The sequence below is a fragment of the Balneolales bacterium ANBcel1 genome, from assembly GCA_029688905.1.
Lineage (GTDB): Bacteria > Bacteroidota > Rhodothermia > Balneolales > Natronogracilivirgulaceae > SLLW01.
This window is the reverse complement of sequence record JARULB010000004.1, coordinates 288,358-346,028: the sequence shown is the minus strand read 5'-3', so window position 1 is coordinate 346,028 and position 57,671 is coordinate 288,358. Positions and strand designations below refer to the sequence as shown.

The 57,671-nt window shown below is 54.7% G+C and carries 48 protein-coding genes and 1 tRNA gene (2 of these 49 only partly in view); 23 read left to right on the top strand and 26 right to left on the bottom strand.

Translation table 11 applies throughout. The features are described from left to right. The 3 genes from QA596_07635 to rplU form a co-directional block, all read right to left on the bottom strand. A protein-coding gene (locus QA596_07635) for a fumarylacetoacetate hydrolase family protein (GenBank protein ID MDG5767330.1) crosses the window boundary here: on the bottom strand, window positions 1-36 show its 5' portion. It extends 639 nt beyond the left edge of the window; only the first 36 of its 675 coding nucleotides appear in the window; it begins with the start codon at window positions 34-36; the stop codon falls past the left edge of the window. Window positions 37-108: 72 nt separating this feature from the next. Beyond that, window positions 109-363 carry a 50S ribosomal protein L27 gene (gene rpmA, locus QA596_07630; protein ID MDG5767329.1) on the bottom strand — a complete coding sequence of 85 codons (255 nt, stop codon included), beginning with the start codon at window positions 361-363 and terminating at the stop codon, window positions 109-111. A 12-nt stretch (window positions 364-375) separates the two neighbouring features. After that, window positions 376-690 carry a 50S ribosomal protein L21 gene (gene rplU, locus QA596_07625; GenBank protein MDG5767328.1) on the bottom strand — a complete coding sequence of 105 codons (315 nt, stop codon included), beginning with the start codon at window positions 688-690 and terminating at the stop codon, window positions 376-378. A gap of 191 nt (window positions 691-881) precedes the next feature. Between rplU and QA596_07620 the strand changes: the two genes are divergently transcribed. Next, the gene (locus QA596_07620) at window positions 882-1,154 is read left to right on the top strand and encodes a hypothetical protein (protein MDG5767327.1); all 273 of its coding nucleotides are present in this window, start codon (window positions 882-884) and stop codon (window positions 1,152-1,154) included. Here the strand turns inward: QA596_07620 and lexA are convergent. Beyond that, complete coding sequence (lexA, locus tag QA596_07615) at window positions 1,151-1,804, bottom strand: transcriptional repressor LexA (protein MDG5767326.1); 654 nt, start codon at window positions 1,802-1,804, stop codon at window positions 1,151-1,153. The two genes, QA596_07620 and lexA, sit on opposite strands and share 4 nt — an antisense overlap. Window positions 1,805-2,003: 199 nt before the next feature. On the opposite strand from lexA, the gene acs reads away from it, so the two are divergent. Further along, window positions 2,004-3,929: an acetate--CoA ligase gene (gene acs / locus QA596_07610; GenBank protein MDG5767325.1), complete on the top strand. Its 1,926-nt coding sequence runs from the start codon at window positions 2,004-2,006 to the stop codon at window positions 3,927-3,929. 93 nt (window positions 3,930-4,022) lie between these two features. Here the strand turns inward: acs and QA596_07605 are convergent, their stop codons facing one another. The 6 genes from QA596_07605 to rlmN form a co-directional block, all read right to left on the bottom strand. Next, a complete protein-coding gene (locus QA596_07605; GenBank protein MDG5767324.1) occupies window positions 4,023-4,919 on the bottom strand; it encodes a universal stress protein in 897 nt (298 codons plus the stop codon). Window positions 4,920-4,978: 59 nt separating this feature from the next. Continuing rightward, window positions 4,979-5,854: a universal stress protein gene (locus QA596_07600; GenBank protein MDG5767323.1), complete on the bottom strand. Its 876-nt coding sequence runs from the start codon at window positions 5,852-5,854 to the stop codon at window positions 4,979-4,981. Window positions 5,855-6,016: 162 nt separating this feature from the next. Next, window positions 6,017-8,359, bottom strand: coding sequence for a patatin-like phospholipase family protein (locus QA596_07595; protein MDG5767322.1), 2,343 nt, complete (start codon window positions 8,357-8,359; stop codon window positions 6,017-6,019). 16 nt (window positions 8,360-8,375) lie between these two features. Beyond that, window positions 8,376-9,431, bottom strand: coding sequence for a 2-oxoacid:ferredoxin oxidoreductase subunit beta (locus QA596_07590; GenBank protein MDG5767321.1), 1,056 nt, complete (start codon window positions 9,429-9,431; stop codon window positions 8,376-8,378). Window positions 9,432-9,473: 42 nt separating this feature from the next. Continuing rightward, on the bottom strand, window positions 9,474-11,333 hold the full coding sequence (locus tag QA596_07585) for a 2-oxoacid:acceptor oxidoreductase subunit alpha (protein MDG5767320.1): 1,860 nt from the start codon (window positions 11,331-11,333) through the stop codon (window positions 9,474-9,476). A gap of 60 nt (window positions 11,334-11,393) precedes the next feature. Continuing rightward, window positions 11,394-12,518, bottom strand: coding sequence for a 23S rRNA (adenine(2503)-C(2))-methyltransferase RlmN (rlmN, locus tag QA596_07580; GenBank protein MDG5767319.1), 1,125 nt, complete (start codon window positions 12,516-12,518; stop codon window positions 11,394-11,396). Between the two features lie 305 nt (window positions 12,519-12,823). Here rlmN and QA596_07575 point away from each other — a divergent pair, with 305 nt between their 5' ends. After that, complete coding sequence (locus QA596_07575) at window positions 12,824-13,216, top strand: ankyrin repeat domain-containing protein (GenBank protein MDG5767318.1); 393 nt, start codon at window positions 12,824-12,826, stop codon at window positions 13,214-13,216. Window positions 13,217-13,284: 68 nt separating this feature from the next. Here QA596_07575 and QA596_07570 read toward each other — a convergent pair whose 3' ends face one another. The 5 genes from QA596_07570 to QA596_07550 form a co-directional block, all read right to left on the bottom strand. Beyond that, window positions 13,285-14,127 (bottom strand): SAM-dependent methyltransferase, encoded by an 843-nt coding sequence (locus QA596_07570; GenBank protein MDG5767317.1) that lies wholly within the window; start codon window positions 14,125-14,127, stop codon window positions 13,285-13,287. Then, complete coding sequence (locus QA596_07565) at window positions 14,127-14,618, bottom strand: hypothetical protein (GenBank protein MDG5767316.1); 492 nt, start codon at window positions 14,616-14,618, stop codon at window positions 14,127-14,129. The genes QA596_07570 and QA596_07565 overlap by 1 nt, the downstream gene beginning before the upstream one ends. 30 nt (window positions 14,619-14,648) lie before the next feature. Then, on the bottom strand, window positions 14,649-15,353 hold the full coding sequence (locus QA596_07560; GenBank protein MDG5767315.1) for a cytidylate kinase-like family protein: 705 nt from the start codon (window positions 15,351-15,353) through the stop codon (window positions 14,649-14,651). A gap of 101 nt (window positions 15,354-15,454) precedes the next feature. Further along, the gene (locus QA596_07555; GenBank protein ID MDG5767314.1) at window positions 15,455-16,717 is read right to left on the bottom strand and encodes a serine hydrolase; all 1,263 of its coding nucleotides are present in this window, start codon (window positions 16,715-16,717) and stop codon (window positions 15,455-15,457) included. 6 nt (window positions 16,718-16,723) lie between these two features. Further along, a complete protein-coding gene (locus QA596_07550) occupies window positions 16,724-16,978 on the bottom strand; it encodes a hypothetical protein (protein ID MDG5767313.1) in 255 nt (84 codons plus the stop codon). 99 nt (window positions 16,979-17,077) lie between these two features. Here QA596_07550 and QA596_07545 point away from each other — a divergent pair, with 99 nt between their 5' ends. From QA596_07545 to QA596_07530, 4 genes are all read left to right on the top strand, one after another. Beyond that, a complete protein-coding gene (locus tag QA596_07545) occupies window positions 17,078-18,238 on the top strand; it encodes an anhydro-N-acetylmuramic acid kinase (GenBank protein ID MDG5767312.1) in 1,161 nt (386 codons plus the stop codon). 97 nt (window positions 18,239-18,335) lie between these two features. Then, window positions 18,336-18,935, top strand: a complete 600-nt coding sequence (locus QA596_07540) for a thioredoxin family protein (protein MDG5767311.1) — start codon at window positions 18,336-18,338, stop codon at window positions 18,933-18,935. A 10-nt stretch (window positions 18,936-18,945) separates the two neighbouring features. After that, a complete protein-coding gene (locus QA596_07535) occupies window positions 18,946-20,151 on the top strand; it encodes an aspartate aminotransferase family protein (protein ID MDG5767310.1) in 1,206 nt (401 codons plus the stop codon). 91 nt (window positions 20,152-20,242) lie between these two features. After that, window positions 20,243-21,307, top strand: a complete 1,065-nt coding sequence (locus QA596_07530; GenBank protein ID MDG5767309.1) for a PA0069 family radical SAM protein — start codon at window positions 20,243-20,245, stop codon at window positions 21,305-21,307. A 150-nt stretch (window positions 21,308-21,457) separates the two neighbouring features. On the opposite strand, the gene QA596_07525 is transcribed toward QA596_07530, so the two are convergent. Beyond that, on the bottom strand, window positions 21,458-22,459 hold the full coding sequence (locus tag QA596_07525; GenBank protein MDG5767308.1) for a DUF4097 family beta strand repeat-containing protein: 1,002 nt from the start codon (window positions 22,457-22,459) through the stop codon (window positions 21,458-21,460). Between the two features lie 500 nt (window positions 22,460-22,959). Here QA596_07525 and QA596_07520 point away from each other — a divergent pair, with 500 nt between their 5' ends. From QA596_07520 to QA596_07510, 3 genes are all read left to right on the top strand, one after another. Continuing rightward, the gene (locus tag QA596_07520; GenBank protein ID MDG5767307.1) at window positions 22,960-25,059 is read left to right on the top strand and encodes a TonB-dependent receptor plug domain-containing protein; all 2,100 of its coding nucleotides are present in this window, start codon (window positions 22,960-22,962) and stop codon (window positions 25,057-25,059) included. Between the two features lie 87 nt (window positions 25,060-25,146). Then, the gene (locus tag QA596_07515; protein MDG5767306.1) at window positions 25,147-26,067 is read left to right on the top strand and encodes a TIGR01212 family radical SAM protein; all 921 of its coding nucleotides are present in this window, start codon (window positions 25,147-25,149) and stop codon (window positions 26,065-26,067) included. Window positions 26,068-26,276: 209 nt separating this feature from the next. Next, window positions 26,277-28,592 carry a T9SS type A sorting domain-containing protein gene (locus tag QA596_07510; GenBank protein MDG5767305.1) on the top strand — a complete coding sequence of 772 codons (2,316 nt, stop codon included), beginning with the start codon at window positions 26,277-26,279 and terminating at the stop codon, window positions 28,590-28,592. Here the strand turns inward: QA596_07510 and QA596_07505 are convergent, their stop codons facing one another. The 3 genes from QA596_07505 to QA596_07495 are packed head-to-tail and all read right to left on the bottom strand — an operon-like array spanning window position 28,593 to window position 32,837. After that, window positions 28,593-31,532: a zinc-dependent metalloprotease family protein gene (locus tag QA596_07505; protein ID MDG5767304.1), complete on the bottom strand. Its 2,940-nt coding sequence runs from the start codon at window positions 31,530-31,532 to the stop codon at window positions 28,593-28,595. 24 nt (window positions 31,533-31,556) lie between these two features. Beyond that, the gene (gene trmB / locus QA596_07500) at window positions 31,557-32,267 is read right to left on the bottom strand and encodes a tRNA (guanosine(46)-N7)-methyltransferase TrmB (protein MDG5767303.1); all 711 of its coding nucleotides are present in this window, start codon (window positions 32,265-32,267) and stop codon (window positions 31,557-31,559) included. Between the two features lie 9 nt (window positions 32,268-32,276). Next, a complete protein-coding gene (locus tag QA596_07495) occupies window positions 32,277-32,837 on the bottom strand; it encodes a thioredoxin family protein (protein ID MDG5767302.1) in 561 nt (186 codons plus the stop codon). A gap of 102 nt (window positions 32,838-32,939) precedes the next feature. Between QA596_07495 and QA596_07490 the strand changes: the two genes are divergently transcribed. Together QA596_07490 and purL are read left to right on the top strand one after the other, a co-directional pair. Further along, on the top strand, window positions 32,940-33,695 hold the full coding sequence (locus QA596_07490; protein ID MDG5767301.1) for a YjjG family noncanonical pyrimidine nucleotidase: 756 nt from the start codon (window positions 32,940-32,942) through the stop codon (window positions 33,693-33,695). Window positions 33,696-33,710: 15 nt separating this feature from the next. After that, window positions 33,711-35,966 carry a phosphoribosylformylglycinamidine synthase subunit PurL gene (gene purL / locus QA596_07485; protein MDG5767300.1) on the top strand — a complete coding sequence of 752 codons (2,256 nt, stop codon included), beginning with the start codon at window positions 33,711-33,713 and terminating at the stop codon, window positions 35,964-35,966. A 77-nt stretch (window positions 35,967-36,043) separates the two neighbouring features. Here the strand turns inward: purL and lat are convergent, their stop codons facing one another. Next, entirely contained in the window at window positions 36,044-37,411 is a 1,368-nt protein-coding gene (gene lat / locus QA596_07480; GenBank protein ID MDG5767299.1) for an L-lysine 6-transaminase, read from the bottom strand. 350 nt (window positions 37,412-37,761) lie between these two features. Here lat and QA596_07475 point away from each other — a divergent pair. Further along, a tRNA-Met gene (locus tag QA596_07475) sits at window positions 37,762-37,834 on the top strand. Window positions 37,835-38,170: 336 nt separating this feature from the next. Here QA596_07475 and QA596_07470 read toward each other — a convergent pair. The 6 genes from QA596_07470 to QA596_07445 form a co-directional block, all read right to left on the bottom strand. Further along, on the bottom strand, window positions 38,171-38,509 hold the full coding sequence (locus tag QA596_07470; protein MDG5767298.1) for a helix-turn-helix transcriptional regulator: 339 nt from the start codon (window positions 38,507-38,509) through the stop codon (window positions 38,171-38,173). A gap of 9 nt (window positions 38,510-38,518) precedes the next feature. Next, window positions 38,519-38,848 (bottom strand): type II toxin-antitoxin system RelE/ParE family toxin, encoded by a 330-nt coding sequence (locus QA596_07465; GenBank protein ID MDG5767297.1) that lies wholly within the window; start codon window positions 38,846-38,848, stop codon window positions 38,519-38,521. A gap of 186 nt (window positions 38,849-39,034) precedes the next feature. Beyond that, window positions 39,035-40,198 carry a PLP-dependent transferase gene (locus QA596_07460; GenBank protein MDG5767296.1) on the bottom strand — a complete coding sequence of 388 codons (1,164 nt, stop codon included), beginning with the start codon at window positions 40,196-40,198 and terminating at the stop codon, window positions 39,035-39,037. Between the two features lie 244 nt (window positions 40,199-40,442). Continuing rightward, a complete protein-coding gene (locus QA596_07455; protein MDG5767295.1) occupies window positions 40,443-41,288 on the bottom strand; it encodes a hypothetical protein in 846 nt (281 codons plus the stop codon). 3 nt (window positions 41,289-41,291) lie between these two features. After that, window positions 41,292-43,556 carry a TonB-dependent receptor gene (locus QA596_07450; GenBank protein MDG5767294.1) on the bottom strand — a complete coding sequence of 755 codons (2,265 nt, stop codon included), beginning with the start codon at window positions 43,554-43,556 and terminating at the stop codon, window positions 41,292-41,294. Window positions 43,557-43,636: 80 nt separating this feature from the next. Continuing rightward, window positions 43,637-44,056, bottom strand: a complete 420-nt coding sequence (locus tag QA596_07445; protein MDG5767293.1) for an OsmC family protein — start codon at window positions 44,054-44,056, stop codon at window positions 43,637-43,639. 269 nt (window positions 44,057-44,325) lie between these two features. Here QA596_07445 and QA596_07440 point away from each other — a divergent pair, with 269 nt between their 5' ends. The 10 genes from QA596_07440 to QA596_07395 form a co-directional block, all read left to right on the top strand. After that, window positions 44,326-45,792: a sodium:solute symporter family protein gene (locus QA596_07440; protein ID MDG5767292.1), complete on the top strand. Its 1,467-nt coding sequence runs from the start codon at window positions 44,326-44,328 to the stop codon at window positions 45,790-45,792. Between the two features lie 12 nt (window positions 45,793-45,804). Then, window positions 45,805-46,311 (top strand): GNAT family N-acetyltransferase, encoded by a 507-nt coding sequence (locus QA596_07435; protein ID MDG5767291.1) that lies wholly within the window; start codon window positions 45,805-45,807, stop codon window positions 46,309-46,311. 2 nt (window positions 46,312-46,313) lie between these two features. Beyond that, on the top strand, window positions 46,314-47,384 hold the full coding sequence (locus tag QA596_07430; protein ID MDG5767290.1) for an alanine/ornithine racemase family PLP-dependent enzyme: 1,071 nt from the start codon (window positions 46,314-46,316) through the stop codon (window positions 47,382-47,384). Between the two features lie 49 nt (window positions 47,385-47,433). Beyond that, on the top strand, window positions 47,434-48,123 hold the full coding sequence (locus tag QA596_07425; GenBank protein ID MDG5767289.1) for a peptidoglycan DD-metalloendopeptidase family protein: 690 nt from the start codon (window positions 47,434-47,436) through the stop codon (window positions 48,121-48,123). Window positions 48,124-48,195: 72 nt separating this feature from the next. Beyond that, window positions 48,196-49,362 carry an amidohydrolase gene (locus QA596_07420; GenBank protein ID MDG5767288.1) on the top strand — a complete coding sequence of 389 codons (1,167 nt, stop codon included), beginning with the start codon at window positions 48,196-48,198 and terminating at the stop codon, window positions 49,360-49,362. 93 nt (window positions 49,363-49,455) lie between these two features. Next, window positions 49,456-50,616, top strand: a complete 1,161-nt coding sequence (alr, locus tag QA596_07415; GenBank protein MDG5767287.1) for an alanine racemase — start codon at window positions 49,456-49,458, stop codon at window positions 50,614-50,616. Window positions 50,617-50,869: 253 nt separating this feature from the next. Next, complete coding sequence (locus tag QA596_07410; protein MDG5767286.1) at window positions 50,870-52,021, top strand: efflux RND transporter periplasmic adaptor subunit; 1,152 nt, start codon at window positions 50,870-50,872, stop codon at window positions 52,019-52,021. After that, on the top strand, window positions 51,985-55,125 hold the full coding sequence (locus QA596_07405) for an efflux RND transporter permease subunit (GenBank protein MDG5767285.1): 3,141 nt from the start codon (window positions 51,985-51,987) through the stop codon (window positions 55,123-55,125). Before QA596_07410 ends, QA596_07405 begins: the two co-directional genes overlap by 37 nt. A gap of 111 nt (window positions 55,126-55,236) precedes the next feature. Then, the gene (locus QA596_07400) at window positions 55,237-56,676 is read left to right on the top strand and encodes a GWxTD domain-containing protein (protein MDG5767284.1); all 1,440 of its coding nucleotides are present in this window, start codon (window positions 55,237-55,239) and stop codon (window positions 56,674-56,676) included. A 426-nt stretch (window positions 56,677-57,102) separates the two neighbouring features. After that, on the top strand, window positions 57,103-57,671 hold the beginning of the coding sequence (locus QA596_07395; protein MDG5767283.1) for a SusC/RagA family TonB-linked outer membrane protein. Its footprint extends 2,494 nt past the window's final position; the window shows 569 of its 3,063 coding nt (coding positions 1-569); its start codon is at window positions 57,103-57,105; its stop codon lies off the right edge, out of view.

Here is a 57,671-nt window from a genome sequence, read left to right as displayed (position 1 = left end):
CAACGGGGCAAGTCCCGGGATGATCACTGAAGTCATGGCTGATAGATATAAAAAAAGCTCCAGCGCATAGCTGCGGCAGGAGCTTTAAAGAAGGGTGTTGCGGGCGGATCAGCCGGCTTCCACAGAAACCGTTTTGCGGTTTTTTCGTCCGATGCTGAACGTGACGATGCCGTCAGCCGTGGCAAAAATGGTGTCATCCTTTCCCATACCCACGTTTGTGCCGGGATGGAATTTTGTGCCGCGCTGGCGGATGATGATATTGCCGGCACGAACTGCTTCACCACCGAAGCGTTTGACGCCCAGTCTTTTAGATTCGGAGTCACGACCGTTTTTCGTAGAGCCGCCACCTTTTTTATGTGCCATGGTTCTGTAAGATTAAGCGGTTATTTTTTCAATTAAAAGTCGGGTCAGATGGCGACGGTGGCCACGTGTAACCTGATATCCTTTGCGACGTTTTTTCTTGAAGACAACGATTTTGTCTCCTTTGACGTGGTCAACGACCTTGGCGTTAACGTTTGCTTTTTCAAGGATGGGTGTGCCTACATTAACCTTTCCTTTGCCGTCAGAAGTCAGCAAAACCTTGTCGAGGGTGATTTTTTTGTCGGCATCGGCTTTTTGACGGTCAACGAAAATGACATCGCCTTTTGCTACCTTATACTGATGCCCACTTATCTCAACAATCGCGTACATGATGTTCGGTTTCTATAATGTGAGAAAAACTGTTTTATTCAAGACCTCAAATATAGTAGTTTTTCAGGTAGAATAAAACCCAAAAACGGGGGAATGATGCAGATAAAATGCGGCGTTCGGTTTGATATATAATGAAAGCAGGCTACCTTTTATCGCTGAAAGAAAGTTTTAATTGCCGAAATTGAAGACAGATGACTAAAAAAAACGATACTCCCATGGCCGAAAGCGGCTTGCCCGACCTGCACAGGCAGGCGTTTTTCATAAAAAATCGAAAGCGTCTGCAACACGACGGGGGCCGGGCGTGGATCATGGACGGCCAACTCCACGATGCGGTTGAAGGCGCCAACTACCGGATCGAGCGCGGGCGCCCGCTGTCGGACCGCCTGAAGGATACTGGGCGCGATGTGCTGGAAAAAAAGGCCGCCGGCTTGATCCGGGATACCGACTCTTTCCGCAAGATTTAGTTTCTGGTGCGGCGGTCGTGCCGGTAGATCCCCGACCGGTTTACATGGCCTACATATTTGCCCAGAATACGTACCTCCTCGAATACATCCGGTTCGATGATAATATCCTTGTACTCCTCGTTGGCCGGTTTAAGCTGCAATCCGTTTCGGCCATAATAGATTTGTTTAAGGGAGGTCTCCCCATTGTAGAGGACCGCGCCGATGTCCCCGTCCTTGATGTCATCATCCATCAGCAACACAAAATCCCCGTCTTCGATATTGGCGTCTTTCATGCTGGAGCCGGAAACGCGCAGCGCGAACATGCGGTCCAGATTGGGAAAAAGAAAATCAAGAGTGATGGATCCCAGATTCGCCTCCACCGCCTCCTGCAGATAACCGGCTGCGATCAGCCCCCGTACCGGTATGCCGCCTGAAACCGGCTCCCGGGTCTTATCATAATCCGGGGCAAGATCATACTCTTCATCCTCGGTCTTTATCAACACCCCCTTCCTGACAAGCGCCTGAAGATTTTGCGTGACACTGTTCGGGGATTTGTAGCCAAACTCATCCGCTATTTCCCTGTATGTCGGCCAGATGTCATGCTCATTTTTATAAGAGACGATGTAGTCGAAAAACTGCTTCTGCTTTCGGGTAAGCTGGCTGTTGTCCATAATATTCGAAGGCTATGTGTAAGAAGTATGTGCATAATACTACTTATTCATGATGAGTGCAAAGCCGTGTATAAAAAAAGTTCGTTGCAGGCGGTTGAATTCCACAGGCGATTCACTTAAAATGGCATGCGGATAAAAAGATAATAAATAGCAAAATAGGCGCAAGTTGTAATAAACGAATCCAATACAGGGGTTACTTATGGCAAAAAGCAAGACCGGAACGAAAGAGTCGGCATCGGGAACAACATCTGATATGGTTTACCCGTCCAGGGCAATTACCAAACAGGCGAATGTAAAAGACTATGATGCGTTATATGAAAAGTCCGTGTCCGACCCGGAGAAGTTTTGGGCGGATGAAGCCAAAAAGCTGCACTGGTTCAAAAAATGGGACAAGGTGCTGGATGACAGCAGGAAGCCGTTTTATAAATGGTTTACCGGCGGGCGCATCAATGTGATCAGCAACGCCATCGACCGCCACCTGAAAACCTGGCGCCGTAACAAACTCGCGCTCATCTGGGAGGGAGAGCCGGGTGACCTCCGCACCATGTCGTATCACGCGCTGAACCGTGAGGTCTCGAAATTTGCCAATATCCTGAAGAGCATGGGAGTGCGGCGCGGTGATATCGTCACCATCTATATGCCCCAGATTCCCGAACTGGCTGTCGCCATGCTTGCCTGTGCCAAGATCGGAGCCGCCCACAGCGTGGTTTATGGCGGGTTCAGTGTGGAAGCGCTTGCATCCCGCATTGAGGACTCCCGGAGCCGTGTGCTTGTTACCGCCGATGGCGGATGGCGGCGGGGCCGCGTCACCGACCTGAAAGGGATAGCCAATGAGGCGATGAAGCGTTCGCCCACCGTGGAGGTCTGCATCACGGTGAAACGGACCGGGCACGAGGTGTACATGGAGAATGACCGCGATTTCTGGCTGCATGACCTGTTGTCGCTGCCGATCGCCAACGCCAGGTGCGAAACCGAAGAGATGGACGCCGAAGATATGCTCTTTATTCTCTATACATCGGGCACCACCGGCAAACCGAAAGGGCTGCTGCATACCCACGGCGGCTATTCCGTATACACGTCAACGACCCACCGGTATGTGTTCGACATCAAGGATGAAGACAGATGGTGGTGCGCGGCGGATCCCGGCTGGATTACCGGTCACAGCTACATGATCTACGCGCCGCTCATCAACGGCTCGACGGTGATGATGTATGAAGGGGCGCCCAATCACCCCTATCCGAACCGGTGGTGGAATATGGTCGAGAAGTACGGGATCAACATTCTTTATACGTCTCCTACCGCCATACGCGGACTCATGCGGTTTGGGGAGCAGTGGCCCCAGCGCCACGATCTGAGCTCGCTTCGCCTGCTGGGATCGGTTGGCGAGCCCATCAACCCGGAAGCATGGAAATGGTACCACCGGGTGATCGGCAACGGCAACTGTCCGATCATGGACACCTGGTGGCAGACCGAAACCGGCGGATTCATGATCACTCCGCTGCCGGTTACTCCCCTGAAACCGGGCTCCGCAACCCGGCCGTTTTTTGGTATTGAGGTGGCTATTGTGGATGAGAAAGGCGCGGAAGTCAGCCCCGGAGAGGAGGGCAATCTGGTGATAAAAAACCCCTGGCCGGGGATGGCACGAACCATATTCGGTGATCCCGACCGATTCGTCGAAACCTACTGGAAGGAGTACGAAAAGCAGGGCTGGTACAAGGCCGGAGATTCCGCGCGGATCGACGAAGACGGCTATGTCTGGATTATCGGACGGATTGATGATGTGATCAAGGTAAGCGGCTACCGGCTCGGCACCGCCGAAGTGGAGAGCGCTTTGGTGAGCCATCCGGCCGTATCGGAGGCCGCGGCAATCGCGTTACCGCATGAGGTGAAAGGCAATGCCATATACACCTATGTCATTCTCCGCGAAGGGATCCATGGAGGGAAGGAGCTGGCGGACGAACTGCGCCGGCATGTCAGCGATGAAATTGGCCCGATAGCCAGGCCCGAGAATGTCTCATTTCTCGACTCCCTTCCGAAAACACGAAGCGGCAAGATCATGCGCCGTGTCTTGAAAGCCCGGGCCATGGGTGTGGACGAAGGCGACCTCTCCACGCTGGAGGAGTAGAACGGGCCGGTGAGCGATGCCCGGTTACCGCATTTGGTAAGCGGCTTCTCCACGCTGGAGAGGTCGTAGGGGCCGCATGCGATAGCCGGACGGTTATTTTCGTTCGTCTCCGGAGCCCTTCAGCCGTCGCGGGTTGATAGTGAATACGGCGTTTTCTACATGTCGAACCACATTCGACGCGGTGCTGCCAAGCCGGAGGTACTCCAGTCCGGTTCGGCCGATGGTCGCCATCACAACCAAATTGTACGCCTCTTTGTGAGCGATTTTGGTGATTTTTTCGTGGATGGATTTTTTCGTTGAAACCACGTCGGTGTGCACCTGATCCCTCATATCATCAAATCGTTCGTCCACGAGCTCCCGCATCTGCTTCTTCTTGGTGTCGGTGGCTGCCTGAATCTGCGGTATGCTGCCAAACTGCTCAAAGCTGATGACATGAATGATGTCGATACTGGCCCCTGTAGCCTGGGCGATGCTCCGGGCAAAGGGCAAGGCTTTCAATGAGTAATCGGAAAAGTCGGTGGTTAGCAGGATCCTTTTCAAAGGCTTGATTTTCGATGCCTCCTCAACGACCAGGACGGGAACCGGGGCAAAACGGATGACCTTCTCGGCCACCGAGCCCATGATCAGGCGGGAAAAGCCGGTGCGCCCATGCGTGGTCATTACAATTAAATCGTAATTTCTGGCGGCTTCGATGATTGCTTCCGCAGGATTTCCAACCTGCACAATTCCCTCGTTCAGATACTTGGAGTCCACTCTTTCCAAAGCAATCTCATTCAGCTTTCCTCTCAGTTTCTTTTCCAGTTCTTCATGCGTATCGGCAAATTTCCGGGAAGAGGAGGCGTCTATCTCCCCCAGGTCGCTCATGGAAATGTAGGAGTGAAACGGTGTGATGGCACCGTCGAACGACTCCGCAAAAACGGACGCAGCTTCAAGCGCTTTGAGGCTGAGGTCAGAGAAGTCAATGGGTACGAGAATATTGGCTGTTTTCATAATATAGATGGTTTTAACACTGCTTTTGGAATAGTGGCAGAAGTCGGTACACGTTGTTTTCAGGTGGTGATTTCCGGCTTGACGCTCAGTACGGCGGTTCTTACATGGCGGAGCACACTGGATGCTGTGCTTCCAAGCATCATGTAATCGAGCCCGGTGCGGCCGATGGTAGCCATCACAACCAGGTTGTAGGGCCTGGCCTTGGTCAGCCTGGCAATTTCTTCATGAACGGACCTGTCAGAGAAAAACACCTCGGTCTGAACCTGCGTTTCGAGATCAGAGAAATATTTCACCGCCAGTTGTTTCAGTTTTTCTTTACGCTCTTCGCTGTCGTGCTGTGCCTGGGCAAGGGTGTCGAACTGCTCGTAGCTGACGATGTGAATCAGATCGATTTGAGCTCCGGTAGCCTCGGCAAGCTCGGCCGCCGGTTCAAACGCGTAGATGGAGTTGTCGGAGAAGTCGGTGGTCAGCAGAATTCGCTGCAACGGGAACAGGCGGCTTTTTTCTTCCACGACCAGCACCGGACTCTGACTGGTGCGAAGCACTTTTTCACAGATGGATCCCAGTATCAGTCTTGAAAAACCGGTTCGCCCGTGACTGCTCATGACGATCAGGTCAAACTCTTTGCCTGCCTCACAGATGGCCCGGGCGGCATTTCCGATGGCGATGCGCGGTTCGCCGAGCAAGGGCTCCTCCACATGTTCTCTGGAAACTTCTTCCAGCCGCTGGTAGAGAGAACGTTCGAGGGTGCGCATATCGGTTTCCGGACTGGTTTCGCCCATGTAGTAGAAACCGTCCAGTTCGTTGGCCTGCATGTAAGCGTGAAACGGAACCACCGTTCCGCCGAACAGTCTGGCGATTGCGACAGCCGCCGGAAACGCAAGCAGGCTGAGCTCTGAAAAATCAGTGGGGACGAGTATTCTGGCGTTTTTCATGGAGCGCATTGGACTGGTTGGAGGGTATCTAAAATGTAGTTATTCCGCCATTGCCTGACAAGACGCATCTGAGTTTCCGCAATTAGAAATGAACCGGGAACAGGAGGTATGTCCGCTATACCCAAAGAGAGCCTGCCGCCTTCGGCCGGCTACCATACACCGCTAAAAGTTCATTCCGATGAGAAACTCGAACAGCAGCGCGTGTTCTTTACTGCCGGAGAGTACGGCTTCGATCGGACCCAGTATCGTGTTCCAGCCGAGAATGGCCGCCCATCCCCAGCGCGGTGTTCGTTCGAAAAGGTCGGTGGTCAGGTTCTCGTAGCGGTTACCGAGGTTAATGCCGCCTGTGGCGTAAAAATTGCCGTAAAACTGATACTGTGCGGCAGTCCGGTAGGTGAGCAAGTTATTGCCGGAGAGGGCGTCCTTCCGATAGCCCCAAAAGCCATTGTGTCCGCCGGCATACAGGCGATAGTGCAGTGGCGGTGTGCCTCCGAATATGTGGCCGGCGTAGAGCGACTGTAGTATTGTGAGCCTCTGATTAATCGGGAGGTAGGATTTCCAGGTTCCGGTTATCCGGCCGAAGGAGGCATCGCCGGGAAGAAAATCGGGCAGAACTTCGGCACGGATGAGAGTGTGCTGGCCGCTTGTGGGCAGGTGCGACCGGTTCAGGTTGTCGAACTCCATCTCGCCGAGGAACATGTGCAGTGTATTCCAGTTTTTTGGGGCCTCGATTTCTCCGTAGGATTCGGTCAGGTTGAAATGCTCTATCCGGTACCCGACTCCCGTCCGAAAAACCGATGCGAAAAGCGGACCGATGAGGCCGTCGGCGTGAAAAATGTCGGTTCGCAGATTTGATACCCTTCGGTTCTGATCATAGATATCGATCTCCCGCTCCCGGAAACCGGCCGATGCCAGAAATGACAACCGGGGTTCCAGCCCGATATAATTGAAATATTCGCCTTCCAGCATGGCTTCGTGACCGATTCGGATGTTAAGCCTGGCAGTACTGGCCGGGTAGATCAGATTCCGGAAAGTGGTGTTAAAAAGAAGCGACGGACCGTATTCACTATTGTGATAGAAACCGGCCTGGACCATATTCGCGGTTTGTTCTTCCAGGTAGATGGTCAGGTCGGCTGCCCCTTCTTCTTCATCCCAGTAAAGCCGGTAGGTGATTCGGTTGAAGCGTTTCATTCCGTACAGCCGGAGCAGCCCTTCATCGAGCTCTGTAAACGGGACCGTTGAGTGGGGTTCAATCTGGAGGATGGTGCGGATATGGTCCAGAGGTACTGTTTTAAGTCCGTCAAAATGGATTTGTCGCACCGGAATCTCACGGATTGGCTCAAATTCGGGGATATCGGGTTCGCTGCCGCCGCGCAGGGCGTGCAGACTATCGGCCAGTTCCCGGATTTCCGGCAGCCTGCTCCTGGCGGCTCGTTCCCCGGCCAAAATGATTTCATCAACATCTCCGAAGCTGAGCGTAGTGTATTGTGCCAGGTCGGGCTGAATGTAAAAATCGGCATGTTCCAGTTGCTGAAGTATGGTTCCCCGCATTCCAACGGATATGGTTTGCGTGAGGATATCCGGGAGCGACAGCAGTTCATCGGCGGGTTTGAGGTCGGAGCTTGAATTGACGGCAATGACGAAGTCGGCTCCGAGGCCGATCGCTTCCTGCACCGGCATGTTGTTCAGCAGGCCGCCGTCTACGAGATACTTTCCATCAACCCACACCGGATCAAAAACCGAGGGGATGGACATGCTTGCCCGGATGGCATCCGGCAGAAATCCGCTGTCCATAACCACCTGGTGACCGGTTTCGAGATCGCTGGCAACGCAGACAAACGGGCGGGGCAGGCTGCGAAAGTCCTCGACATGATGATATGTTGCCGTAAGCTCGGCCAGTTTGTTAAAAATGTAGTTTCCGGAAACGAGTCCCGTTGGCAATTTGACCTCACGCCCTTCCACCGGGAAGCTCAGGAGGAAACGCCCGTCATATTTTTTCTCTTCCAGCGGCAGGTTGTGCCGGTGGATGGGTTCTTCAAACAGCTCGCGCCAGTCGATTCTTCTGACCTCCTCTTCAATCTGCTCTGCTGAATACCCGATAGCATAGAGCGCACCGATAATGGCACCCATGCTTGTGCCGCTGACCACATCCACCGGTATCCCCGCTTCTTCAAGGACCTTGAGAACCCCGATGTGAGCTAGTCCGGCAGCCCCGCCACCGCTCAGCGCCAGGCCCACGGTAAACCGGTTTTCCCCCCGGGAGGAGGTATCGGCTGTGTCCGGCTCAACGGCAAATGATGAATCATCAGATCTTCGAAGGGTGTGTGAGTCGCCGGAACCCTGTCTATTGACAAACCGGGAGGGAGCGTCTGAATCTGCATGGTACCCGGATATGCCGTTGTTGAGCAGGTCGGGGGCTTCGGGTGGAGCCGAGCCCTGGGCAGCCGGCCTGGAAACGGCCGTTGATATCGCTGTGAGCAGGCACAGGAACAGGATCGCTTTCATGGGTAATCTCCTGCCGCTATTTGACGATCCAGGTCTCTTCTCCGCTCAGCAGATCGTCCAGATCGGCATCCTTGTCGGCCTCTCTGGCGGCCGCGATCTGATCCTGCAGCAACTGTTCGTACGTCGGCCGGTCTCTTTCGGCCAGTAGCACTCCAAAGGGCCGCGGCATGCCTTCCTCCCGGTTGTTGTCGTCAAACATGGAGGAGAGTAGCCATGCTTTATTACGGTCAGTTTCGTCGTGTATCCACAGGTCGTCCGAGGACCAGTTTCCGTCCTCCATGTCCACCACCTCGGGGCGGCAGCCGTCCAGGCGTACTCCGAAACGGTCGTTTTTACCGAACAGCAGCGGCTTGCCGTTTTCCAGGTACAGGCTCGTGTTGTCTCTGACACCTTTATCGGTGTACGGCGAGAACGCCCCGTCGTTAAACACGATACAGTTCTGATAGATTTCAAGGAAAGAGGTTCCCTTGTGCTGATGCGTGCGTTCCAACATGGCCTGCAGATGTTTCGGGTCACGGTCCATTGATCGGGCAATGAACGTGCCCTGGGCTCCGAGAGCGAGAGCCAGCGGATTGAAGGGGGCGTCGAGGGATCCCATAGGTGAGGATTTGGTAATCTGTCCGCTGTGGGATGTAGGAGAATACTGCCCCTTGGTCAGGCCATAAATCTCGTTGTTGAACAGCAGGATATTGAGGTCCAGGTTTCTGCGAAGAGTGTGGATGAGGTGATTTCCTCCGATAGACAACCCGTCACCGTCGCCGGTCACCACCCAGACACTCAGTTCGGGCCTCGAAGCTTTAAGTCCGGTGGCGATGGCGGGCGCCCGCCCATGGATCCCGTGCATACCATACGTATTCATGTAGTACGGGAATCGCGAGGAGCAACCGATTCCGGCAATGAAAACGATATTCTCGGGCGGAACATCCAGTTTCGGCATGAGCGTCTGAACCTGCTTGAGGATGGTATAGTCGCCGCATCCGGGGCACCATCGCACATCCTGGTCGGAGGCGAAATCCTTTGCCTTCAGGGTTCCGTTTTGTGGCGAGCCGTTGACTGATTTCGTGGTACTCATAACGCTTATATGGAATTGGGATGGATCTGGTTCGGTTGTCCGTCACGAGCCGGAGCTCATGGAGATGATCTTTTCCTTCAGCTCGGAAACTTTCAGGGGCGTGCCCTTGATGCGATTGAAGCCTTCGGCGGGAATGAGGAACTCTTCGCGCAGAATTTTGACCAGCTGCCCCCTGTTGATCTCGGGAACCAGCACCTTGTTGAAACGGCCCAGAAGCTCCCCGAGGTTTCCCGGGAACGGGCTGAGGTATCGCAAATGGGTGTAGGAAACGCTGTGCCCTTCCTCAATGGCATCGTTAACCGCCGATTTGATGGTTCCGTAAGTGGAGCCCCATCCCACTACCAGGAGCTCACCGCTCTCCGGGCCGTCTTCAATCCGCTGATCGGGGATCAACCGGGCTATGTGGTCGCGCTTCTTCTCGCGGATCTCGGTCATTCGCTGGTGGTTGTCCGGATCGTAGGAGATATTGCCGGTTTCATGCTCCTTTTCCAGGCCGCCGATACGGTGTTCCAGTCCTTTGGTGCCGGGGACGGCCCATGGACGAGCCAGGTTTTCGTCACGTGAGTAGGGCAGGAAGGGCTTTTCCTCCTTGCCGTTATCACGGGCTTTGGCAAAACCTGCTTTCACGGGCTTCAGCTCCTTTGCGGACGGCAGCCGCCACGGTTCCGCGCCGTTGGCAATGTACCCGTCGGAGAGGAGCATTACCGGGATCATGTGTTCCACGGCGATCCGGCACGCCTCATAGGTTACTTCGAAACACTCGGCCGGCGAAGACGCCGCCAGAATGGCCACGGGACATTCACCCGCTCTTCCGTAAAAGGCCTGCAGAAGATCCGACTGCTCGGTTTTGGTCGGCAGGCCGGTGGACAGCCCTGCCCGCTGCACATTGATTATCACCAGTGGAAGCTCCAGCATGGTGGCCAGGGCGATCGCTTCGGTCTTGAGGGCGACACCCGGTCCCGAGCTGCTTGTCACGCCAAGGCTTCCGCCAAACGATGCGCCGATCGACGAAGTGATCGCCGCGATCTCATCCTCGGCCTGGAAGGTGGTCACCCCATACTGCTTCAGGCGGGCAAGGCCGTGCAGGATTTCCGATGCCGGAGTGATCGGGTATGAGCCCAGAAAGACAGGCAGTTCCGATTTTTTTGCTACCGCGGCCAGGCCCAGTACTATCGCGTCGTTGCCGGTGATGTTGCGGTAGGTGCCCGGCTCGATCGGAGCCGCGTCCACGCTGTACCGTTCACTGAAAATTTCCGTGGCGATGGCGAAAGTAAAGCCATCGTTCAGCGCCTTGATGTTGGCTTCGGCTATTACGGGTTTCCTGGCGAATTTCTTTTTGAGGAAGTTGACCGTGGACTCCAGGGGCCGGCTGTACAGCCAGTAGAGAACCCCAAGCACGAACATGTTCTTGCTGCGGTCCATCTCCTTGGTGGAAAGCCCGGTGTCTTTCAGGCTCTCCCGTGTCATTTTTGTTACATCGATTTCAATGACGCTGTATCCCGAAAGCCGTGCGTCTTCAATCGGGGTGTCTTCGGGTCCATAGCGGGCCAGAGACAGATCCCTTTTCCCGAATCCGTCGGTATTTGCAACAATAATTCCTCCCGGTTTGAGAAATTTCAGGTTGGCTTTCAGGGCGGCGGCATTCATCACAACAAGCACATCACATACATCTCCGGGGGTGTGGATGGGTTTGCTGCCGAAGTGGATCTGGAAGCCGGATACCCCGTGCACCGTACCGGCCGGAGCCCGGATTTCCGCAGGGTAATCCGGGAAGGTGCTGAGGTCATTTCCCGACAGCGCCGTGGTGTTGCTGAACTGGGAACCGGTAAGCTGTATCCCGTCACCGGAGTCGCCGGCAAACCGGATGGTGACTTCCTTTTTTATTTTTTGCTGGATACTCATATCAGAACGAGTGCTATGGATGTTTGTCGGTTTGTCAGAATGAAACGGGCAATGTACGTCTCAGGATTCAGCGGCCGGATGGCGCATGGATACAGATACCCGTTCCCTGTTGACGGGTATCTTCAACTGTCCGCATCCCGCGTCGATGTCTTCACCGTAACACCACCGGACATCGGTATCCAGACCGGCATCATTCAGAATACCACGGAACCGCTGCATCCGGTCGATTTCGGTTCGGTTGCCCGGAGCTTCGGGAACATCATTGTACATGATCAGAGTGATGCGCACGCCAAGGCCATCCAGGTATGAAATCAGGTTATCGGCATCTTCCGGCCGGTCGTTAACTCCACCCATCAGCAGGTACTGGATGGTGGCCGGGTGACCGGTACGGCGATTGTGATAGATAAGCGCGTCGCGAATTTCCGGCAATCCAAGGCGGGCGCTCACCGGCATAATCTCCCTGCGGGTCTGCTGATCGGCCGAATGGATGGATACGGCGAGCCTCACCTGCGGATGGTCGTCGGCCAGCATCCTGATCTGGCGGTACAGGCCGACCGTGGAGACGGTTATGCGATCGGGGACGGGCCCCGGAGCGGACGGATTCCGCATAATGGAAAGCGCATCGGAGACTGCCCGGTAGTTGTGCATCGGCTCACCCATCCCCATAAAATATAAATGGGTAATTTCACTGTTAAGCTGTTCGCGTACCGCAAGTTCGGCTTCCCGCACCTGGTCGATGAGCTCGCCTGTTGAAAGATTGCGGTGAAAGCCCATTTTTCCGGTGGCGCAGAAGGAGCAGCCGAAGAAACAGCCGATCTGGGAAGAGATGCTCGCCGAACACTTGCGAAGTTTCCCATCCTCCCATTCGGGAATGATAACCGTTTCTGCCAGACCTCCGTCGTGCAGTCGGAGTGTCAGTTTCCAGGAGCCGTCACTGCTGGGTACCAGGCTCTCTCGAACGGAAGGGGGGATAATTACGGCATGCCGCAATGCGTCACGTTCCTGCCCGCTGATGGAAGTGATCTCCTCGGGCGATCCGATATTGTGATGATAGACCGCTTCAAAAACCTGCTTTCGGGAAGCGGGTGCGATCCCCAGGGCTTCGCACAATTCTTCCCAGTCTTTTAACGCAAGATGTTTCAGGTTAACAGGAAGTTTTTGGAGGAGATGATGCTTGTTATTCATGCAGATACAGGATACTAAATCTATCACTCTGAAAACAATGAAAAGTCTTTGTCACCTGCAAGGTTTTTGGTAAAAACTGTAGTGATTTTGTAAAACATTTCAGCTCTGTACAATAGAGTCGGTACGTTGACTGTTTTTATCAACTAAAGAAAGAAGAAAAGCGCTTTCTTGTACGATTACGGGCCCCCGTGCGATTTATTGCCGGAAAAAGACAGCGCCCGAAAAGTTGCTGTTGCAAACGGGATCGAAATCTATTACAATAAATTATACCACCTAAACCAAACTCAAAAAAATAGAGGGTGCTTATGAAGGAAAATGAGCTTCTTGACGCCGCCGAAAGCGGCGATTTGGCATTGATCAGCAGTGGTGTTCAGGACGGTGCCGATGTCAACACCGTGGACGAACACAACAGGTCGCTACTGCTGAAAGCTTCCAAGCATGGCCGCAAGGACATTGTCGAATTTCTAGTCGATCAGGGCGCTGATGTCAATCTGAGAGACAATCGCGGAACCACACCTGTTTACTGGGCCGCTGTCAGGAGTCACAGCGAAATCCTTTCTTTACTGCTACAGAATGGCGCGGATGCCACTTTTACCGACGACAGAGGCTGGACAGCCATGGATCATGCCAAATCAAACCAGGATAAAGATGTCATCGCCATCCTGGAAGAGGCACTCAGTACCGGAAAAACCGCCTGATACACAGCTTTTCCCAGTATGTGGGAATGAATGACGCTTCATCAGGCTTTCTTGCCAATTACTCACTACTATTTTCGAACCCGCCGCTTTTCGCGTGCGGGTTTTTTTTTGCCCGGTCCGTTTCTCCCTTGCCGTTTCCCTTTACTGGAGCCTCTGCCGTCGCGCGGTGTCTCCGAAAGCAGCAGAAAGATGGACGGGGAGTGATCCAGGTCAATTTCCGTCTTCCGCCATTCCGCCACACTTTTGGTAATGATCTGCTCTCCGTCGAGGGTCAGGTTCGATGCCGTGCAAAGCAGCGTGTCGTCCCGAAGCTCCCGGAGCAACTCCTGCAGCAGATCATTGTTGCGATACGGAGTCTCCATGAAAACCTGGGTGGCGCGGGTCCGGTCGGATTCATTCTGCAGCCTGCGGATCGCTTCCGTGCGTTCCGCGCCCGGCCGGGGCAGATATCCGTGGAAGGTGAATGCCTGGCCGTTCAACCCGGAACCCATCACCGCCAGGAGTATGGAGGACGGTCCCACAAGCGGTGTTACCGGGATACCTGACTGATGCGCGAGCCTGACCAGCTCGGCACCGGGATCGGCCACCGAGGGACACCCCGCCTCCGAGATAATCCCGGCACGGGCCCCCTGTTTCAGCAGCGAAAGCATCTCAATCAGGTCCTCGCCGGGCGTGTGTTTGTTGAGTTCGTAGAACCGGCATCGGAAATCGGGCACGGGATGCCTGATCCACCGAAGAAACGAATTGGCCTGGCGGATTCTCTCAACAAAAAACGTATCCAGGCTGTGAACCGTCTCTATCACCTGTTCCGGAAGTACCCGGTTGTCGGGCTGCCGGCCAAGCGGGGTCGGGATAAGATAGAGATGGCCCCGGGCCGGGGCTTCCGGTGCTTGCGGTTGCGATGTCGTCATCAGCTGTCAATGATTTCGATCCGCTGTTCCTGCCAGTTTCCGCCGGCCAGCTTGCGTCGGGCAAACCGATGGGCGGTCCACGCCACAAAGAGCGTTATGATGACGGATAACAGAAGTACCGCCAGATTCACCAGCACCATTTTCTTGTGGAACTCATAGATGGGCACCAGCACAATCGGCTGATAGCTGCTTTTGTGATAGCGGATGGGCATAAGCTCGGATGCCTGCAGCTGCGCGGCGTTCTGAATGGGCTGCGAGAGTTTTCGGGTGATTTCCTCTCCGTCGCCGGTGGTGAACCGCACCGTTATACTGCCGTTGGTTTGCGCGGCAATCTGCTTGATCTCAAAATGGATCACATCCGCCAGATGGCTCTCCCCGTTCTCGTATGTCGTGTTCAGCCCGTAATAGATCGCCCCCATGTGAACGGCCATGCCCGCCAGGTAGAGCGGGAGCAGCCAGACCAGAAACCACAGGTATGTCATTTTATACATGCGTACAATTTTCAATGAATGATGCGGAGGTTACAAACGGGGAAGCATCTTCTTCAACACCAGTGATTGGTAAATCAATTCCGCAATTTCACCGGCTTTGAATTTTTCATTGTCAATCACCAGGTGGTAGTGTGCCGGGTCGCGCACATCCTTGTGGGTGAACTCGTATATAAACTCCAGCCGGCGGTTGTCACGAAATGCGATTTCCTCCCGTGCCTGTTGCTCGGTAACGCCCAGAACCTGAATCACATTCTGTACCCGGAAATCGATAGGCGCCTGGAGCCGTACATGGAGGGCGTGCTTGATGTCGGATGTGAGCAGGGCGGCACCCGCACCCAGGATCACCGACCGGCCACGCAATCCGAGAACCCTGAGGGTTTCGGCCATTTTCTTGTACAACTGCGCATCGGTGGGTTTGCTTACCAGCAAATGATCGATGTACTGCTGGATTTTTCCGCGCTGCTCGTGAAGGATGTTCTCGGTAAAATCCTTGTGGAAAAGGTCGGATTCCGACAATTCGGTGATCAACTCCCTGTGGAACAGAACCCAGGGGTACTCTTCGGTGCTCAGTTTTTTGATCAGCTTGAGCGCGACCGGAACACCTTCGCACCCGAATTGCCTGGAAATGGTTATGCACGGAAACTGGTATTTTTGCGATCGCTTTTCCCCTATGCCCAATGACTTGAGTTGAGCTCCGATATCCCGGTCGATTTTTTGAATAAGATGAGAATACATTGCACTCGTTGGGTTTAATGGTTGTCACGGGATCAAAAAACCGTGGTTTGCCTCTACGGTACTTGCTGATGGCAGGAATCCCCCTCCCCGCCGTTGTGGAATCAGGGCAGGTTCCGGGCCTGCCCGCCATGGTGCAGCAACTCAAACGAGCGGCTGCGTATGGTTGGATCATACAACATTCTGTGATGAAAATCCCGGATCATGAAATTACTGTTCATGTGAAACCAGAGTCCGGCGGGCAGATCATGCAAAATGATCACCTGTGCCCGGATCTTCCCCGTTTTCTGTGCCGTTGCTACGGTCCATCCGCTCATATTTCCCATGCGCTCATCGAAATGCGCGGCATAGTCCGAGATGTGCGGCTCCAGCAGCCGGTCGTCCGCGGTTCTCCGGATCAGGCTGCGGATTTCAGCGTCGGTTTCCGGGCCGGTCAGAGTTCCGTTCCAGATATCCACCAGCATGCTCCCGAACGTGTCCGGCTCAATTCCGGGAAACAGGTTGTGCAAGCTGCGCTGATCCTGGAAGAAACGGATGGATGTCTCTTCGACGGGTTTCGGCTCCTCCCATTGCCGACGGGCCGTTTCAACCGCTTCTGTGAGAAACCACTCGCGGTCGGATTCCAGAAGCCGGTCAAGGTGCCGGGACAGGGTCGTGGTATCCGGATGGAACTGCTGAGCCATAGTCCGGATACCGTATTGCGGCACCGGCGGCTCGATGCGTCCGCCGCTGATCCGGTACGTTGTTTCCGCCACCCGGTCGGGCCCAAGCCGGAAAAACAGGTAATCCGCCACCGCGGGGTCGTTGGATTGGGCCATATAGCGTACCAGCTCCTTCAGTACCGGCGGTTCCCCGTTTTCCCCGAACCGGTTTTCAAGGTTGCGGAGGTGGCGCCGGTCAGCTTCCGGAAAATAGAAGGGAGTGATTCTGCGGATATCAACCGGCGCGTCCGGGTCCAGTTCGCCGGAGCCGACACGTTCGGCATAGGTAATCACCAGCATCAGCCTGGAAAGGCCGGCGGCGGGAAGAATGCGGCCGGATTGGTAGCGGATTTCGAACCGGCCGTCTCCGCCGTTACCAGCATCGTTGTAACGGACACCGGTATTGTCTGTGCCGGCTGCCGGCGCGATGCCGTCGTCTCCGGGCTGCGATGGGATGGAAGCAAAGGCGGCGTGTTGCGGCTGTTCGGCCATGTACTCGATCAGTCCGGCCAGGGAATAGGTCTTTTCCACCCACTCGCTGCCTTCCAGAATGGCGGCCCGGTTTTGAAATACGGTTACAAACGTATCGCGATTGAGCCAGAAGATGGATCCCACCACCAGAAGGGCCGTGCCGATAAAAATCAGGAAAAAGCGAAGTAAGCGCATGCCATTCTACCGCGTCAGCGGCAACAGAATAATTTCTTCGAAATCGAGTTCGGAGGAGTCGAGAATCGGGCCCGCCTGCTTCTCAATGGTTTCATCGGAGGCTCCTGCCAGGGACTCCAGTTCAATATAAAGGATTTCGGAGTGATCGTCATAATACCACCGGGAGTCGCCCTCGCCCAGCGCGGTTTTGAGCCTGGCAATCAGTTCGTTGATATCTTTTTCAAAATCTTCCGGAGCTTCGGGATGCAGCGATTCGTTCATTTCAGGTTTTTTTGGATGAGCCGTCTTTTCCACTTATGATAGGAGCAGGGGCGCAGTAAATCAATAAATGGTAAAAGAAAAGGTGTGATGAATCCGGTTTTGCAAAAACTGCAACAAATAGCCAGAAAGGAAGAGCGAACGGTGCTGGGACTGATGTCCGGTACCTCCATGGACGGACTCGATATTGCCTTGTGCCGGTTTACCGGTTCCGGGGCGGAAACTTCGTTTGTGCTGGACCACTTCGTTTCCATCCCCTACGATGAGGAAACCCGCCAGCCGTTGCTGGCCCTTGCAAACGCGCCGTGCCCGGACCCGGAACAACTCTGCATATGGAACACGTACCTGGCTCATGTTCATGCGGATATGGTGAATGAGGCCCTGCAGCAGTGGGGCCGGAAATCCGCTGAGGTGGATCTGCTTGCCAGCCACGGCCAAACCATCCATCACGCCCCGCGACACAAACACCGCAGGGATGGAATGCCCAACGCGACATTCCAGATCGGAGACGGCGATCACCTGGCGCACCGCACGGGTATTATTACCATCAGCGATTTTCGCCAGCGGGATACCGCCAGAGGCAACGAGGGAGCGCCACTGGCAGCCTTTGGCGATTATCTGCTGTTTCGCCCGGCCACCATGACCCGCATCCTGCTTAATATCGGGGGTATTGCAAATTTCACCTTGCTGCGACCGGAAGAACATCGCATGCCACCATTCGCCACCGATACCGGTCCGGGAAACACCCTGATCGACGCGGCAACATCACACTATTTCGAAGGGCTTGCCTACGACAAGGATGGCGGACTTGCCGCATACGGCCGCCCTGACCCGAACCTGCTCTCGTTACTGAAAGCCCACCCGTATTTTGAAAGAAACGCACCAAAAACGACCGGATTCGAAATGTTTCACATGGACTGGGTGCACGAATGCATGGAGGCCGCCGGGTTTGACCGCCCTGCCGAGGATCTGCTGGCAACACTGACCCGCTTTACTGCCGGGACCATCTCCACAGGGATTCGCAAGGTGTTGCACGAGGGCGAAAAGGCGGAAGTATTTGTCAGCGGCGGTGGAATACACAATCGCGTTCTTATGGAACAGCTGACGGACGACCTCTCTCCGCTGCCGGTGCGCACCACAAAAGAAATCGGGATGGACGAGGATGCGAAGGAAGCGGTGCTTTTCGCAGCTCTGGCCAATGAACTGATTTGCGGAGAGGATCCACGACTTCATTTCGGTAAAATTTCTCTTACGGATCATTGATATTTTATCGACGACCCGAAATTCAATAATTCTGGTCATTCATTGATATTTGCTGTACTTTTGATCCCAAATTCCAACACCCAATCAGACAGTTTAAATGGCGAAAGTGATTACCAGAGAGCATATTGAACAGGCCATGTCGTACGCCAGGTTCCGTGACCTTGTCAACAGCCTGCTTATCGAGCGGAAAACCACCGGCCCCAATCAGTCCGGGGAGCTGGTTCAGTACACCCGGCTGAACAACCAGCGCATGGACCGTATGGATAAAACGACCATCATCGATCCGGAGCTGCTGGAAGCGTTGAAGGCCATCAGGGAGAACCAAATCTGGCTTGGTATTGTCGAGGCGTGGTGCGGGGATGTACCTCATGCCATACCGGCACTGGCCAAAATGGCGGTTTCGGCGCCGAAAGTCAGTATGCGCCTGTTGCTGCGCGATGAACATCCCGAGGTGATCGACGCTTATCTCACGAACGGCGGCAGAGCCATCCCCAAAGTGATCGCCTTGAACAGGGATACCCTTGAGGAGCTCTGGACCTGGGGGCCCCGGCCCGAACCGGCCCAGAAACTGTTTCTGGATTTGAAGGAAAAAGGGGAGCCGTATCCGGCCATCGCCGAAGAGCTGCAAAAATGGAACAACAAGGACAAAACCCGTACACTGCAGAAGGAAATTCTGGAGCGGGTTCGCTCCGTCTGAGCTGGAACTCATGAGCACCGGCCGATCCACCGAAAGCGATGCGTTTTACCGCCATGTGGCCCAGACAAGCGACGGGCCGTTAGGGCTCGAAATTGCACGCGCGGAGGGCCCCTGGCTGATTACACGCAGCGGGAGGAAGGTGCTGGACTTTATCTCCGGAATTGCCGTGAGCTCGCTGGGCCACGGCCACCCGGAAGTGGTGAAAGCCGTGCAGCTTCAGGCCGAACGCCACATGCACGTGATGGTGTACGGCGAATTTATCCAGCATCCGCAATCCGCCTTTGCAGGCCGTCTGGCTTCCAGGCTGCCGCACTCCCTGGATCGCATCTATTTCGTGAATTCCGGAACAGAGGCGAACGAAGCCGCACTTAAGCTGGCAAAAAAACATACCGGAAGACACCGGTTTGTCGCATTTGAGAACGGATATCACGGCGATACCCAGGGATCGCTCAGTGTAACCGGCCGGGATGTCTATCGTACGCCTTATGAACCGCTGCTTCCGGAGGTGCAGTTCTGCCGGTTCAACGACCCCGCGGTATTGGAGCACATCACAGAAGAGGTCGCCGCCGTCATCATGGAGCCGATACAGGGCGAAGGGGGCATCATCCCTTCGGATCCCGCCTGGCTCAGATCTGTCCGCGAGCGCTGCAGCGAAACAGGCACCCTGCTTGTTTTCGATGAGATTCAATCCGGATTCGGACGTACCGGAAAGCTGTTCGCATTCGAACACTATGGCGTGGTTCCGGATATTCTGACCATGGCCAAGGCCATGGGAGGAGGGATGCCGCTTGGCGGACTGGCATCATCCACCGAAATTTTCCAGGCGTTCATGTACGATCCCCCGCTGAATCATGTCACCACCTTCGGCGGCCATCCAGTGTCCTGCGCCGCAGCCGACGCCGCTCTTCAGGTACTGCTGCGTGACGGCCTAATGGATCGCGCCGCACTGATCGAAGCCTGTGCCAAAGATATTCTGAGAGGACCCGGGATCTCCGAAGTGCGCGGCAAGGGAGCCATGCTCGGCCTCCAGCTTGAGAATGCGGATCTCACCCAAAAAACCGTTGAAACCTGCCTTGACCGGCATCATATTCTCCTGGGATGGACCCTTCATTCCAACACCCTTATCCGCCTCGCACCCCCGCTCATCATCGATGAGTCGCTCCTCACCGAAAGCCTGACCGTCATCAGGGATACGATCGCACATCTGTGCAGCTAAACTGGATGGCCGGAATTTTCGCTCCGGATTTTGTATATGTGTGATATATGTTATATTACGTGTAAAATCCTCATCACGCATAGATAGTGCCATGTCTGAATGGAATCAAACCGGTGAGTCGATCCGTGGGCGGGGCACCGCAAGCAACCCGGCCGGCCGGTTTACGCGCCTCGAGGTGGAGCCCGATCCTGAAAACAGTGACGGAATTTCACCCAAAACCCGTTTCTATCAAGATGATGCGGCGAGTGTCATCGCCACCAACGACAGCCCGGATGTTCCGTTCGAAGCCAGTTTGAACCCCTACCGGGGATGTGAGCACGGATGTGTCTATTGCTATGCGAGGCCGTTTCATGAGTACCTGGACATGTCTCCCGGCCTCGATTTCGAAACCCGCATCATGGTCAAGAAAGATGCTGCGGCAAAACTGCGAAAGCAGCTTCAGTCCCCTGCATGGAAACCGCGCACCGTATCGGTGAGCGGGGTGACCGACCCCTACCAGCCGGTGGAACGAAAGCTCGGGATAACGCGCCGCTGCCTGGAAGTGCTTTCGGAATTTCGCAATCCATTCACCATCATCACAAAAAACCATCTGGTGACCCGCGATATCGATCTGATAGGCGGGATGGCGGAGCTAGGCGCGGCCCGGGTGATGGTCAGTTTGACATCGCTGGATCCCGGCCTGGTGAGCATTATGGAGCCCCGGACCAGCAGGCCCGCCCGCAGGCTTGAGACAATCCGGGAATTGTCCCGGGCCGGAATAACGGTCGGAGCGATGTTCGGGCCGCTCATTCCCGCGCTTACCGACGAGGAGCTGCCCAGGCTGGTGGAGCAGGCGGCAGAGGCGGGCGCCTCTTTCGGAAGCTACATCATGCTTCGCCTTCCGGGCGCTGTCGGACCGCTGTTCGAGGATTGGCTGGAAAAGCACTATCCCCAACGCAAACAAAAGATCATCAGCCGGTTGAAGGCGCTTCGCGGCGGGGCGCTGAGCGACCATCGGTTTGGTTATCGGATGAAGGGGGAAGGGGCTTTTGCCGAGCAGATTCGCCAGTCCTTTCAGATTTCATGCCGCAGATACGGACTCAAGGATTCCGGTCCGCCGCTCACAAATCGCCATTTCAGACGCGTTCCCACCCAGGGTGAACTTGAGTTGTACTGAAGTGGGAGGGACGGGTCACCCGTTTCACGCTATCCGCCGACTGCCGACCGCGATCAGGCCCGCGACAAGGTCAGCGTGGCGGTGTCACGGCAAAACGGACGAACGGACTATTTGCCATTAGCCGGATACTGCAGCTTTGCTTTGCCAGTGCTAATCGGAGCGAGGGCTCAGTTCGGTGATATCGCTCCTGTATTCAAGGGTTACGGATCCCCCGGAGGTGCGCAGTTTGACGGGAATTCCGCCGCCTTTCACCTTCCCGTCCACCGAACCGCGCTGCATGGAGCCGGTCAGGTCATCCAGCCGGTTTCGTACCTGGGATCCGCTTGCCTTGATATCCAGTCCCTGGTTGTTGGGAAGGATGGCGGTGATGGAGCCTCCGGAGGTGGCCAGGTCGAGCCCCCCCTCAAGTTGCAGGATCTCGGCATGGATGCCGCCGCCGCTGGTCTGGGCGCTGATGGTTCCCGAAAGATCAGTTAAACGGATGGATCCGCCGCTGGTTCGGGCAGACACGGAACCCTCGACATCGCTCATTCGGATGCCACCGCCACTGGTTCGGGCAGTGACCCGGCCGTCGGTATGGAGTACGGTAATGGGGCCGCCTGACGTGCGGGCCAGCAGATCACCGACGATATGTTCGGCATGAACGGATCCGCCACTGGTTATCAGGGAGACATTCTGAGTGATTCCTTTTGCGCTTACAGCGCCGCCGCTGGTCTGGGCTACAAGTTCGGTCTCATGCGGCACCAGAATCCGATATGACACGGAGGTTGATGACCCCCAGGAGAGCCACCTGTCGGTGCGTCTTGTTTCGGCTTTGACGACAACGCGGTTACGCTCTTGCGTAATACTGAAATCTACCGGCGCCGACTTTCCTTCTTCCAGGTAAGCGCCTTTCCTGTAGACATATACGTCGACTATAATGTCGTCACTGCTGTGAGCTTCGACCGTAATGGATCCGCCGGAAGTTTTGGCCTCCAGGGCCATTCCCGGCTCCCATTGAACCGTTTCGGAATGCCATACCGGTTTGTCGTTTGCGTGCACTCCGGAAGTGCCGTTTGCCAGAACCATTCGCTGAAAATCAAATCCGGGAGAATAGTGGATCACCAGCGCCAGTGCGATTATCGCGATTATAAACCAGCCTCGTCCTTTCATGATTAGCTCCGATTTAGAAAGATAATAGTTATAAAACCATCCCTTATTGTAGCGATGTGATTACTCGACGGATATACGTCCGTTATCCGGAAAGGTTCCGGAAATTTCGTGAATCATGGTTAATCTGCCGGCCAAATCAGGGAAGTTTTCATCTTTGTCGCCTTTCAAATGTAGTAAATTATGTTCAGGCTACCGCCTTTCTGTCGGAAGCAGGCCGCTTCAGACCGAATGAACTGCCACCAGGCGAAGATTGTTTTTTGGTTCGGGATATCATCTTTCCGGAGTTGCACTGCAGTTACGGGTACCGATTTATTTATACTGTTACTATGAACCATTTCTATCAGAGCCTTACAATTATTGCGGCAATGTTTCGAGGTTTGAAAAGCGGCTTTGCACGATTTTCGAATCCGGCCCTGCATACGCTATCCCTGTTGAGACGCCGCCGGGTTTTTCTCCCGCATGAGGTCGGCCGCACCCACAAAGCCATAAAAGGTATGTGGATGATGCTTTTGCCGATGTTGCTTGTCCAGCCAACGGATCGGGCATTTGCCGTGCAGGATGCGAACCCTGTCCCCACCCCGCTGCTCGCCGCATTCCCGGAGCCGGGCAATGGTCATTCCCCGAGCGATACACTTTTCTTCGAACTCGAAGAGATTGAGATCCGGGCAACACGGGATACCGAAACCCAGGCAAGCGCACCGTTTTCGGTGAGCGTTACCTCCAGAACGGTCGAACAGCAGACACTGGAACCGGGACTCAGCTTCGACCGCATCGCCACAGAGATTCCCGGCCTCTGGGTCAATGACCGCCAGAATTATGCGCTGGGTGAACGGGTCTCCATTCGGGGCATGGGCTGGCGAACCGCCTTCGGGGTCCGTGGAATTTTTGTTATGATGGATGATATCCCGCTCACCGTGCCAGACGGGCAGACGGTTATGGATATCGTGGATCCCTCCATGGTACGCCAGCTCGAGGTGCTGCGCGGACCCAGTTCCTCCTTCTGGGGAAATGCCAGCGGTGGAGCATTGCTGCTCTCGACAGAGCCGGCAAGCTACGATCCGTCACTTAATGTTCGTTTTCTCACCGGAGCGCACGGTACCTACAGCACGCAGGCCGGAGCAACGTTTCGGCGCGGAGCAAGAGGGTTCCATGTCAATGCATCCTACCTGAAACGTGAAGGCTACCGCGACCACAGCAGGCATGAGGCGTTCCGGATGACCAGCCACATGGACTGGAACCTCACCCCGCAAACCCGGCTTAATGTGAGCGGTGCATTTGTAGAAGCTCCGGATTCCCGCCATCCGGGTTCGCTTTCGCAGGAACAGCTGGATGAGGACAGGCGGCAGGCTTTTGCGTTTTTTGAGAACGCCTCGGCAGGAAAATCCTGGCGCCAGGGCCAGCTGGGCGCCACCCTCCGGCATGAATCGGGATTCGGCCAATGGCGGGGTACCGTGTACGGAACCGCCAGGAGCCTCCACAACCCGTTGCCCTGGGCCGATATCGAAGTCGACCGGCTGATGACCGGAACCCGGCTTTCCCTGACCAATGACAGCCGTTTCTTTTCATGGAGCATTGGCGCCGATGCGGCCCTGCAGTCGGATGACCGCAGAAACTACGATTATCAGTCCGGTTCGTTTGACCGCGGAGAAAGAGTGATTGACCAGCAGGAGACGGTGGTTAACACCGCCCTGTTCGCCCGTGCGGCCACCGGCTGGGGACGGATTACGATTTCCACCGGTCTCCGTCTGGACGCCGTCCGGTTTGAAACCGACGACAGACGTACGGAATTCCCCGAGGACCAGTCGGGCAGCCGCTCCTTCACCGCTCTGAGTCCGAGTATCGGCGCGGCATTGCAGACCCGTCCCGGTCTCATTTATCTGAATTTCGGCACCTCCTTTGAAACCCCCACCACCACCGAGCTGGTGAACCGGCCCGACATGACCGGCGGTTTTAATCCCGACCTGGATCCCGAACGGGCGCGTGGCGCGGAAGCCGGCCTGCGCGGCGGATGGCCGTCCGCCCGTATTCGTTATGAAATCGCCCTGTTCCGGATGGATGTCCGCGATCAGCTCATCAGCTTCCGAACCGAGGAGGGGGGCGACCGCGATTTCTACCGAAACGCGGGATCAACCCGGCACATCGGAATGGAAGCGGCACTGCGCTGGCAACCGCTGTACTTGTTTGAGTTGTCGGCCAACTACAATTGGAGCGATTTCACCTTCCGTGAATCGGTGGATACCGGACAGGTTACGTTTACCAGAGGCAATCGCCTGCCCGGGATTCCGGAACACCGTCTGATGGTACGCCTCGATTCCAGTCCCGGCGACCTGCGCGTAAGCCTCTCCATGGAACTGCTCGGCCGCTACTATGTGAATAACGACAATACCGCAACCAACCCCGGTTACGAAGTATTCCATCTGCGTCTGGGTCACAGCGGTGTAGCCCTGGGCCATGGTCTTTCCGTGATGCCATTTCTCAAAGTCGAAAACCTGGCGGGCACCAGGTACAACAGCTCGGTGAGTATCAACGCCAATGCCGGCCGTTATTACGAACCGGCGCCCGGACGTGCCCTGTTTGCCGGTTTCCGTCTAAGCCTTTAGCAGTTACCCGACAGATGCCGGAAGTTCCGACCCAGGGTGCAGGCTGAAGGGTTAGATTCCCGGAACCGGAACCCGTATCTTGCATCCATGAAGCCGGAAAAACCCTACAGCGATTACCACAGCTATCTGAAACGTCATCTGGGCGCAGTCACCTACAAGGTCTCGGTAGATGGCGGTTTTACCTGTCCGAATATCGACGGAACCGTGGCGCTGGGCGGATGTGCCTATTGCAACAACCGGAGTTTTGTGCCGAAATACCTGGATCGCTCCACATCCATCCGTGACCAGATCAGCCAGGGAGTGGCATCGCAGCGGGAACGCTATGGCGCCGAGCGGTTTCTCGCCTATTTTCAGGCCTACTCCAACACCCATGATTCCGTGGATCGGCTGGAGGAACGCTACCAAGCCGCCCTTGCTCATCCCGCCATCGACGGACTTGTAATCGGCACACGCGCCGACTGTCTGCCCGGACCGGTGGTCAGCCTGCTTGAATCCCTTGCCCGCGATTATTATATGGCCGTTGAAATCGGTATCGAATCGGTCTATGACGAGACGCTGCACCGGATCAACCGGGGGCATGATTTCGCAACTATCCGGGAGGCTTTCGAACGGCTTTCGGGACGCGGAATTCACCTGGGCGCCCATCTCATCCTGGGGTTTCCGTGGGAGTCGCGCCGCCAGTGGCTGGACACGGCCGGTATCCTGGCCGGGCTGCCGATGGAGTATCTCAAAATTCATCATCTCCAGGTGGTCAAAGGGACCGCACTGGCACAGGAGTATGCGTCCAAACCCTTTACCGTCTTTTCCTTTGGGGAATGGGTGGATCTGATCTGCGATTTTCTGGAACTGCTGCCACCCCGCATCGCTATCGCCCGGCTCTGCGGGAGCGCTCCGCCGAACCTGCTCATCGCCCCTCGGTGGGGACGCCGGAAACATCCGGAAGTGATCAGCGCGGTAATGACGGAAATGACTCGCAAAAAGAAGGTACAGGGCGCCCGCCTTTTATAGTTTTTACATCAATTTTACAAAATATTAGAATTTTATGGGCGGGGAGTGTAACTTTCCTGTGTGCGCGGCTGTGACAATATTTCAGGCAAAAGCAAATGGCTCGCACGGCACCTCTAATCTTATTATGAATGGATATGAATACTTACTCAGCCTTAACCGCGTGGGGGGTTAAGAAAAGGCTTCAAGGTTTGTTCTTTATCTGTTTTCTGATGACCTCCCCGGCCATCTATGGCCAGTCTTTTGAATTGATTGCCAGTGACCCTGGCCACATTAGCGACGGTATCGCGCTCGAAACCACCGTTTCGTTTACCTTCAGCCAGCCGCTGAACACCCACCGGATGGACCCCGATAATCTTGGCGAGGTATTTGTCATCTATCCAGAGAATGAAATCACCATTCACAGTCATTCGTTTTCAGATAACAATACCACGGTGAGCATGGAAGTGACCCACTCACCCGATACCGACTATGTCTGGATATTTCATGGCCCCTATTCCGAAAGTGGCGAGGTTTTGAGCAGTTTGGGACAAGTCAATTATACTACCATGCCCTCCGTTTCGAACGTCTCCGTAGAAGGAAGTCTCTGGTTTGTCAACAATCCGTTCAACCCCTATCTGAGTGTTGATTTCGCCAAAGCGTTGCCCGGCGAGGTATCAAAACCGGGTATCCGCGATCTGGCCGCCCGGACGGGTGGCGGACAGACCGGCAGTGAGATAACATCTGCAGGTGTGGATCTGTCACACACCATAGTTCTTCTGGTGGAAGATGTCGATTGGCTCGATGAGATTTACGACGTTGGGCCCGGCGGATCGACAAAAAATGCCGGCGTAGCGGATGCCGATGGGAATTACCGGATTGAGAATGTGCGTCCGGGCTTATACTATCTGTGCGCCATCTACTTGGATATCAGCACATACGGTATGGATATTTTTGGCGTTGGATGCTATGCTGATGAAGATGACGAGCCGATCGCAATCACCGTACAGGACGCAAACCTGACGGATATGGACTTTCCGGTTCAGGGATTCCTCATGGAACTGCTTACTCCCGTGGAAGCCGGTGTTGCTTTCGAACTGGCAGTTCAGAGGATGTCGAATATGAATCCCGTAGCCCGTCCGCTCGGTCTCTGGGGTGAAGAGGACTATATGTTCGAAGGGGATTCCCCGCCGCGCTCACCCAGCGGACTGAGTCCGATCTGGACGACCGTTTTTTATGACGACGCAACCGCCGACATTTACATCATCACGACCCTGGAGGACTATATTCTGCATGTCGAAGTGGAGTCGCTATATGATTTTCCGGAAGATGAACGTCCCGATTTCGATCTGTCGCTCGTGAAATCCATCCCCGATAATTTCGTTGACGGGAGTGCTGTCGCTGAAGTGGTGATGGGTAACGGACTGGAGAATATACTCGCGGACCTGCCGTACGAAATGGTGTTCGTCACTTTGGATTATGACCTGAACAGCTTCTGGTTCGAACACCCTGAGCTTTTGGATGAAGATTCCAACCCGTTCTGGTTTGTCGATATCGATATTTTTGCCATGAATCACCATGACGGTGACAGTCACTATGCCTCGTACTGGTTTCTTGTGGATGCGGTAACCGGAGCATTTCTCGGCTCGTCTGCAGGTGATTACGGGCCTGCGGTTCCCGTTCATTTTAGTGATGTGCACGGGATGGCCCGGGATTATGTGGCCGGAATCGATCCTTCAGTCGAACTGATACTTGTCTACGGGCGGGAGGATGTTTATTTGCCGGTCCCCCCGCAGGGCTCCAGTTCGGAGTGGATGCTTGCCTTTGCGGATCTTGTCAACGAGGAAAGCGTTGTTGTTCTCAATACGTATGGTATGGAAATTGATGAAGTTCAAATTATGAGGCTTGAGGATATCCCGGAAGAGGACAGGCCACCGATGGAAATAATCCGGGCTGTGCCTGCGGATGTTATCTGTAGCGCCCAGGCGCTCGCGACAGCGATGCAGAACGGTATGAGCGATCAGATGGCCAATGTTCCCGAAGGAAACCGGTATTCCGTGGTTCAGTACCGGCTGAGCAGATTCTACTTTGAGTTTCCCGACTTGCTGGACGAATCGACCAACCCGTTCTGGAATATCAGGTTTATTGCCGATGTCTGGGATGATCATTTTACAGAACCTTTGTACAGGGCCAGGGTGGACTTTTTTGTGGATGCGGTAACAGGCGACTTCCTGGCCAGCCAGGCGCAAACACCCAGCAGCGCCGAAGAGGAAGATGCGGTGCCGGTGCGTTTGAGGCTCTTCCAGAACTATCCCAACCCATTCAATCCGGTTACCACCGTATCATGGGAAATGGACGCGCCGTCACAGGTCACTTTGCGTGTTTATGATCTGCTGGGCCGTAACGTAGCCGTTCTTGCCGATGACCGGTTTTCCGCAGGAACCCATTCCGCGCATTTTGACGCGGGCTCACTCCCCAGCGGAGTGTATATCTACCGGCTGGAATCAGGATCGCAAATCCTCACCCGAAAAATGATGCTGGTAAAATAATTATTTAACCAGCATCATGTGCCTTGTGAGTGTTTGGCCGGCCGACTCAAGACGGTACAGGTAGACTCCGCTTGACAGGCGGGATGCATCGAATGCCACGTCGTGCCTTCCTGCATCCTGTCGTTCGTTGACCAGTGTGGAAACTCTCCGTCCAAGCAGATCATATACCGCCAGACGGACGTGCCCGCGCTCCGGCAGTTCGTACCGGATGGTTGTTGCCGGGTTGAACGGGTTGGGATAGTTCTGATGCAACGCCAGATGGTGAGCAACCGGCTCGGGCTCGGAAGGCACCGTGGTGGCTTCCACATGCATCCGGACAGGAACCGGTTGGCCCGGTGCGTGCGGGTCGTTTGAATGGACCTGAATTTCAAAATCGTAGGTTCCGCCGGGAATGCGGTCGGCGATCACTTCCAGCACGACTTCCTCGGTGGAACCGGGGGCCACGGTACCGTATGGCTTCCGGAACTGAAAACGGGGAAACTCCTGGCCGGGAAGTGCCTTTATTGAAACATTGTCGATGCTGAACGTTTCGCTGGTGTGGAAATTTCTGTGAAGCAGGTAAACTTGCTCAGGGGCGCTTCCGCCGTAAAGGTTGCCGGTATATGCCAGGCTGTCATCAACCAGATACCGGATTTCATCACGAACGGGATCCATCTGAATCTCAAACCGAAAGTATTGTCCCGCCTCCCACAGCAGACCGTCAGAGAGAATCGGATTGTACAGGCTTACAAAATCCCTGTCGGTGCCGGTCCTGTTACGCACAATGATGTCGCCGTCGTCGAATATGACCCAGGCGGCGTTCCGGTTGGTTGAGCCCTCGTCAATAGCTATGTGGAATTCATTCTGAGACTCGTCGCTGCTGAACCGCAGATCCATGGAAACCGAGTACCCCTGATTGGTAAGCGGACCCGGATATGGAGCCGCAACCCCGACATACATATTTTCATTCAAACTGGTTCGGGGCGTAAGCCGCAAATGTTGTGATCCGGCTGCCGGACTCACCGTGGAGATATTGTACCGGCTTTGGGCATCTCTGGGCCATGCCACCCAGTCGTTGAGAATCAGATAGGAACCGGTGTTGTAATTTTCATCCGTTTCAAAGCCGGTTTTAAAAAGCACCGGGTCGGTAATATGCGGTGCGGCAGGCGCTCCGGTCAGCGATTGGGGACCGGATTTGGCAACCGCCCACAATCCGGCATCCGGAATCAGATAGGGAATGCCGCCACCCCATGACGGCCTTTGGGGGCCTTCAAAGCCGACGGCCTGTCCCCCCTGATCCATTCGGGATCCCGCGGTATCTCCGGACTGCGCACTATCGTCTTTCGGAGCGCCCGTGCCTTGGCTGGGGAGGGCTTCGGCTGTTGCATCCGTCGAAGATTTTGCAAGATCCGTTACACTGTAGTGGATATCGGCATTCCAGTGCAGGGTGCTGGCTCCGTCGTTGGATACAAAAAACCGGACTTCGGCAGGCTGGCCGGTTTCGGTATCGATTTCAATCAGGCTCCGATCGACGTTTAGAACCGGAGGCTCGCTCATCTGCGGACGGTACTGGCTCACCACGTGACGACTCAGCCGCATACTCCTGACATTGTCAGCGGGACCGATGGAGTCCGAATAGGTGCCGGTATATTCCCCCCGGAACGGTACCTCCGGATTGGAGAAATGGCCAATAGTCTGACTTCTGCCTTCGGCGTATGTCATCACCGTCGCAAAGGAGGAGTCGGTTGCATCACTGAAACGGAATCCCGCGGAGTAGTTGAACAACCCTCCGAACGGGCCGGCCGGCGACCCATTTTGGTCACGGCTGTGCGCGTTGCCCAGATTATGACCGATTTCGTGTACGAAGGTGTAGGTGCTGCTCATCTGTTGGATCCGGTTCACCGAGAAACCCAGCTGCGGTGCCCCGGCCATGTCCAGCATCAGCCAGGCTATCCCGCCCACATCTTCAACATCCGCCAGCATGGCAACCAGATCGGCGCCGTATTCATCCCTGAGATCATGGACATTCAGCATGTATCCGCTGTAATTTTGAGGCTCTTCAAACGGATTGAAGTCGCGGGAAGCGGTGATGCGGCGCAGGTCGCCGGCACTGTCGTTGCCGTCCTCCTCAAAGGAGGTTTCATGCGTATGAACAACCCGAAGCTCGATCCCGGTCAGACTGTTCTCAAGCGCCTCGTTGGACCTGTTCATCATTTCGCTGATCACCAACTCAATACTTCCCTCATTTTCTTCGGCCCATGTCCGGGCGCTTCCGGTGTAGACAATCAGCAGGTCTATGGGTACCCCCGCCTCATCATAATCTGAAACATCAAAAGCGGGCACCAGGTGGCTCCGGCTCAGCGGATCCGTGTGGGAGTGGTGGTCGACCGAACTGCTGTGATTCTCCATCGTCGTGCCGCACTCCAGAATATCCTCAGTCTCCGGATCCCTCATCATCAAAACGTGCCCGGTACCGCCGTCCGCAGTCGGCTTGAAGTTGCCGCTGCCTTCGGGCAGTATGCGAAGCGACGCTCCGCGCGAATAGCGATCGAGTGTTCCCAGCATCCGGCCTTCCCCATATGAAAAAGTGAGCTGATCGTGGGCATCATCCACATGATCGGCCCTCACCGAGGTATATCCCTTCACATAGCGGGAGACAGCTGTAATCCGGTAGGAAGAGATGCTGCCGTCGGTTTCCGGAACTTCCAGGATCTGGCCGATACTGAAATCGGAATGCAGCAGGTTTTGATTCAGCGAAACCGGTATTCGGCCACCTGGTGGTAGCGTGGCCTCGCTCTGCTTTGAAACCGGAATAGAAAAAAGCAGGCCGGTGTCGCCGGACGTTTGCGCCGTCCCGGAAAGGGGCATGGAAAAGAGCAAAACCAGAAGAAAAACGGCCGACGGGACTGAAAAGAGGCTGGAGCCGGTGCCGCTTCGGGAACCGTTAACGGATAAAGTCATGGGGAGCAGATATGGGATGATGGGTTACTCAAGGTCATTTAACGCCGGATGATCGGGGAACTCGCGGATGCCATCCAGGCGAAAAGAGAGATATTTGATGGATAATCCTTTTTCCAGATGCTTACGCTCATAGTAGGTCTGGATGCTCAGCTCATCAGGGAGTGAGGGCAGAGCGTACAGGTTGTCAATACAGCCCGTTACGTTTAAACCATAAATATCAATGATTTTCCTTGTAAATGCAAACAACAGGTCGCTGTCGGTTTTCAGGTGGATGATGCCGGAGGGCTTCAAAATGCCGGCATATCGCTGCAGAAAAACGGGATGCGTCAGGCGTTTGCGTATTTTTTTCTTTTTCTCATAGGGATCGGGAAAAGTGATCCAGATTTCTTCTACGTCTCCGGGAGCAAAATAGTTACAGAGATGATCGATCCGTGCCCTGACGAAGTGGATGTTGGTCAGTCCGGCCTCAATGGCGTCAGAAGCCCCTTTCCAGAGCCGGTCGCCCTTGATGTCGATTCCAATAAAATTTCTGTCTGGATATCGCCGGCCCAACGCCAGTGCATAATCCCCCTTTCCGCAGGCCAGCTCCAGGGTAACGGGATTGGCATTTCCAAACACCGAAGCCCATTTTCCCCGCACCGAAGCATGGTCACCGTCAAAATAGTGGTGCAGTTCCGTGACATTCGGAAGAGTCAGTATTTCGTCGTACCGATCCAGCTTCGTGGTGCGAGCCATGCCGTTAACTTATTCGCTTTTCTTCCACTTGATATTGCATCCTATGGACGGCTTTTGTTCCTGCGGCGGCTCTTCGCCCCGAACAAGGGCTTCGATTGCCGCGCTCAGGTCGGCTCCGGTTACCGGCTGGTCGTTGCCGGGACGGCTGTCATCAAATTGCCCGCGATAGAACACGGTAAGGTCGGCATCGTACAGAAAGAAATCCGGAGTGCATGCGGCACCAAAATCCTGCGCCACCTCCTGGGATTCGTCAAAGAGATATGGAAATTCGTAGCCAAACCGTTCGATGTCTTCGGCCATTTTCTCGGGGGCATCCTCCGGGTGCGTGGTGATGTCGTTGGAGTTGATGGCGACGATCCCCACTCCCTGTTTCATGTATTCAGACGCCAGTTCGGCGAATCTTTCCCGGATATGTTTGACAAACGGACAATGGTTGCAGTAAAACACAACCAGTAAACCGTTTTTTCCTTTGATTTGGTCTCTTGAGTGCAGGGTGCCGGCAGGATCCGGAAGCGAAAAATCAGGGGCCGGAGTTCCGATAGCGACCATGTTGGATGGTGTTCGTGCCATAAGTATTTGATTAGGTGATCAAAAACGACGATAAGATACTTTTTTTATGGAAACGTTGCTCAACGTCTTATTTTAAACCTTTCTTAAAGCGAAACATTGTCTATGACCAGTGAATCTATTCCAGGAACAAGCGGGCTCGCCGGCGCAACACCGGACTTTTCAAAAGTGGCCTTCATCTACTTCGATCTGGACGACACGCTGATCGACCACAAGATGGCGCAGAATCGCGGCCTTGAGGATCTCTGGGCCGATTACCCCGAGCTTCAGGAGATCGACCCGAAGAAATTCACTTCGGTGTTCGCGGAAGTCAACAACCAGCTCTGGAGCGATTACCGAAAAAACAGGATCGACCAGTCCACTCTTAAACGCCTTCGTTTTGAGAAAACGTTTCAGGAAATCGGGGTAAAAAAACCCAACTGGAGAGAAGTGGATGCCCGTTACATGGAATACTACAGCCGTCACTGGGAGTGGATCGCCGATGCCAGGGAAGCATTTATCTCCTTGTCCGGGCAGTTTCCGATCGGTGTGATGACCAACGGATTCACCGCCGTCCAGCAAAAGAAATTCGAGTTCTTTTCCCTGCACCGGTACACGCGCCATCTGATAATATCCGAAGAGGCCGGGTTTCTGAAACCCGATCCCCGTATATTTGAGTTTTCGGCAAAGAAAGCCGGAGTCGAACCCTCACGGCTGCTTTATGTCGGCGACTCCTACTCATCCGACATTCTTGGCGGGTCGCAAAGCGGCTGGATGACGGCCTGGTACAACCCCGACGGTGAAGTTCCCGGGAACTGCGCCGCCGATACAACATTTCGCCAGTTTTCTCAGCTAATTGATCTATTAACCCCTTCACACTGACCTACTCCTTAAGCCATGGCTGATCTGAGATACTCAGAACCCGAAGTTACGCTGGAACTTGCCCGGGAACACGGGCTCACCGATGAAGAATTCGACATGATCCGTGAGTACCTCGGACGTACCCCCACCTTTACCGAACTTGGTGTCTATTCGGTGATGTGGAGCGAGCATTGCTCCTACAAGAATTCCATCGCTGTGCTGAAAACCCTTCCGACGACCGGTACCAACCTGCTGGTCGGTGCCGGCGAGGAGAACGCCGGACTGGTGAATATTGGAGACGGGCTGGCCTGCGCCTTTAAAATTGAAAGCCACAACCATCCGTCGGCTGTGGAACCCTATCAGGGAGCGGCGACCGGTGTCGGCGGAATTCACCGCGACATTTTTACCATGGGCGCCCGGCCCATAGCCGCCCTGAACTCCCTTAGGTTCGGCTCCATGAGCGAGCCAAGAGTGCGGTATCTGCTGGATGGGGTTGTAAGGGGGATCGCCGATTACGGCAATTCTTTCGGTGTTCCGACAGTGGCGGGTGAGATCTATTTCGACAAAAGCTATGAGGGCAATCCGCTTGTGAATGCCATGAGCGTGGGCACCGTGAAAGTTGGGGAGACCGCTTCGGCGGTGGCCGACGGACCGGGAAATCCGGTGTTGATTGTCGGTGCCTCGACCGGGCGCGACGGTATTCACGGGGCGACATTTGCATCCGAAGAGATCAGTGAAGCCAGCGAAGCCAAGCGGCCAAGTGTGCAGGTAGGCGACCCGTTCACCGAGAAACTGCTGCTGGAAGCATCGCTCGAAGCGCTGAAAACCGGTGCGGTTGTGGGAATCCAGGATATGGGTGCCGCCGGCATCAGCTGTTCCAGTTCCGAGATGAGCGCCAAGTCGGAAACCGGCATGGATATCGATCTCGACAAGGTGCCGCTACGTGAAGCCGATATGAGCGCCTACGAAATTCTGCTCTCCGAGAGCCAGGAGCGAATGCTGATCGTCGCTGAAAAAGGGCGTGAGAACGAGGTAAAGGCCGTATTCGACAAATGGGACCTGAACTGTGTTGAAATCGGCACAGTAACCGATTCGGGCCGTGTGGTGTACAAGCGCGACGGCCAGGTCAAGGCCGATATTCCCGCGCACAGCCTGGTTCTGGGCGGCGGTGCCCCTGTGTACCACAGGGAAACCGAGAAACCGGCCTATCTGGAAAGCACCGGCACCACCGACCTGTCCGATTATGTGGATGTTGACGATTTGCAGGATACCATGCTGAAGCTGCTCGGATCCCCGAATATCGCATCCAAACGCTGGGTCTATGAGCAGTACGACCATATGGTGCGGACCAACACGGTTACCGGACCGGGTCCCTCGGATGCCGGAGTGGTACGTATCAAGGGAACGAAGAAGGCACTGGCGGTCGCTACCGATTGCAACGGGCGCTACGTTTATCTGAATCCCCGCAAGGGGGGACAAATCGCTGTGGCCGAGGCGGCCCGCAACATTGTTTGTGCCGGTGGCAAACCGATGGCGATTACCAACTGCCTGAACTTCGGAAACCCCTACAAACCCGAAGTCTACTGGACGTTCAAGGAAGCGGTGGGCGGCATGGGAGATGCCTGCAAGCTGTTTGACACACCGGTTACAGGCGGCAATGTGAGTTTTTATAACGAAAACCCCGTCGGGGCGATTTTCCCGACACCGGTGATCGGAATGCTGGGCCTCATAGAGGATTGCGACAATCATACGACTCCGGCCGGATTTCAGTCGGAGGGTGATGAAGTGCTCTATATCGGTGCGACCCGCAGCGGTATCGACGGCAGCGAGTACCTGTCGCATGTTCATGGAATTACAGCAGGAGACGCGCCTGACCTGGACCTTGAATTCGAACTTCAGTTGCAGCAGGCGCTGTTGGAAGCGATCCGGGCCGGACTGGTAGTCTCGGCTCATGATATTTCCGATGGCGGACTGGCAGTTGCGCTCATGGAAAAAGCGATCTTTTCAGGGAAGGGAGCAAAACTGTCATTGAGCCTTCCTGGACAAAGCGCCACCGAACAGCTTTTCAGTGAAGCGCAGTCGGGGGTCCTCATAACCGTATCGCCCGCGAATCTGGAAAGTGTGGTAAACCGGTTTCAGGAGGCCGATATTCCAGCCTATCATCTCGGAACCGTTGGCGGAGACCGCCTGGTGATCGAGGAGTTTGCGGACATTCCGGTAGCGGATATGACAGCAATTTACGAAGGAGTATTGCCGGAGGCGGTATCCGGGACACGTGCCATTCAGGCATAGTGTTATCGGGGGATGTCTCCGGATTCGGGTACCCTGCAGTATGCCCTGTCAGTTGCTTGCGCGGCGCCGGTTCTGTTTCAGGAAGTCACGAAATGGCTGCGCAGGGCAGGTGACCGTTCCCAGGTCTGGGCAAGTGACTTCCGGATGATCTCCATACCTTCGTCAATCTGTTCGGGCTGGATGGTGAGTGGTGGCCGGAAGCGGACGGTTTTTTCACCGCTGGGCAAAATAACCAGGCCGTGTTCGTAGGTAGCCTTCAGAAACGTACTTCGGGTTGCGTCATCGATGAGATCAAACGCGCACATGAGTCCTCGTCCCCGAACATTATTGGCGAATTCAAATTCTGACGCCAGCGAGCCGAGCTTCTCGAGCAGGTAGGCACCGGTTTTTGCGGAATTATCGACCAGGTTGTCCTCTTTAATGATTTCCAGGTACCGGGTGAAGCGGATCATATCGACCAGGTTGCCGCCCCAGGTGGAGTTCAACCGGGAGGAGACGTTAAAGACATTATCGCTCACCTCATCCACCCGCTTGCCCGCGAGTATACCGCATACCTGGGCTTTTTTGCCGAAGGCGAGGATGTCGGGCTGCACGTAATGCTCATGAGCCCAGAACTTGCCGGTCAGGCCCACACCGGTCTGCACCTCATCATGGATCAGCAGCGCTTCGTGCCGGTCGGCCAGGTCGCGCAGCGCTTTGTGAAACTCGGGGCGGAAGTGATTGTCACCGCCCTCGCCCTGGATCGGTTCAATGATGATGGCGGCGATGTCGTCTTTATGTTGCTCGAAGTACCGTTCCGCCTGATTCAGTGCCCGTTGCTCCTGTTCGATGACCTGCGCCGTATGGGCTTCATCCATGGGGAAGACCATTTTGGGATTGACCAGGCGCGGCCAGTTGAACTTCGGGAAATAGGCGACCTTGATAGGCTGGGAGTTGGTCAGCGACATGGTATAGCCGGTACGCCCGTGAAAGGCCTCATCGAAATGGAGGACCATATGTCCTTTCTCGTGGCGGTATCCCTTTTCGAAGTTTTTCCGCACTTTCCAGTCAAACGCGGTTTTAAGCGCATTCTCGACGGCCAATCCGCCGCCGGCCACAAAAAAGGCGTGGGGCATCTCTTTGGGGATGCCGATCCGCGAAAAGGTGTCGATGAATTCGGCATATTCACGGGTATAGATATCGGAATTGGAGGGGTTGTGAAGAGCGATCCTTCCGATTTTCTCACGAAAAGCTTCATTATCCACTATTTTGGGATGATTCATCCCGACGGGATTGGAGGCGAAAAAGGTAAAGAAATCCAGGTAGGAGCGGTTTCCGGCGGCGTCGTGCAGATAGGGTCCTTTACTTTTTTCAAGATCCAGGACCATGTCCATGCCGTCGGCGAGGATATGCCGGTTCAGTATTTCCTTAACTTTATCGGGGGTTATGCCGGGTTTGTGAGTCATGAAGCTTCTCTTTTTGTGATAAATAAACATTTCTACAGTATCGCAAATTACCAATTTGCATTTTGAAGACCAAACCATTGCCCCGCCAAAACCGGCATTGTGAGCGAGGCGTCCGTCCCGGTTGCGAAAAGCCGGAACACGCGTTCATCCGGCCATGCCGGTGGTTGGTTGGCCTTCGGTACAGGCCGATGGTTCCGGGGTTCCCGGCAATTCGGCTTGTGGAATATAGGAAGCGGTGCAGAATGCCGGTCAGCATAAGCCGAAGGATCCCGGAAAACGGTGCCCGAAAGAAAGCGTATGTTTATGCTTGACAGGGATAGTAAAAAACGGTACCTTATAATTCTAAACATTGCGGGGTGGAGCAGCTGGTAGCTCGTCGGGCTCATAACCCGAAGGTCGCAGGTTCAAATCCTGCCCCCGCCACTAAAAGGCTTGTAATCCATTGGGTTGCAAGCCTTTGCTTTTTTAGGTGCAAATATTGGTGCAAACAAAAGTGTCACTTCCCTTCCTTCTATTGCATCAAGTGCATACCAAGATGAACGCTCATGGTCTCAGTTTCTTCCTGCCGGTGAACGAATCCTGGATCAAAAACTCCCGGTTTTCTATTTCTGTAGCGTTTTTTTAAAATTGCCCTTCATTTCGGTAATTAGGAATAAAAAGATCATTCCGACCATCTCAGCGAGCCGTCCGGTTTGTCTTTTAATCGTAACTGGGAGGAATTGAAAGAGAATAACAGTTAATAAGTAGTTAGGTAGCCTTTCAGGCAGGTTCCAAGTCTGATTTCAGTTTCCCGGAAAGTAGATCGCCAATTTCCTGTTTTGATACACCAAGTCGTAAAAGCACTTTGATCATCAAATCCAGTGATGTTCCCGGATCTCCTGCTTCCAGTTTTGCTATACGGGATTGGCTTGATCCCGTGGCTCTGGCAAGTTGCTCTTGGGTCCATCCGCGTTTTTTACGTTGTGTTTTAGCCAGAGCGCTCAATTCCAGGCGAATTTCAATATAGGCTTCCTCTTCCGGGCTTAATTGCAGAAATTCAGCTGCTGAGCCAATCCGAAATCCTTTACTCGTCAGTTTTTTTCGCTTATTCTGTTCCATGTTCATTTCTCATTGCTTGTATAAGGCCAATCTCCTTTTGCACCTTTCAAGTACATCTGATGGCGTTTTCTGTGTTTTTTTTGCGAATACATCCAGAATCACTACTGAGTCGATCTCAAGGTAATAAACGATGCGCCAGGTTTTATCTTTATCAGTTATCCTTAGTTCATGGCAGTTTTGCCCGATACCTGGCACCGGTCGGGATAGCGGCAGTTCAATTAATTCTCCTCTTTGCAATTTTCTGAGTAGAAAACCGGCTTTAATTCGCGCTTGTTGCGAGAATGGCGGGGTTTTAACTTCAACTTGAAGCCATACTATAGGTTTATCATTTTCTGACATACAGCAATATGTCTATTATGACATATTTTTGCAAATAAGATTCATCTTCCGGCTACCTAACATGCGCATCAACCGGGCGTGTGAGAGGCTCCTGCCCTAACTTTTTAACTGATCAGCCACGCCGGTTATGCGTTTGCCGTTAAACAACCTGCATTCTTTTTATCGAAAAGAAATCCCGCACATCGTTTATCCCAATGCCTGCTTCACATCGGCAATAATGTCGTCGATGTGCTCGAGGCCGGCCGAAATGCGTACCAGCCCCGGCGTGATACCCACCGAAAGCCGCTCTTCTTCGGTCAGTTTGGAGTGGGTCGTAGATGCCGGATGCGTGACAATCGAGCGGGTATCTCCGAGATTCGCGGAAAGGGACAGCATCTCCAGCCGGTCGATGAACCGCTGCGCCGCCGGCAAACCTCCGGCGATATTGAAGACCAGCACCCCGCCGCCCAGTTTCATCTGTCTCCGGGCCAGGTCATACTGGGGGTGGGAGGCAAGGAAAGGGTATTTGACCCAATCAACCGCTTTGTTGCCTTCCAGGAATTCCGCCAGACGGAGGGCGTTGCTGCAATGGCGCTCCAATCGCACCGACAGGGTCTCCAGACTTTTGGAAAGGACCCATGCGTTGAACGGTGACATCGCGGGTCCGGCATGCCTCGCAAAGAATCGAAGCTCGTCGATGAGATCTCCGCGACCGGCCACCAGGCCGCCGAGCGTTCGGCCCTGCCCGTCAATGAACTTGGTCGCCGAATGGACGATCAGATCGGCCCCATACCTGCCGGGCTGCTGCAGCAGGGGTGTGGCGAAGCAGTTGTCCACGTTAAACAGCAGGCCGTGTTTGCGGCACAGATTGCCGGCAAATTCCAGATCGATAAGGTCCAGGCCGGGATTGGAGGGGGTCTCCATGAAAAACATCCGCGTTTCCGGACGAATTTCATCCTCCCACGTTTCCGGTTTGCCGATATCGACATAAGTGTGCCCGATATTCCAGCGCGGCAGAAGCTGTGTGAGGATCTGGTGGGTGGAGCCGAATATCGACCGGGCCACAAGGAGGTGATCTTCGCTTTTGAGCAGTCCCATCAGGCTGGTAAAGACCGCAGCCATGCCCGAAGCGGTGGCAATTCCGTCGTCGGTGCCCTCAAGTCGGCACATTTTTTCAATAAATTCATCGGTATTCGGATTGCTGTAGCGGCTGTACACATTGCCTTCTTCTTCGCTGGCAAACAGCGCCCGTCCCTGCTCGGCCGAGTCAAAGACAAAACTGGAGGTCAGATAGAGAGGTACGGAATGCTCGCGGTGACCGGAGCGCTCCGCCTGTAAACGGATGGCATCGGTTTCAGGTTTCTTTTTCATCGGCTGGCATTGGGAAACATTTCTACAGTAGTCCGTGCAGGCCTAAATCTCTGAAAACTATCGGCCATATGCAATGTGGAAACGAATGGAGCGTGAGTCTGCTGTGAACCATCCCGCCTGGCGGCCATCGGAAATCGACTGTTACGGGTCGGCAGATCGGTCAGGATTAATCGGTTGGAAGCAACCATGTGTGCCGCCGTCCATGTATGTGGTGACCGGCGGGTTCCATCACGCGACTATGCGATCAGTCCTCCTGATCGTCACAAGAGGCGTGTTCGTATTCGATGGTTCTGCTTTTAACTCCCACGACATAGCCCGTTCCCTGTTCCACATTGGAGATACCCCTCGGAAGTGCGATGATGCGGGGATCTATGGAATCGAAATCCACCCATCCGTCTCCGCCTTTGGATATATGGATTCTGCAATCAGTTACGAGAATGTCTTCCAGGCCACGGATGGCAAGAGGTATCAAGTCACGGCTGATCAAGGCGCTGTGCTGGTTACCGCCTGCAGGTGATACAATATCCATGAGCGAAATGGTGTAAGGCCGCACGTTTCCCGACTCCTTGTGGATGGTGTTAAAGCGGATCTGGACATCGGCCAGATGTTCCACATCGAAAATGGTGAGCTCATCGAAATCCTGCATAAAACGGGGTTGCAGCAACTCGGGATCCCTGAAGCCGGACGGAGTTTCAATGATGGCATTGCTCTGTGCCCCATCCTCCCTGATGGCGGTAAGGCGATAGGTTGATTCCGGCAGGATCTCGGCTTCCGCCCGGAAGTTGCGGGCCGTACGGCCTCCCCCGAAATGAAACAGCGAATCCTGCATCTCGAAACGCTCTCCAGATTCCAGATGCTCGAGAGTCACCGATATCTGCGGGTCGCCGCGATGCCCGGATTCCTCCTGAAGGTCAACGACCCGGATCCAGTGTACGTCATCCGCGGTATCCAGGTAGCCGTAAAAGGAAAAATAGAACAGGTCGTTTTCGGTGTACGGATCCAGGGTGTTGTCGCAGCCGGAAAGTATGGCGGCCGACGGCATCAACAGAAGCAGTGCGACTAAGGGATGGTATCTGCGGACAAATCTCATGGTCTAAAACTTGATTCTCATGGATGCATAGGGGGCAAACGGAAGCTGGTCAATCCTTCGCTGGGTGAACAGGTCATAGTAGAACAGGTTGTTCTGACCGTAAGTGTTGATGGCGCCGACCTGTATGTCCGTTGTAGCGGAACCAATAACAAAGGACCGGTTGACAGAGACATCCAGGCGATGGAATACCGGCGTACGCCCCTGAAACGGCTTGTCCAGTATCGCTCTGGGGGTTCCGTACTGTCCTATCACATTGGGCAGGCCCTGGTCGAACGGAAGCATGGAATCGAAACCCATATGCCGTGTAAACGGAAGCCCCGTGCCCATCTGCCATCCCACAGTGAAGGTGTAATCGGCGATATCGGTGGACAGGGAGGTGTTAAGCTGGTGCCGCCGGTCATGAGCCGGGTGGTACGATTGCACCGGGGTTCCGAACCACTCCATAAAATGGTCCTGCCCGGAGCGGTATTTTGTCCAGGAGTACCCGTATCCGACGAAGCCGTAGAACCATTGGTTGCCGTATTCCAGCCGCACATCGGCACCGTAGACGTTGCCGTCCGCGTATTCCAGGTCGGTGGTAAAGGTAGCCGTTGTACTCCAAACCGTTACCGGGATATTGGACATGTTTTTGTGATAGGCCTCTGCGGAAAACTGCAGACCGTTCGCAAACCGCTGCTGCCAGCCGATGAGGTAGTGAATCGAACTCATCTGTCGATCCTCCGGAACGGGCATCCAGGCGAGAAATGCGGAACCCACATCCCTGAGGTCGGTGACTCCGGTAACCAGCTGCCGGTAGTAACCCACCGAGGCGTTGAGTTCCTGACGCTCGCTGCCGAACGGCTGCCAGGCCAGCCGGAATCTCGGCTCCAGGCTAGGCGAGTAGCCGCCGGTATAGAAGTTGGCCGCAACACCGGGCCGTAAATTGAAATCGCCCAGAGGAATGGAAGCTTCGACATGTCCGCCGAGACCCAGGAAGATTTCCAGGTCGTCGTCCGGGATATGAAACATCTCGGAGATGTCGTAACGAAGCCATTTCATATGGGTGTTCAGCCCGTAGGTAAGGCGTACCGACCCGACATGCTGATTGATGTTGAGATCCGTATTGATTTTCGTGATGGACGAGGTGAGGTCCGATGCCGGAGTGCCGCCCATGCCGTTTGAAAGGTGGGAGATGCCGGTGTTGAAGTCGAGGTAGATATCGGGGTCGGTGGTGATGTGGGTGCAGCCGACTCCGGTTACCAGATTCCTCCACCAGAAACTGTCGCCGGATGCCTGATCCATCCTGCCGCGATCGTAGGTGTGCATGGCCATGCCGGAACACCGGGTGCCGGCGTCACTCAGGTGCGTGTATTTCAAAAACTGGCTTTCAAAATGGACGGGCTGTTCTTCGCTCATGAACAATTCGTCGGTGTGTTCGATATGAGACCTCCGGAAGCTGCCGATCCAGGACGACCGCCCTTCGCTGACAGGTCCTTCGGCAAATATCTCGGCAAGAAACGGGCTTATGGAACCGGAACCCGTCGCTTTCTGGAAATTCCCGTCCCTCATGCGGACATCCAGTACCGAGGAGATACGGCCGGAGTATCGGGTTTCAAACCCGCCGGCATAAAAGTCGGCGTTGGCCAACAGCTCCTGGGGGAAGGCGGAGAAGTATCCTACGATATGAAACGGCTGGTAAATGGTCATACCGTCAACCAGGACCAGGTTTTCGGAGGAGGTGCCGCCCCGCACGAAAAGCTGGCCGCCCCGGTCGCCGGCAGCGACCACTCCGGGCAGCACCTGCAGATAGCTGGCAATATCGCCGCCGGCAGCAGGTGTGACCACCCTCTGGAGATCAACGGGAGCCACCCGCTGGTGTCCGCCAGACAGCCGCGCCGCCTGATTCGGGACGGTGATTGTCAATTCATCCAGCATGGTGCGGTCTGCCTGGATTCTGGCATTGAACAGCAGGGAAGCTTCGTCGGCGGGGATCTCAATCGTCTCTTCGAATGTGTGGTAACCGATATAGCTGATTCTGATGCGATAGGTGCCTTCCGGAATCCGGGCGAGGCGATAGAGGCCGTTCCTGTCCGTTGCCGCCCCTCTGGAAAACGTGCCGTCCTCATCGGTCAGGAGGATATGAGCCCCTTCAACGGGCTGGCCGTCATCAGCATCCGTAATGATCCCGCGCAGCTGCACTTCCTGTGCAAGCGAGAATGCGGGTAACGAACAGCAGATCAGACAGGCAATAACAAGGACTTGGAAACGTGCGTAGTGAGTTGCCGGCAAAACATCCAATAATTTAAGAGATGAAAATCAAATAGTTGAATCGACCAATATAATAAAAATAGCCGGGATATATCCGAATATCACCCCTGTTCCACCGTCGCTTCCCACGTGATCCGGGCCGTTTTCTCGAGTATTTTGGTTACCGAGCAGTAGGTTTCCATCGACATCCGCACGGCCCGCTCCACTTTCTTCTCACTCAGGTCGCCCTTCACATGGAAATGGACATGCACGTCGGTGAAAAGGGCGGGGATGTTCTCCTGATCGCGCTTCGCATCGACTTCCACCCGGTACTCTTCGACGTGCTGGCGCTGTTTTTTCAGGATATCCAGCACATCCATGGAGCTGCAGCCGGCCAGGCTCATCAGCAGCACCTCCATGGGTCGGGCCGCCTTGTCGGACCCGCCGATTTTTGGAGCGCCGTCCATTTCTATGCTGTTACCAAGTTCATTGGAGGCCTTCAGATGAAAAGCGTCGTCGATACGGTGCAGTTTTATCTTCATGAGAATCGTGTTGCCGGGTGGATGGTTACCGTTGGAGGCGTGGGTGCCGGGACAGGCCGGATTGCATTGATTACGGCCTGTTTTTTCGCCTCGCAATATACAAGATACACATTATCGTACAGGATGTCAGTTTGCTATTGCCTGTAATAATGGCAATCTTTGGAGGCTGTTGCGTCACTTTGTAACCAAAAATCGTGTCCTGTAATTCCGCACGCACTCACCATACGTTTCAACGCCTGTTCTTGCCGGACTGAAATACCCTCCGACAGATGAATCCTGTTGATCTGACCGTATTTGTTCTCTATTTCCTCGTAATTCTTGGGATCGGAACCTATTTCTATTTCAGAAATAAGGGCGCCGAGGAGTACTATATTGGCGGCAGGAAAATGGGATACGGGCATGTCGGGCTCTCCGTGGTCGCCACCGATGTCGGGGGCGGATTTTCCATCGGCCTGGGCGGTCTCGGTTTTCTGATGGGAATCGCCGGTTCATGGATGCTGTTCACCGGGTTTCTCGGTGCCTGGCTTGCCGCGGTTTTCCTCATACCCAAAGTCAAGAACCTCTCCACAGAGCAGGGCTTTTTCACCATGCCCGAGGTGTTCAACCACTTCTTTAACGCCAGGGTAGCTTTTCTGGCGGGGATCATCTCGGCCATCGGGTATGTCGGCTTCAGCAGCTCACAGATGCTGGCCGGCGCACGGCTGGCCTCCGCCTCATTTGACGGTATGAGCCTGGATGCCGCGCTTTATCTCATGGCATTCATTATTATCGTCTACACCGTGATGGGCGGGATCAAGGCCGTCATCTACACCGATACCTTCCAATGGATTTTGTTGTTAGGCGGACTCATTTTTATCGGCATTCCCATCGGCTATTTCGCTGTGGGGGGCATCGAGGCGATCCGCGAGACAGTTCCCCCGGAAATGCTTTCACTGAGGAATATCAGCTGGCAGCAGCTGGTCAACTGGGGCATCACCATCCTGCCGATATGGTTTGTGGGGATGACCCTCTACCAACGCATCTATGCCACACGAACAGAGAAAGAGGCAAAAAAGGCGTGGTATCTGGCCGGACTTCTGGAATGGCCGGTGATGGCGTTCATGGGCGTGCTGCTCGGCCTGTTTGCCCGGGTGGCCGCTGACCAGGGGATGTTCGCCTACATGGGCTACGAAATGGCCTCGGAGATGCATCATGAAGAAGGCCTGCCGATGTTGCTGCGGACGGTTCTGCCGGTCGGACTCATGGGCCTGATGATGTCCGCCTATTTCTCGGCCATCATGTCCACTGCCGACAGCTGTCTGGTGGCCGCGTCTGGAAATGTCACCACCGATATTCTTGAAAAGTGGTTCAAAATTGACACCGGACGCCTTTCCGCCATCCGATTGTCCCAAATTGTGACCCTGGTACTCGGCCTCCTGGCGTTCATGCTGGCAGCAGTCTTCGATACCGTGCTGCAGATCATGCTCTATTCCTACGCGTTCATGGTCTCGGCGCTGCTGGTTCCGATCGTCGGCGGGTTGTACTGGAAGCGGAGCAGCAGTGCAGCGGCCTGGTGGTCCATGATCACGGGCGGGACGCTCACGCTGGCGCTTACTCTGCTTTCCGACGACAGCCTGCCTTTTGCCATGCCCTGGCATATAACCATGCCGTTTGGCCTGGATCCCATTATCTTTGGACTGGGAGTATCTCTGCTGGTTTTTGTGGGGCTTTCCTATGCGATACCTGATAATAAATAACGTTATACCATTATGAGTAAAAATTTTACCATCGAAACCATTACCCCGGAAAACTACAGGGAGGCCTCGGTCAGTCCCGATCAGATCGCCGACTTTCTGCATGAGCACCTCGACCGTTTTCGCGACCCGAGGGAGCAGATCATGAATTGCCTGGAATATGCCCTGGGAATCGTCGAACACCGCCGGGGTTTTATTCTCGCTGCGTTTGAGGGCACTCCCGGACAGCATGCCGGGGCCGCCGGTTCCGAAGGCTCGACCGGCGACCATGGAAAACTGCTTGGTGTCGTCGTTTCCTGCGAAACCGGCATGAGCGGATACATTCCCGAGAACCTGCTGGTCTATATTGCCGTGGATGCCTCCACCAGGGGGCGCGGAATCGGCAAATCCCTGATGGAGCAGGCCATTCAAAATGCCGACGGCGATGTCGCGCTCCATGTCGAGCCGGACAACCCAGCCAAACGGCTGTACGAACGTATCGGATTTACGAACAAATATCTCGAAATGAGGTTTAAAAAATAATTATGGCTTATCTGAAGCTGTATCGTGACAAACTAAAACACAATTATGCTTTTCTGGAGAGTCTTTTCGACAAGCATGACATTGAATGGGGAGTGGTCACCAAACTGTTCTGCGGGAACAGGGAGTACATAAGCGAGGTGATCAATCTCGGTGCACGTGAAATCCACGACTCCAGGGTAAGTAACCTGAAGGTGGTCAAGAGCATCGATCCGGATGTCCAAACCGTTTACATCAAGCCCCCACCCAAAAAGTACATCAGTGATGTGGTGAAATATGCCGATGTCAGCTTCAACACCGAGTTGGAAACCATTCGGCTGCTGTCGGAAGAGGCGGTCAAACAGAACCGCAAGCATATGATCATCATCATGATCGAAATGGGTGACCTGCGGGAGGGAGTGATGCGCGAAGATTTGATCGATTTTTACGGCGAAATCTTCAAACTGCCGAATATCGAAGTCATCGGACTGGGAACCAACCTCAACTGCCTCCACGGCGTAATGCCCAGCTCCGACAAGCTCATCCAGCTTGCCCTGTACAAACAGATCATCGAGCTGAAATTCAATCGCACCATCCGCTGGGTGTCCGGCGGAACTACGGTGGTGCTGCCGCTGATTCTGCGCGGTGACCTGCCCGAAAGCGTCAACCATTTCAGGGTGGGCGAAGCGCTCTATTTCGGAATCGACCTGTTTTCCGGTGAAACCATCGAAGGGATGGAGCCCTCCGTGCTGGAGCTTTACACCCAGGTAATTGAAATCCATGAAAAGCCGATGGTTCCGAGCGGCGACCTGGCGGCCAATCCGCAGGGTGAAACCCTTGAAATCGACGAAGATCTGTATGGAAAAACCGCGTTTCGTGCGATTCTGGATATCGGATATCTCGATATCCAGCCGGAGTTTCTGATCCCGAAGAGCAAGGATATCGAAATCGTGGATGCCAGTTCGGATATGTTGGTGGTCAATGTGGGACAAAACGAACGCGACCTCAAAGTGGGTGATATGGTGTCGTTTCGCCTGAAATACGTTGGCGCACTCGGACTCATGAACTCGAATTATATCGACAAGGTGGTTGAGTAAACGTTCCGGCGTGGCAGCGGAGCCGGCAGTTTCTTGATCAAGCACTTCCATGAATATCGAAAAACCGCACGATAGAGCCGGCAACGCTGGCTTCCATCCGGTTGTCCGTATTGACGATCGTTACCGTGTGCTCGATCTGAGCCGGGGTTACGACCCCAATGCCATATCGCTCGATCCGCCATCCATCGGGCGCTATAACGAAAAGCGCCGTGACATGTATCGCTCGGTACTTTTTGGCGGGGTGCGGGATATTCATATGGGGCTCGATTTCTGGGTACCGGAGGGGACGCCTGTTTACGCTTTTGCCGATGGAGAGGTGCTGATGTTCCGTGACAATGCCAACGACGGGGATTACGGGCCTACCATCATCACCCGGCATGAGGGACCGGTGGTGCGGCATCTGCTGAAGCAGATTCGGGATCGGGCCAAAGGAAATCGCTACGGGCAACAGGAAACGGCAGAAAATACGTCTGAAGGAGCACTGTTTGCGCTCTACGGACACCTGTCCAGAGGCTCCCTGTCCGGTTTGTTCCCCGGGATGCCGTTCGGCAAAGGGCAGCAAATCGCCCTGGTGGGAGGGGAGCATGAAAACGGCGGATGGGCTCCGCATCTCCATTTCCAGCTGTCGCTGGAACCGCCTTCGGAACCGGACATGCCGGGGGTGGTTTCGGAAAGGGATCTTCCGGAAGCGTTGGGGCGGTATCCCGATCCGGCCCTGGTTACCGGCCGCTATTATTGAGTTTATTTTCGCGCTGTTTTTCGGTATCTATGAAAGGTTTATTGTTACCACCGAAATAGCGTTTTATTTTTCATGGATCTTGTCCAAATCCGAAAGGAACTGCACACTCTTGCCGAAACGGCACACAACGAAGAAAAGACGGCCGCTTTTGTTGCCGAACAACTGAGGGAGGCCGGGGTTGAAGACATCACGGAGGGAATCGGCGGGCATGGTCTGCTGGCGGTCCTGGACAGCGGCAGGGAAGGACCGTCGCTGCTGTATCGCGCGGAGCTTGACGCGCTTACGATCCATGAATCGCTGGATATTCCCTACGCGTCATTGCAGGAAGGGGTTTCCCACAAATGCGGACATGACGGGCACATTGCCATTCTCATCGGCCTGGCCCGTGACCTGCAGGCGAATCCGCTTCGGCGGGGCAAGGTGTATCTGCTTTTTCAGCCGGCCGAAGAGACCGGCGAGGGTGCCGAGCGCATGCTTCAGGACGACAAATGGCCCGATATCGCTCCCGATCATGTGTTTGCGCTGCATAATCTCCCGGGATATCCCCTCCATTCGGTGCTTTTGGGTGAGGGGGTGTTTGCAGCCGGTTCCTGTGGATTGATTGTACGCCTGAAAGGCAGTACCTCACACGCCGCCCATCCGGAGAACGCGCGGAGTCCGTCTTCGGCGGTTGCAGCACTCATTCGCGACTGGCAGGCGCTGCCGCGAACCATCATACCGTTCGACCGGGCGGGACTCGTTACCATCATCCATGCCCGGATTGGAGAACGGGCGTTCGGGACCACGCCCGGATACGCCGAACTGATGGCGACCCTGCGGGCGCACCAACCCGATGACCTGAAGCGGATCGGGGAAAAGGCCGTGGAAATGACGCGGTCTGTTGCGTCACAATGGCGGCTGGATATGGATTACGAATGGACGGAGTCGTTTGAGCCGGTCAGCAATACCCCTGAATCGGTGGCGCTTGTAGAGGAAGTTGCGCGGGGACTTGCTGAGAGCCGCGAATCCGGGAAAGGCGCAGCCGCCAGGGTCAGTGACGTTCGGCACATCCCCCGTCCCTTTTCGTGGTCGGAGGATTTCGGCCATTTCACAAAACGATATCACGGAGCCCTGTTCGGGCTGGGCGCCGGCGAACAGCATCCCCAGATGCACGATGCCGAATATGATTTTCCGGATGAACTCCTGGAAACCGGACTGGCGTTATTTCTGGGTATTGCGGATCGCCTGAAAATGCGGTAAACCCGGTATCGCCCTGATGGCGCCAGAGTTTTTTTAACACGTATTATATAGTTATATATAGCAGCCGGAGACACCCACGTTCTGATCCATCTCATGTTTCACACATCCTATATTGAAATCAACAAAACGGCGCTGAAAGCCAACCTTCGTTTTTTGAAGGGGCTGGCGGGCCCGGAAGCCCGTTTCTGTTCCGTGGTAAAAGGCAATGCCTACGGGCACGGTATCGAGCACTTCGTATCACTGGCCGAGGAGTGCGGGGTCGACTATTTCGGGGTGCACAGTGCGGATGAAGCCCTGCGTGCCCACATGGTCAAGAATGAGCACTCCCATGTGATGATTATGGGAATGATCGACGACAACGAGCTCGACTGGGCCATCGAAAACGACATCTCATTTTATGTTTTTGAGTTCGACCGGCTGCGTGCAGCCGTCAAAACCGCTGTGGAGCAGAAAAAGAGAGCACAGATCCATGTCGAACTGGAAACCGGCATGAACCGAATCGGTTTCGCCTGGGAGGATCGCGAAAAGCTTGTCGGGTTTCTGCTCGACAACGGGGAACACCTCCATGTGAAGGGTATCAACACCCATTTTGCGGGCGCCGAGAGTGTGGCAAACTATCTGAGAATCCAGAACCAGATCGCCAACTTCAACCGGTACCAGTGGTATCTGCGGAAAAAGGGGGTAGCTTCGGAGATGCGTCATACCGCTTGCTCCGCACCGCTCATTTCCTATCCGCAAACCCGGATGAATATGGTGCGCATAGGTATTGCGCAATACGGGTACTGGCCCAGCAAAGAGACACACATGCAGTATCTGACGCAGAACGGCCGCAAAAAAATGACCGAAAACCCGCTTCGTCAGATAATCAGCTGGAAAACCAGGATCATGAGCATTAAAACGGTCAACTCGGGTGAATTCATCGGATACGGCACGGCCTATCAGGCTACGGATGATACGGTGACGGCGACGATTCCGGTCGGGTACAGCCACGGGTTCAACCGAAGCCTCAGCAACCTCGGCAAAGTGCTTGTTCACGGCCGCAGGGTTCCGGTGATCGGCATGGTCAATATGAATATGCTGATCGTGGACGTTTCACACTGTCCGGGGGTCAAACGAGGCGATGAGGTGGTACTGGTCGGAAGCCAGAAAAACAACAGAATCACCGTGTCATCGTTCAGTGACCTGCTGAACAACGTCAATTATGAAACTCTTGTGAGGCTACCGCGCGACATCCCCCGTTTCATCGTGGATTAGTGCCGGAAACCTGAATCCCCGAAATGGTGTTTATCGAACCGTTCGGGTAATCGTTCGTCTATAACCGTTATATGTCGACCGCATGTATCATTGTCCCTGTTCTGTGCGTAAGGGGTTTCTGCATCATAATCGGAGGTAGGATGCCCCGGTAAAAATGGTTTCCCGGTAACGAGTGTTACCTGCCGGTTTGCAACTCTTTCGGCTGTCAAATCACATCGTTGGATTACCCATACCTGTAAATGAGTTTTCGCTTATGAGCCCGATATTTAGACGTACCCTGGCCACCGTGCTGCTGCTGGCTGTTATTGGTTTTTTATTGTGGATCCGGCTCTGGAGCGGGAGCGGAAATGCGCAGGAGGGTCCGGCTGCCGGCCAGGGAGCTGACAGAGGCAGCCTTGCGGTTGACGGTTTTATCGTAACTCCGGAATCGTTCAGGGAGACGGTCCAGGCAACCGGAAACATTCTGGCCGATGAAGAGATTTATGTGAGGCCGGAGGTATCGGGACGCATTACCGCCATCCACTTCCGGGAGGACAGTGACGTCCGGGAAGGTAATTTGCTGGTGAAAATGAACGATGCCGAGCTACGGCAGGAGAAACGGCGGATATCCTACCAGATCAATCTGGCGCGCATCCGCGAGCAGAGGCAGGATGAGCTTCTTGGGCGCAACGCCATCGCCAGGGAGGATTACGATATCGTCCTGAACGAATTGAATACGCTGATTGCTCAGCACGACCGGGTTCAGGCTCTGATCGATCAGACCGAAATCCGGGCGCCTTTTGACGGTATTATCGGGCTGAAGGAGGTCAGTACAGGCAGCTATGTCACCCCGCAGTCCACCATCTCCAGCCTGCAGAAAATCGACACCATAAAAATCGAGTTCTCCATTCCCGAGCGGTTTCGGTCCTCGGTGGCAAGAGGCCAGACCGTGCGTTTTCGTGTGGAAGGGGTTGAAAATGAGAGAGAAGGCGAGATATACGCGATCCAGCCCAGAGTGGACCGTGATACCCGTACCCTGCGTATGCGGGCCATTGCCGACAATGCGGATTTACGGATATTTCCGGGAGCATTCGCACGAGTCGAGGTCGACCTCCGGCAGCTTGAGGATGCGCTGTTGATTCCTTCCGAGGCGCTGGTGCCGGAAATCGCCGGCTACAAGGTTTATCTCTACTCCGGCGGCAGGGTTCAGGAGCGTCACGTTGAAATCGGCACCCGAACCGACCAGCGCGTGGTGATCCGGGAAGGCCTGGCACCCGGCGATACGGTCATTACCACCGGACTGCTGCAGGTGCGCGACGGCATGCCGGTACGTATTAATACGGCCACGGAAGAGTTTGATGCGAACAATAACGGGACGGGTTCGCAGGCATGGAACAGGAACCAAAGCCCGGGAGAGAACCGATGAGCCTGTCCGCTGTGAGTATTCGCCGTCCGGTCCTGGCCACGGTCATGTCCATCATGATCGTGCTGTTCGGGGTGCTTGGTTACTTCAATCTGGGGGTGAGGGAATACCCGTCGGTGGATCCGCCGATCGTCACGGTGCAGACCAACTACCCCGGTGCCAACGCCGAAGTGATCGAGTCACAGATCACCGAGCCGCTGGAAGAGCAGCTCAACGGCATTGCGGGCATCCGTAACATGACGTCGGTCAGCCGGGAGGGCCGAAGCACCGTAACCGTGGAATTTGACCTGGATGTGGATCTGGAGGCGGCGGCGAACGATGTCCGTGACCGGGTTTCCCGCGCGGTAAGGAGTCTTCCGCCCGACGTGGACAATCCGGTGGTCTCCAAGGCCGATGCCGATGCCAGTCCGATCGTGTTTCTCAATGTACAGAGCAACACGCGAAACCTGCTCGACCTCAGCGATATCGCCAACACGGTATTCAAGGAGCGGCTGCAGACTATACCCGGCGTGAGTGAAGTGCGCATCTGGGGCGAAAAGCGGTATGCGATGCGGCTCTGGATGGATCCCGATAAAATGGCCTCCTTCGATGTTACCGCAACAGATGTGCAGGCTGCGCTGGACCGCGAAAACGTGGAGCTGCCGTCGGGGCGGATTGAGGGATTGTTCACCGAACTGACGGTGCGCACGCTGAGCCGGCTGGAAACCGCCGAACAGTTCAACCGGATGATCATCCGGGAAGAGAACGGCTCGGTGGTGCGTTTTGAGGATATTGGAAGGGCGGAGATCGGCGCGCAAAACGAGCGCACCATCCTGAAGCGCGACGGCATCCCCATGGTGGGGGTGGTGCTGATTCCGCAGCCCGGGGCCAACAATATTGCCATCACCGATGAATTCTACAAAAGAGTGGCGGAAATCGAGCGTGATCTGCCGGGCGACATCTCCACCGGCATCGGATTCGATACCACCGAGTTCATCCGCGATTCCATCAATGAGGTCCAGCAAACGATTCTGATCGCTTTCTTTCTGGTGGTTACCGTCATCTTTCTGTTTCTTCGGGACTGGCGCACGACCATTATTCCGGTGATTGTTATCCCTATCGCCATCATCGGTTCCTTCTTTATCATGTTCGTGGCCGGGTTCTCCATCAATGTGCTTACGCTGCTCGGACTGGTGCTGGCCATCGGCCTGGTGGTGGACGACTCGATTGTCGTCATGGAAAATATCTACGCCAAGATCGAGCGGGGGATGGAGCCCACCCGGGCGGCGCTCCTGGGCGTGGGCGAAATCTTTTTCGCGGTGATCTCCACCACCACGGCACTGGTGGCGGTATTCATGCCGGTGATTTTCCTCGAAGGGCTCACCGGACGCCTGTTCCGTGAATTCGGCGTGGTGATGGCCGGAGTGGTGATTATCTCGTCGTTCGTGGCACTCACACTCTCCCCGATGCTCTGTTCGAAAATTCTGAAACAGCGTAAGAAGAAAAACGCGCTGTACCGGGCCACCGAACCCTTTTTCGCCGGTCTCAACCGGGTTTATCGTGACTCCCTGCAAACATTCATGAAGGTTCGCTGGGTCGCTTTTGTGATCATGGGCCTTGCCGGTGGCGGGATGTTTTTATTCTGGACCCAGCTGCCTGCGGAGCTGGCTCCGCTGGAGGACCGAAGCCGAGTGCGTGTCTCTGTTTCCGGTCCGGAAGGCGTAACTTTTGAATACATGGATCACCACATGGATCGCATGATACGCGGTATCCAGGAGACGGTACCGGAAAACGAGGCCATTATCTCGGTCACTTCGCCGGGTTTCGGGGCGGCAAGTTCGGTCAATTCCGGTTTCATGAATCTAATCCTCAACGATCCGTCGGACAGAGGCCGGTCCCAGATGCAGATCGCCGACGAACTGAACCGTTATCTGCAGCAATACCCTGCCACCCGCAACTTCGTCAGCCAGGACCAGACGATCGGCCAGCGGCGCGGCGGACTTCCCATCCAGTATGTTATTCAGGCGCCCACATTTGATCGTCTGGAGGCATTGCTCCCCGAATTCCTGGATCGTGCCGGAGAGCGCTCCGAGTTTTCCGTGGTGGATGTAAACCTGAAGTTCAACAAACCCGAAATTGAGATGTCCATTGACCGGGACCGCAGCCGGGCGGTCGGGGTTTCGGCCAGGGATATCGCCAGGACGGTACAGCTGGCCCTTACTGATCAGCGGCTCGGGTTCTTCATATTGGACGGCAAGCAGTATGAGGTGATCGGTCAGCTTGAGCGCGAAAGGCGGGGCAGTCCGGCCAGTATCCGCAATCTGTATGTAACAGGCAGCAACGGTGTCCAGATACAGCTCGACAATCTGGTGACGCTCCAGGAGCGAAGCAGTCCGCCGCAACGTTTCCGTTTCGACCGTTACGTGTCGGCGACGGTTTCGGCCGGTCTCGCTCCCGGTTACGCCATGGATGACGGTATCCGCGCCATGGATGAAGTTGCGGCCATAGTGCTGGATGAGGCGTTCACCACCAGTCTCAGCGGTGCCTCGCGGGATTTTGTGGAAAGCGCCGACAGCCTTTTTTTCGCCTTCATTCTGGCTATCGTTCTGATATATCTGGTACTTAGCGCGCAGTTCGAGAGTTTCCGGGATCCGTTTATTATTCTTTTTACGGTGCCACTGGCGGTTTTCGGCGCGTTCATGACCCTCTGGTACTTCCATGAAAGCTTCAATATTTTCAGCCAGATCGGTATTATCATGCTCATCGGCCTGGTCTCGAAGAACGCCATCCTGATTGTGGAGTTTGCCAATCAGCGTAAGGCACAGGGAATGAATATCCATGATGCGATTACCGATGCGGCTGCGGTTCGATTCCGGCCTATCCTTATGACTTCCCTGTCGACAGTGCTCGGTGTGACGCCGATTGCCCTTGCCCTGGGCGCCGGATCCGAGAGCCGGGTTTCCATGGGCCTGGCCATTATCGGGGGACTCATTTTCGCCAGTATCCTCACCTTGTTTGTGATTCCGGCCATTTACTCCTATTTCAGCTCGGAAACAACGACCGCCGACAACCGGCCGGAGCATGCAGGAGTTGCGCACCAGCACCCGGTGCGGCAGGATGTGACTTAAACGACTTTTTTCGACCTGCTATTTTCGATTTTCGGCAGACGTAAACGGAAAATTGTTCGTTTAAAAACTGTGGGTGTTGCTACTCATCCCCGTGATGATTTTATTCTATTTATGAAAGACCGTAAAATCGTTCTTCTGATTCTGGCCCTTGCCATTCTTTCCAGTGCATGCTCACGTGCATTTGACCCGGAAGTTCGTACCGGATCGCATTTCCGTCCTGCCAACGGACATCCCGAGATTCTTGTATCCGCGATATCGTTCGTCGACGATGAAAACAACCCGGTTATCGATGTGAGTCTGGATATTATTGAAGGCAGTCTGATTTACCGCGAGCGCAACGGTATTTTTTCGGCCGAGGCCGGTGTGCAAATTGATGTCTTCAAAGTGATTGATTCTTCCGACGATGAATTTCAGCGAGTGACTGTGATCAGAGATTCCAAAACGGTAGAAAGCACCCATTCGGGCGTGACCGACAGCCGCGACGTGATTTCTCTCGAAGAGCGCATACGCGTGGCTCCGGGACGCTACCGTGTCCTGGTTACCGTTACGGATCTGGATTCCGACCAGACAGCCAGCCGCTCCGCAAATGTGCGGGTGTACGACCCCAATGACGACATCCCCAACCTGAGCCATGTGCAGGTCAGGGGCGAGGATTTTTCCGACGGCTCCTTTTCGCTGCCGCTTTCCACATACAGCATCCCGGGCAGGGTTGATACCATTCGATTCGAGTACCAGGTGACCCGGCCGGAAGGCTCCCCTCCGCTCAGGGTAACCATGCAGCTGAGGAAATTTGATTCAGATACCTCGCCCCCGCGCCCCATGTCGGGAATAACTCCCTCTCGGGGATCGATCGAATATCGCGGCATCAATTACAGCCGCAGCGAGATCATTGAGACCCAGGAACGAATCCTGGAACAGGAGTACGGGACCATCACCATCGAATACCGCACAGATCGTCCGCCGCGCGGCAACTACCGGTTTGAAGTACGGGTTGCAGGGCCGGATGATGAAATGGATGAGCTCTTCAAAGCCCGCGACTTCGCCTCCATGAGTGACAACTTTCCCCATGTAATTACGGTAGAGGAGCTGTCGAAACCGCTTGTCTACCTTATGCGCCGCAGGGAATACCGTGATCTGATGCAGATCGAGGACCAGGACTCGCTCAAACGGGCCATCGACCGGTTCTGGTTGTCCAATATCGGGGACAAGGATCGGGCCTCCCGGGTCATTGAACAGTATTACCAGCGGGTGGAGGAGGCAAACAAACAGTTTTCCAACTTCAAGGAGGGGTGGATGACGGACATGGGAATGGTCTATATTTTGTTCGGCTCCCCCTGGTATGTGGAGCGTTCGCTGGACCGTATGGTGTGGATTTATGGTTATGATCGTGCCAACCCGAGGAGGGTCTTCTATTTTCAGCGAACCAGGGTGAACAGCGACCAGTATCCCTTCGAGCATTATATCCTTCAACGGCATACGCAGTACCACAGCGTCGAATACGAACAAATTCAGCGCTGGCTTACCGGCACGATCCTGTCCAGGCCGATATGACCCTTTTGTTTGCGCATAAATTGTTGATAAAAAACATCTTATAGGCGGCAGGGTAAATGTTTTTTGTTGAAAACAGCACTTCTGTTAAAAAAAAATTGCTTTATTTTCATTTTACCCTAATCTTTACTGCCATGCGTAATATTGAATAATTACTTGCATAAGTAGTATATTCAGTATTTTATTACGGTTTGTTGATTGAATGTAAGTCCTGTGTATTTGCTTTCATTTCACAAATTGATAAAGGGTTATGAGTTGCAGGGTAGAAACGGTCGTAGCGGGATGGTCCCCCGTGCCCGGCAGTTTTTGCTCTTGTACCTTAGCTATCGCCACCAACCAAAAATAAATTTGAGGTCATATATGTTCAGAAAGGTACTATCGTTGGCTTGTATAATAGCCTTCATCATACCGGCATCTGTTTTGGCTCAAGTGGGGTCTCTTGCAGGGACCATCACTGATCAGGCAAGTGACGAAGCTCTGCCTGGTGCTACGGTGTATATCGTGGAGCTGGACAGAGGTACGGCAAGTGGAATTGACGGTCAATATGTTTTGACTAACATCCCGACCGGAGAGTACAGCGTCCGTGTCACCTATGTCGGATATCAGACGGTTCGTCAGACCGTAGCCATCACCGAAGGTGAAAACGAACTGGATTTCGTTCTCCGTCAGGATTTTCTGGGACTGGACGAAATGATTGTTACCGGCCAGCAGATCGAGCGTCAATCACGCGAGCTTGCCTATTCTGTCGCCACCGTTCGGGGTGAAGAGATTACAAGAGCCCGGGAAACCAACTTTGTTGATGCCCTTGCCGGAAAGGTTCCGGGTGTGGAAATCACCGGCCAGTCAGGCAATATCGGTGCGTCCACACGTATCGTGATTCGGGGTATCTCTTCCCTTTCCGGTGACAACCAGCCGTTGTTTGTTGTCGATGGTGTGCCCATCTCCAACGCCAACGTGGTTGGCCCGACCAGTCAGGATCGCCTCACCGGCGCCATTGA

What these genes read in the sequence shown, in the direction of transcription:
- rpmA (MDG5767329.1), bottom strand. Translation starts at nt 363, where the DNA reads ATGGCACATAAAAAAGGTGGCGGCTCTACGAAAAACGGTCGTGACTCC.
- rplU (MDG5767328.1), bottom strand. Translation starts at nt 690, where the DNA reads ATGTACGCGATTGTTGAGATAAGTGGGCATCAGTATAAGGTAGCAAAA.
- QA596_07620 (MDG5767327.1), top strand. Translation starts at nt 882, where the DNA reads ATGACTAAAAAAAACGATACTCCCATGGCCGAAAGCGGCTTGCCCGAC.
- lexA (MDG5767326.1), bottom strand. Translation starts at nt 1,804, where the DNA reads ATGGACAACAGCCAGCTTACCCGAAAGCAGAAGCAGTTTTTCGACTAC.
- acs (MDG5767325.1), top strand. Translation starts at nt 2,004, where the DNA reads ATGGCAAAAAGCAAGACCGGAACGAAAGAGTCGGCATCGGGAACAACA.
- QA596_07605 (MDG5767324.1), bottom strand. Translation starts at nt 4,919, where the DNA reads ATGAAAACAGCCAATATTCTCGTACCCATTGACTTCTCTGACCTCAGC.
- QA596_07600 (MDG5767323.1), bottom strand. Translation starts at nt 5,854, where the DNA reads ATGAAAAACGCCAGAATACTCGTCCCCACTGATTTTTCAGAGCTCAGC.
- QA596_07595 (MDG5767322.1), bottom strand. Translation starts at nt 8,359, where the DNA reads ATGAAAGCGATCCTGTTCCTGTGCCTGCTCACAGCGATATCAACGGCC.
- QA596_07590 (MDG5767321.1), bottom strand. Translation starts at nt 9,431, where the DNA reads ATGAGTACCACGAAATCAGTCAACGGCTCGCCACAAAACGGAACCCTG.
- QA596_07585 (MDG5767320.1), bottom strand. Translation starts at nt 11,333, where the DNA reads ATGAGTATCCAGCAAAAAATAAAAAAGGAAGTCACCATCCGGTTTGCC.
- rlmN (MDG5767319.1), bottom strand. Translation starts at nt 12,518, where the DNA reads ATGAATAACAAGCATCATCTCCTCCAAAAACTTCCTGTTAACCTGAAA.
- QA596_07575 (MDG5767318.1), top strand. Translation starts at nt 12,824, where the DNA reads ATGAAGGAAAATGAGCTTCTTGACGCCGCCGAAAGCGGCGATTTGGCA.
- QA596_07570 (MDG5767317.1), bottom strand. Translation starts at nt 14,127, where the DNA reads ATGACGACATCGCAACCGCAAGCACCGGAAGCCCCGGCCCGGGGCCAT.
- QA596_07565 (MDG5767316.1), bottom strand. Translation starts at nt 14,618, where the DNA reads ATGTATAAAATGACATACCTGTGGTTTCTGGTCTGGCTGCTCCCGCTC.
- QA596_07560 (MDG5767315.1), bottom strand. Translation starts at nt 15,353, where the DNA reads ATGTATTCTCATCTTATTCAAAAAATCGACCGGGATATCGGAGCTCAA.
- QA596_07555 (MDG5767314.1), bottom strand. Translation starts at nt 16,717, where the DNA reads ATGCGCTTACTTCGCTTTTTCCTGATTTTTATCGGCACGGCCCTTCTG.
- QA596_07550 (MDG5767313.1), bottom strand. Translation starts at nt 16,978, where the DNA reads ATGAACGAATCGCTGCATCCCGAAGCTCCGGAAGATTTTGAAAAAGAT.
- QA596_07540 (MDG5767311.1), top strand. Translation starts at nt 18,336, where the DNA reads ATGGCGAAAGTGATTACCAGAGAGCATATTGAACAGGCCATGTCGTAC.
- QA596_07535 (MDG5767310.1), top strand. Translation starts at nt 18,946, where the DNA reads ATGAGCACCGGCCGATCCACCGAAAGCGATGCGTTTTACCGCCATGTG.
- QA596_07530 (MDG5767309.1), top strand. Translation starts at nt 20,243, where the DNA reads ATGTCTGAATGGAATCAAACCGGTGAGTCGATCCGTGGGCGGGGCACC.
- QA596_07525 (MDG5767308.1), bottom strand. Translation starts at nt 22,459, where the DNA reads ATGAAAGGACGAGGCTGGTTTATAATCGCGATAATCGCACTGGCGCTG.
- QA596_07520 (MDG5767307.1), top strand. Translation starts at nt 22,960, where the DNA reads ATGATGCTTTTGCCGATGTTGCTTGTCCAGCCAACGGATCGGGCATTT.
- QA596_07515 (MDG5767306.1), top strand. Translation starts at nt 25,147, where the DNA reads ATGAAGCCGGAAAAACCCTACAGCGATTACCACAGCTATCTGAAACGT.
- QA596_07510 (MDG5767305.1), top strand. Translation starts at nt 26,277, where the DNA reads ATGACCTCCCCGGCCATCTATGGCCAGTCTTTTGAATTGATTGCCAGT.
- QA596_07505 (MDG5767304.1), bottom strand. Translation starts at nt 31,532, where the DNA reads ATGACTTTATCCGTTAACGGTTCCCGAAGCGGCACCGGCTCCAGCCTC.
- trmB (MDG5767303.1), bottom strand. Translation starts at nt 32,267, where the DNA reads ATGGCTCGCACCACGAAGCTGGATCGGTACGACGAAATACTGACTCTT.
- QA596_07495 (MDG5767302.1), bottom strand. Translation starts at nt 32,837, where the DNA reads ATGGCACGAACACCATCCAACATGGTCGCTATCGGAACTCCGGCCCCT.
- QA596_07490 (MDG5767301.1), top strand. Translation starts at nt 32,940, where the DNA reads ATGACCAGTGAATCTATTCCAGGAACAAGCGGGCTCGCCGGCGCAACA.
- purL (MDG5767300.1), top strand. Translation starts at nt 33,711, where the DNA reads ATGGCTGATCTGAGATACTCAGAACCCGAAGTTACGCTGGAACTTGCC.
- lat (MDG5767299.1), bottom strand. Translation starts at nt 37,411, where the DNA reads ATGACTCACAAACCCGGCATAACCCCCGATAAAGTTAAGGAAATACTG.
- QA596_07470 (MDG5767298.1), bottom strand. Translation starts at nt 38,509, where the DNA reads ATGGAACAGAATAAGCGAAAAAAACTGACGAGTAAAGGATTTCGGATT.
- QA596_07465 (MDG5767297.1), bottom strand. Translation starts at nt 38,848, where the DNA reads ATGTCAGAAAATGATAAACCTATAGTATGGCTTCAAGTTGAAGTTAAA.
- QA596_07460 (MDG5767296.1), bottom strand. Translation starts at nt 40,198, where the DNA reads ATGAAAAAGAAACCTGAAACCGATGCCATCCGTTTACAGGCGGAGCGC.
- QA596_07455 (MDG5767295.1), bottom strand. Translation starts at nt 41,288, where the DNA reads ATGAGATTTGTCCGCAGATACCATCCCTTAGTCGCACTGCTTCTGTTG.
- QA596_07445 (MDG5767293.1), bottom strand. Translation starts at nt 44,056, where the DNA reads ATGAAGATAAAACTGCACCGTATCGACGACGCTTTTCATCTGAAGGCC.
- QA596_07440 (MDG5767292.1), top strand. Translation starts at nt 44,326, where the DNA reads ATGAATCCTGTTGATCTGACCGTATTTGTTCTCTATTTCCTCGTAATT.
- QA596_07435 (MDG5767291.1), top strand. Translation starts at nt 45,805, where the DNA reads ATGAGTAAAAATTTTACCATCGAAACCATTACCCCGGAAAACTACAGG.
- QA596_07430 (MDG5767290.1), top strand. Translation starts at nt 46,314, where the DNA reads ATGGCTTATCTGAAGCTGTATCGTGACAAACTAAAACACAATTATGCT.
- QA596_07425 (MDG5767289.1), top strand. Translation starts at nt 47,434, where the DNA reads ATGAATATCGAAAAACCGCACGATAGAGCCGGCAACGCTGGCTTCCAT.
- QA596_07420 (MDG5767288.1), top strand. Translation starts at nt 48,196, where the DNA reads ATGGATCTTGTCCAAATCCGAAAGGAACTGCACACTCTTGCCGAAACG.
- alr (MDG5767287.1), top strand. Translation starts at nt 49,456, where the DNA reads ATGTTTCACACATCCTATATTGAAATCAACAAAACGGCGCTGAAAGCC.
- QA596_07410 (MDG5767286.1), top strand. Translation starts at nt 50,870, where the DNA reads ATGAGCCCGATATTTAGACGTACCCTGGCCACCGTGCTGCTGCTGGCT.
- QA596_07405 (MDG5767285.1), top strand. Translation starts at nt 51,985, where the DNA reads ATGGAACAGGAACCAAAGCCCGGGAGAGAACCGATGAGCCTGTCCGCT.
- QA596_07400 (MDG5767284.1), top strand. Translation starts at nt 55,237, where the DNA reads ATGAAAGACCGTAAAATCGTTCTTCTGATTCTGGCCCTTGCCATTCTT.